The sequence below is a fragment of the Streptomyces sp. NRRL S-350 genome, from assembly GCF_000719705.1.
GTDB lineage: Bacteria > Actinomycetota > Actinomycetes > Streptomycetales > Streptomycetaceae > Kitasatospora.
The window spans coordinates 1-57,671 of sequence record NZ_JOHO01000014.1; the positions used below are offsets into that span (position 1 = coordinate 1).

The following is a 57,671-nucleotide window of genomic DNA, read 5'->3' on the forward strand; positions in this document are numbered from 1 at the left end:
CGGCCTTGGTGTCGGTGTCGTCGTGGCGGAGGTAGTCGGAGGTGCAGCAGGCGGTGGTGGCCTTCAGGGAGATCCGGGAGCCGGGTGTCAGCGAGCCGGCGCCGGTGGAGCCGGTGCTGTAGCCGGCCGCGGCGATGTTGGCCTGGACGGCGGCGTCGGTGGCGTCGGAGGGGTAGCCCTTGACCATGGCGCCCTCGTAGAAGGTGCCCTCGCTGGCGTTGTGGTTGGTCTGGCAGCAGTCGCCGCCGCTGCCGAGGATGACGGCGCCCTGCTTGTGCATCGGGTTCCATCCGGCGGGCAGTGAGCCGCTGTAGAGCTGGGTCAGGCTCCCGGTCCGGGCGTCGGCGCCCTTGAGCGCCATCTGGGTGGTGCCGTTGTTCTTGAGCATCGCGGTGACGAACCGGCTGGTCTGCGGCACCTGGTGGGGGTTCCACGTCTTGCTGCCGCCGGAGAACAGGCCGTTCTCCAGGTCCGCCTGCACCCACGGCCCGGATCCGCTGCAGCCGCCGAACCAGCATTCCGTGCCGAAGTTGATCGCGTCCATCGCGCCGTTGCCGTCGGCCTTGTGGTCGGTCTCCGTGTTGCCGTAGTCGAAGCAGCAGCCGTTGTTGACGTGGGTGCCGCTGGTCACCATGTACTCGCCTTCGGGTGAGCTGCCGGTCGGCACCCCCGAGGTGGAGCTGTACGCGAAGTAGCTGTTGCCGGGCTTGATGTAGAGCGCGTAGGCCTTCCGGCCGCCGACGGTCACCGCTTCGGTGGTCGCGGTGGCCGCCGTGTCGGCACCGCCGGTGCCGCCGGGCCCCTGGTAGACCAGGGTGCTGCCGCCGCCGGTCTGGTCGTAGACGCGGGTGATGGTGCACTCGGTGCCGGCGCAGAACGTGTCCTGGGCGGGGGCGTCGGCGTAGCCGCCGGTGCTCAGGACGCCGATGTCCTCGGTCGTGCCGTCGGAGGTGCGCCGCACCTGGTAGAGCGGGCCGTCGTAGGCGGCGAACAGGGCGCGGGTGGTGCTGTGCGCGGCGGCGCACGGCGTGCCGCCGGCGGCGTAGATGTCGCACGGCCCCTGGGTGGCGGCCTGGGAGGGGGTGGCGGTGCCGGTGAGCACGCCGACGGCGAGCACGGCGGCCGTCCCCGCGGCCGCCAGCGCCCGCCGGGCACGGCGCAGCCACGATCGTACGGTCATGGACGAACTCCTTCGCAGGGGTGGGAAGGAAGGTGTGGGGGAAGCAGGGGACCGGGGATTGTTAGCGTTAACAATTCCGCCCGGGAAGCGGCGGTTGCGCAAGGTTGGGTGAATGGGCACCTCGGGGCGCCGCGACGGCCATCACTGTGGCCACCCGTCGGGGAGTCCGTCAAGACATCGCGCAACCAACGCCGCCGATGCGCACGTTTTTCGCACCTCGGGCCGCCTGGGGATTCCGTCGCACCGTGGACGGGAAAGGGGGGCGCCGACCGCCGGGGCGGGCGCGGCGCCGCTGCCGGGCCCTGGACACGCCCGGTACGCCGGGGCTATAAACATCACACCCCTGTTAACGCCGGATGTCGTGAAGACGGCGAACCCCCGCCCCGAGCCCGCGAGTTGCCCTGCTCCGGGAACTTTTGTTAGCGCTAACAATCCCCGCGCACGGTGGTCCCCTCCCGAAAGGAACAGGTCAGCCATGCTGCCCCCACCCCTGAGCCGCCGCAATCTGCTCAAGGCGACCGGCGTGCTGGCCGTCGCGCCGGCCGTCGGTCTCGGCCTCGCCACGCCGGACGCACAGGCCGCCGCCGTCGGCACCACGACGCTGCCGTTCGAGCTCGGCCAGGTCCGGCTCACCGGCGGCCGGTGGCTCGACAACCAGAACCGCACCCTGGCGTACCTGCGCTTCGTCGACGTCGAGCGCCTGCTGTACAACTTCCGCGCCAACCACCGGCTCTCCACCAACTCCGCCACCGCGACGGGAGGTTGGGACGCCCCCGCGTTCCCCTTCCGGACCCACGTGCAGGGCCACTTCCTCAGCGCGTGGGCCCAGGCCTACGCCGGGCTGGGCGACACCGTCTGCCGCGACAAGGCCGACCGCATGGTGGCCGAACTGGCCAGGTGCCAGGCCAACAACGCCGCCGCGGGATTCACCCCCGGCTACCTCTCGGGCTTCCCCGAGACCGACTTCGCCCAGCTCGAAGCCGGCACGCTCAAGAACGGCAACGTCCCCTACTACTGCGTCCACAAGACGATGGCCGGCCTGCTCGACGTCTGGCGCCTCATGGGCAGCACCCAGGCCCGGGACGTCCTCCTGGCGCTGGCCGACTGGGTCGACGTCCGCACCGGCCGACTCGGGTACAGCCAGATGCAGTCACTGATGGGCGTCGAGTTCGGCGGCATGAACGAGGTCCTCGCCGACCTCCACCTGCAGACCGGAGACCCGCGCTGGCTCACCGTGGCCCAACGCTTCGACCACGCCGCCGTGTTCGACCCGCTGGCCGCCGGCCAGGACCAGCTGAACGGGCTGCACGCCAACACCCAGGTGCCCAAGTGGATCGGCGCCGTCCGCGAGTACCGGGCCACCGGCACCGCGCGCTACCACGACATCGCCTCCCGAGCGTGGACGTTCTGCACCACCTCGCACACCTACGCCATCGGCGGGAACAGCCAGGCCGAGCACTTCCGCGCCCCCGACGCCATCGCCGCGTACCTGACCAACGACAACTGCGAGCTCTGCAACTCGTACAACATGCTCAAACTCACCCGCGAACTGTGGCAGTTGGACCCAACCCAGGCCGCGTACTTCGACTTCTACGAACGCACCCTGCTCAACCACGTCGTCGGCGCGCAGAACCCCGCCGACCCCCACGGGCACGTCACCTACTTCACCCCCCTCAAGCCCGGCGGCCGCCGCGGCGTGGGCCCGGCCTGGGGCGGCGGCACCTGGAGCACCGACTACGACAGCTTCTGGTGCTGCCAGGGCACCGGGATGGAGTCCAACACCAAACTGGCGGACTCCGTCTACTTCCGCGAGGGCACCACCCTGGTCGTGAACCTGTTCCTGCCCACCGTCCTCAACTGGACCGAACGCGGCATCACGATCACCCAGTCCACCTCGTACCCCGCCGAGGACACCACGACGCTCCGCGTCACCGGCAGCGCCGACGGCACCTGGTCGATGCGCATCCGCATCCCGGCCTGGGCCGCCGGCGCCACCGTGAGCGTCAACGGCACGGCACAGAACATCGCCGCCACCCCCGGCACCTACGCCACCCTCACCCGCGCCTGGGTCTCCGGCGACACCGTGACCGTCAAACTCCCCATGCGCACCACCCTCCGAGCCGCCAACGACAACCCCGACGTCGCCGCGATCACCTACGGTCCGGTCGTCCTGTGCGGCAACTACGGCAGCACCGCCCTCTCCGCCCTCCCCGTCCTCGACCCGGCATCGATCACCCGGACCGGCACGACCGGCCTCGCGTTCACCGCGACCGCCGACGGCTCGCCCGTCGGCCTCGGGCCGTTCCACGAGGCGCAGGGCTTCAACTACACCGTCTACTGGAGCACCAAGAGCACCGCGACCGCCGGAAACGCCGGCTTCCGCCTGCTCAACGCGGCCAGCGGACTCGTCCTCGGCATCCGGAACATGTCCACGGCGGACGGAGGATCCGCCCTCCAGTGGTCCGACTCCGGCACCACCGACCACGACTGGGTGCCCGTCGTCGACGGCACCGCGCTGCGCCTGCGCAACGTCAACAGCGGCAAGGTCCTCGGCGTGCAGAACATGTCCACCGCCGACGACGCCCCGGTGCTCCAGTGGTCGGACAGCGGCACCGCCGACCACCGGTGGACCGTCGCCGAGGCGGCCGACGGCGCGTACGAACTGCGCAACGTCAACAGCGGCAAGCCACTCGGCATCGCCGGCGGCTCCCTCGCCCAAGGGGCCCTCGCCGTACAGGCCGCCGACACCGGCGCGCCGACCAGCCGGTGGCGGTTCGTCCCGACCGGCACCCGCCGCATCCAGAACGTGGCCAGCGGACTCGTCCTCGGCGTACTGAGCATGTCGACCGCCGACGGCGCCCCCGCGCTCCAGTGGACGGACAACGGCACCGCCGACCACCTGTGGACCGCGGTGGTCGACAGCGGAGGCTACCTGCGGCTGCGGAACTCCAACAGCGGCAAGGTCCTCGCCGTGGAGGGCGGCAGCACCGCCAACGGCGCCCGGATCGTCCAGTGGACCGACGACGGGGCCGCCGACCACGGGTGGCGCCTGCGACACGGCGGCGGCGACACCTTCCGCATCCAGTCCGCCGCGAGCGGCCGCGTCCTCGGAGTCACCGGCGCCTCCACGACCGCCGGAGCCCAGGTCGTCCTGTGGGACGACAACGGCACGGCCGACCACCTCTGGCGCTTCCTCTGACAGGCCGACCCCCTCCGGGCCACGTCTTCAGGAGACGCGGCCCGGAACGGGGGAGCGGCGGGGACCGGCGATGACGGCCCTGTCGGCTGTCGGCTGTGGGGTGCCGGCTCTCAGGTGCCGGGCGCCGGGTGCCGGCCTTCGACCGTCGGCTCAGTGCGCGAACCGCTCGAAGAAGAACTCGTGCTTGAGGAAGGAGACGTCGTACTCGCCGCCCGGAGGAGGAGGGAGCAACTGCGACGCCTGGATCAGCCGCCAGCCGTCGCAGAGCGCGGCCACCCCTGACGGATACGGCGGCTCGTCGCCGTCACCGGCCGTCGGGGAGGTGCGACCGGTGCCGTCGTACAGGGACCAGCCGAGGACGCGGGAGTCGAGCGCGGAGTTGTCGAGGTAGAGCACCAGCACCTGCTGCCGCAAGGCGCCGGCGTCCGGGCCCGAGCCGGTGGCCGGGGCCGGGCCGGTGGCCGGGGCCGGGCCGGTGCCCGGGTCCACGTCCGGGCCCGGGGCGGGAGTGGGGAGCACGCGTCGCGCGGTCATGCCGTCGCCTCCTGCGGTCGGTTCGAGACCCTCGTCACCCAGTGGTCGAGGTCGAAGCTGTCGTCGCCGGTCAGCGCCCGCCAGAACAGCACGCGGTTGTACAACTCAAGGCGGCCCGTCGCCGACTCGTACCAGGGGAAGGACCGGCCGAGTTCCGCGAGCACGGCCGGGTCGTCCAGGTCCGAGGTGTCCCACAGCAGTCGCTGACGCACCGTGGGATTGAAACGGATCTTGAACATGTACCGGACGGTGTCGCTGTCGTTGCGCCGGCCTCCGTGCCAGAGCCCGTGGTGCACGAACACCACCGTGCCCGCCGGACAGACCAGCCGGTCCTGGCCGAGCAGGTTCTGGTAGCGCCCGGTGTCGGACTCGTTGGTCCGGCGCAGGTGGCTGCCCGGGACGCTGAGGGTGCCGCCCATCTCCAGGGTCACCGCCCGCGGGTAGTACATCAGTTGTACGTCGAAGGCGTCCTGTCGGACGTCGATGATGGCGTCCCCGTGCAGCGGCTGGGCCTCGCTTCCGTGCGGTTCGCGGACGTGCACGGCATGGTGGTCCACGGTCGGCTCCGGGCCCACCAGGCTGTGCAGGGCCCCCTCCACCTGCGGAATCCTCAGCAGCCTGCCGACGAACGAGTCGGCTTCGTAGGCTCGTGACAGCGGCGTCCCGTACGGCACGGGCGGCACACCGGCCGAGAGCACCGCCATCGCCTCCTCGTTCATCCCGGCCGGGACGACCGCGTCCAGGCGCACGGAGCCGCTCGCCACGAAGCGCGCCATCCGGACCGAATCCAGCAGGGTTTTCCGGTTCTCCATGACCGCCACGCTAGGCGCGGCCACCGCCCGCCGCGTGGGCCCGGCTCACCCTCTGCTGGTCCATTTCCACCATGTCCGCCACCGCCCCGGGTCGACTGCGGCCCTCCTCCCGGGGTGCGGCCCTCGGTCCGGGGTGGGGCCCTCCGACCGGGGTGGGGCCCCGCGCCGGCGGTGGTAGAAGGTATCCCCATGGAGACGATCCTCGCCCGGCTGGAGGAGCCGCCCGTCCTCGCCGCCGTCGGCCTCGGCGTGCACGGCCCGGCGGGCCGGGTGGACGACTTCCTGCTGCCCGACCTGTGGCAGCTGCACCTCTACCGCTACGAGGCCGACCTGGAAGTGGCCGGCGCCGATCACACGATCCGCCCCGGCCGGATCAGCCTCGTGCCGCCCGGTACGCCGGTGCGCTACCGGTACCGGGGGCGCTCCGAGCACATCTACGTGCACCTGCGCCTCGGGACGACCGGAGCGCCCCGCAGCATCCCGGTGCTCCAGGACACCGGCGCCGAACTGCCGCTGCTGGAGCAGCACTTCCGGCAGGCCCTGGCCGCCTGGCCGGACGCTCCGGCGCGGGCCACGGCCGAAGTGTGGGCCGCCCTCTGGCGAATCGCCCACCTCACTCCGCCGGGCGCGCGAAGCCCCCGGGGGCGTCATCCGGCGGTCACGGCCGCCGTCGCCCTGATCGAGGCCCGCCTGGCCGAGCCCCTGACGGTGCCGGACATCGCCAAGGCCTCGGGCGTCTCGCACAACCACCTCACCCGCTTGTTCCGGGCCACCGTCGGCGAGACGGTCGTCGGCTACCTCCGCGCTCGGCGGATGGAGCGGGCTCGCCACTTCCTCCAGGCCACCACCCTGTCGATCCCCGCCATCGCCGCCTCCGTCGGCATCCCTGACCTGCAGGCGTTCAACAAGGCCTGTCGTCGCGAACTCGGCGCCTCTCCCCGCAGCATCCGCAGCGCGGGGGCGAGCCCCTTCGCGTGACGTCGCTCCGTGCGACGGCGCTACCAGCTAAGGCGCTCCGTGCGACGGCGCTACCAGCAAGGCGATACCAGCGACGTAGCTCCAGCAGCGGCGCCACCACCGACGGCGCTCCTGGTACCTCCTGTTCGTCGAGGCCTGCGATGCCGACGAGCAACGCTACTTCCGCTCCTTCACCGCCACCGACCAGTCCCACCGGCTCCCGGACCTCCGGAGGGCCCCGGCCCCTGCGCCGGCAGCGAGTTCGGCGAGGCGGTCGAGCCGTCTCCGCTTCGGGCGGGAGCGGCTCCTCTGTCGTCTGGTCAGGTGGGACCTGCGGGCGGGGTAACTGGTCCCGATGATGCGAGGACTGGTGGAGCGCAGTTGGCGCCCTGATTCGACAAAATGAGTACTACTCATTTTGGATTTTGCTTCCCGGTCGGCTCAGGCCGTGAGGTCGCCTGCGGTCGGCTGTCGCGAGTGTGACCATTCTGACCTGCCGCTTCCTGCCTGCTCCGGTGGCGTATGCGGCGTCAGCGTTAGCGCGGCTGTCTGCCGTTCGCATTTCTGCGGCAGAAAATAGGGATGTCTATCATCTTGACATCCCTGCCGTAGCACCTTGATAAATACAATTCATAAGCAGCAGGGATGAAGGAGGGACACCGCAGATGAGAGCCCTACGCATCGGCGCGGGGGCGGTCAAGGCGCTCGCGACGGCAACCGTCGTCTTAGCGGCCGCGCTGCCCGCTCAATCCGCCTACGCGGCCACGACGAACTTCTACGTCGACCCGGTCAACGGCAACGACGGCAACCCGGGGACCAGTGCCACCGCAGCCTTCAGGACCATCCAGGCCGCCCAGTCCGCGGTCCGAGCCGTCAACGCGGCCATGTCCGACGACATCGTCGTGAACCTGCGCGGAGGCACCTACCCCCTCACCGCGCCGATCACCTTCGGTACCGGCGACTCGGGAATGAACGGCCACACGGTCGTCTACCAAGCGTACCGCGGCGAGACGCCCGTGATCAGCGGCGGCAAGTCGATCACCGGTTGGACCGCGGCCGCCAACGGCGAGTACAAGGCGCCGGTGGGCACCCTCGACTTCCGGCAGCTGTACGTCAACGGCGGCCGCGCCACCCGGGCCCGCTACCCCGATGTCGGCTCGGACTTCCAGCTGCAGGGCAGCGACAAGACCAACAAGCTGCTGAAGGTGCTCAGTTCGCAGGTCTCGGACTGGGGCCACCTCAACCGGGTCGAGATGGCGCTGGAGACCCAGTGGGGCGAGAGCTACCTGCGGCTGAAGTCGATCAGCCCCGGCAACGGCACCGCCGACGTGTCGATCCAGGACCGCGAGGCGGGCATCCTGTTCCAGCGCCCCTTCCCCGTGCTCGCCAACGGCTCCCCCCTGCACTTCGAGAACGCCCACGAGTTCCTCGACGAACCCGGTGAGTTCTACGTCGACACGGCCGCGCAGACCGTCTACTACAAGCCCCGCCCCGGCGAGGACATGGCCACGGCCGACGTGCAGGCGCCGACGGTCCAGACGCTCTTCGACGTCAAGGGCGCCAACCTCGACAGCCCCGCCCACGACCTGCGGTTCTCCGGCATCACCTTCACCCGGACCACCTGGATGGAGGCGAGCAACAACGGCTACCTCAACGGCCAGGGCGGCAACTACAACCTCTCGGCCGACAGCTCCAACAACCAGTACGTCGGCCGCCCGCCGGCCGCGGTCCAGGCCGCGGACGCCGACCGCGTCTCCTTCACCGACAACGCCTTCACCCAACTGGGCTCCACCGCCCTCGACCTGCACCACGGCGTCCACGACAGCAGCGCGACCGGCAACTACGTCCACGACATCTCCGGCAACGGCATCACGGTCGGCAAGTTCTCCGACCCGACCGTGGAGTACCACACCGTCTACAACCCGCCCACCTCACCGGCCGGGGAGGACGCCAGGGAGGTCGTCAAGAACGTCACCGTCAAGGACAACCTGATCACCCGGATCGGTGAGGACTACCTGGGGACCACGGGCATCAACGCGGGCTTCGTCAACAGCACCACCATCGACCACAACGACATCTCCGACACTCCGTGGGCCGGCATCTCGCTCGGCTGGGGCTGGCAGTCGGCGGCCAACGCCGAAGGCAACAACAGCATCAGCTACAACCGGATCGGCAACGCGATGAACCGGCTCTGCGACTCCGCCGGCATCTACCACCTCTCCAACGACCCGGGCACGGTCGTCAACGGCAACTACATCCACGACCTGGTGCGAGGGCCGGCCGCCTGCGGCTCGCCGGTGCACGGCATCTACCTGGACGAGGGGTCGAACAACATGACCCTGTCGAACAACGTGCTGGCGCACACCGACGGATTCATCAACCAGAACCGCAACGGCTCCAACATCACCCTCACCAACAACACGACGTCCGGCGACTCGGTGATCAGGGCCTCCGGCCTCGAGCCCGCCTACCAGGGGCTGGCCGCGAAGGCCAACCTCGCGTACAACAAGCCGGCATCCTCCTCCTCGGTCTTCGGCACCGGATGGGAGGCCTCGAAGGCCGTCGACAACAACGGCGCGACCGGCTGGTCGCCGACCGGCAGCGACACCTCGGCCTGGTGGCAGGTCGACCTGGGCCAGGCCCACCAGCTGGGCCAGTTCTCGCTGACGACCCGCCAGGACCTGGACCAGTCGTCGACACGCGGCAACTTCGAGGTCCGGGCCTCCAACGACCCGAACTTCGGCAGCTACACCGTCCTGGGACGCCAGACGAGCACACTGCCGCTCGCCTCGACGCTCACGGGCAGGATCGACGTCCGCCAGGAGTTCCGCTACGTGCGCGTCGCCAAGACCGACGGCGCGTACTTCTTCATCACGGACTTCAGCGTGCAGCCGGCCGGCGGGGCGCTGGCCGGCTCGACCGGAGCCCCGAACACCAACGCGTCGACGTACTACACGATCAGGAACGTCAACAGCGGTCAGCTGATGGACGTCAGCGGAGGGTCCACCGCCGACGGCGGGAGCGTCATCCAGTGGCCGGCCACGGGCGGCGCCAACCAGCAGTGGAACATCGTTCCGGTCAGCGGGCAGCTCTACCGGATCGTCAACCGGAACAGCGGCAAGGTCCTCGACATCAACGCCTCCAGCCACTGGCGGGGAACCACGCTGCAGCAGTACTCCTACGGCGGCGGCAACAACCAGCTGTGGTACTTCGAACCGACCGGCGGTGGGTACGTCATCCGCAACTTCGAGAGCAGGCAGATCCTGGAGGTGGGCAACGCATCGACGGCGAACGGAGCCGCCGTCGAGCAGTGGATGCCCCTGAACCAGTCCAACCAGGCCTGGACGATCCAGTAGCCAGGCCCGTACCGGGGCAGTAGGCAGTAGGCAGTAGGCGGTGAGGCCGGGGGGCAGAGGCTTTCCGGCCTCACCGTTTCCGGCCTCGCCGCCTCGCCCGATCGCGGCAGTCCCGCAACGGGACTGCCGCGGAGAAATCAGGCGCCCTATCGGGCGCTCCGTCAGGTCCTCGCCCCGGCGTCGTCGGGACGGGCTGCGCGCATAATGGCCGGACAGGCGGCATGAATGCTCGGCAAGCCCCTGTGAGCCAGCCGGATCGCCGACTGCATGGCATGAATTTCGCTTCTGGATGAGTACTACTCATTACCGCTTGCGATACGATGAGCGGGGTTCCGCAGCGATCAGCCGCCCCAGTTGCGTCAGCCAGGAGGCAGGACAGATGAACGACACGCCCGCGGCCCAGGCGGCCTTGCCGACGCAGGCACCTTCCGTTGCGACGGCATCGGCGGCGGCATCGGCATCGGCGACGGCGACCGCAGCAGCGCCGGAAGCCGTACCGGAAGCGGCCGCAGTGGTGCACGGTGCGGACGCGCGGCGCGACTACCGGCCCGGGTACGAAATCGTCGCGGAGCGGATCCTGGAGTTCATCGCCGAGTCCCGCCTGGTGGCGGGTGACCGGCTGCCCACCGAGAACGATCTGGCCCAGAGGCTGGACACCAGCCGGGCGGTGGTGCGGGAGGCCGTGAAGATCCTCTCGGCCCTCGGCCGGGTCCGGGCGCACAAGGGGCGCGGACTGTTCGTCGCCGACGACGAGGGCATGCTCATCACCAGCCGCTGGGGCGGCTTCTTCCGCCCCGTCGACCTCGACCACGTGCTCATGCTGTTCGAGTTCCGCCGGGTGCAGGAGATGGCCGCGAGCAGGCTGGCCGCCACCCGTGCCACGCCCGCCGAACTGCGGACCATCGAGGTCGCCGTGCAGCAGTGCCGGCACGGGTTCGTCCACGGTCAGGTCGACGTGTTCAACCAGGCGGACGAGGACTTCCACGCGGCCGTGGCCACCGCCTCGCACAACACCTTCCTGGTCAGCGCCGTCCGGGACGCACGACGGCTGCAGCGGCAGTCCAGCGCGATCGGGATCCACGACACGCTCGGTGACGGCACCAGGTCCGCGGTCGAGGAACACGAGGCGATCTACCAGGCCATCCGCGACGGCCGGCCCGAAGAGGCGGCCGAGGCCACGGCCAGGCACCTCGACCGGACCCTCGACGATTACCGGCGGCAGATCCAGCGACGCCTGTTCGGATAGCGGCCAGGCTGCTTCACCGGGGCCATGACGCGGAGTCGGCACGGATTCCCGCACGCGCGGCGCCGTTCCGATCCGCGCCCCCGCGGCGGCACCTCCCCCCCGAGTGCCTGCCGATCCCAGGGCGCAAAGGATCCCAGGGCGCAAGGGATCGCCGGGCTCAGGGATCGCCGGGGGCGGGGGATCGCCGGGGTCAGGTGCCGAGGACGAGTGCGCACCAGGCGTCGGCGAGGACGCGGTGGCCGAACGGGGTCGGATGCACACCGTCGAAGGCCACCAGCTCGGGCCGACCGGCACTGCGGGCGGCCTGGTTGAGCAGTCCGTCGGCGGCGAGGAGCTGGGCATCGAACTCGGCCGCGAGCCGCCGGACGACGCCGATCCGCGGGTCGAGGTCCTCCCGCCAGGCCCACTGCTGGGCGGCCACGGGCACCAGGAACGGTTCGATCAGCACGAGCCGGGTTTCCCCCCGCGAGACGGCGGCGAGCAGCAGGCTTCGGTAGTCCTCCTCCCAGGCCCCTGGGGAGGCGGACTGCCCGGCATCGTCGCGACGCAGGGTGTCGTTCACCCCGACCATGATCGAGAGCAGGTCGGGGCCGTGGGCGAGGGTGTCCTCCTCCCACCGGGCCCGCAGATCGGCGACGCGGTCGCCGGCGACGCCGCGGTTCAGCACGGTCACCCCGGGGTGGGCGGCGAGCAGACGGCGAGCGGCGAGCGCGGCGTACCCGTCGCCCAGATCGGCGGGTACGTGGCGCCGGCGTCCGGCGTCCGTGATGCTGTCGCCCTGGAACAGGACGGTGGCGTCGAGCGGCAGAGTCAGAGGCACGAGTGGTTCCTTCGGCATGTCGGGAAAAGCGGTGCGCACCGGAGCGGGCCGGTGCGGCCCGCCGTCGGCATCCGCATCCTTCCCGCTCCGGCGAAAAGGAAGGGGGGTCTCCCGGCCGGCCGCCAGCGAGCCCGCGAGGGAGCCGGGTGCGGTTCCGCTCCTTCACGGCCGGACCGCCTGCGCCCTTGCCGTTCGGGACCGTTGCCGTGCGCATCCGGACCATCGACTCCTCCCGGCGGAGATGCGATCATCGATGGCTCAGAGGCTCGGCCTTCGCCGCGTTCTCCCGACAAGCACAAATGGTGATCATGGAAGAGTTCCGCCACGAACGCCTGAGCTGCCTCGCCGTGTGCGCCGGCGCGGGCGGCCTCGCACTCGGCCTCGAACAGGCCGGGTTCGATCCCGTGTTGCTCCTGGACAACCGCCCCGTGGCCTGCGAGACGCTTCGGCTGAACCGCCCGGACTGGAACGTCCTGGAGAGCGATCTGCTCGACTTCGTACCGGAGGAGCACCGCGAGTGCTACGACGTGGACCTCCTCGCGGCCGGTCTGCCCCGGGTGAAGGCGAGCGCCGCGGTGAGACGCGAGGACAGTGACGAGGAACTCCGATTGCTCGAAGCGACCGTCATGCTGGTGCACGGTGTGCAGCCACGTGCGCTGCTCATCGAGAACGTCTCCGAACTGGCTTCCAAACCCGCGTACGAACCCATCCGGGCGGTGGTCGAAGCCGAACTCGAACACCTCGGGTACGAGTACGCCTGGTTCGTCGTCAACGCGATGTGGCACGGTGTGCCCCAAGACCGCAAGCAGGGGATCCTGGTGGCGCTGAAGGGGGATTCCATGCGCGACTTCGTGCCCCCGCCGCGTGACACCGATCCGCCACCGACGGTCGGTGAGGCATTGGGCGCCTCGATGGCCGCCCGCGGGTGGCCGCATGCCGCCGCTTGGGCCGCCCAGGCCGATCAGGTCGCTCCCACCCTGGTCGGGGGCTCCTGGAACCGCGGTGGGCCGGATCTCGGTCCGACCGGGTCGAAGCGTTCCTGGGCCCGCATGAGGGTCAACGGCGGCACCGTCGCCACCGATGTGCCGGGGCCCGACGATCGTTGGGATCCGTCACCGGACGGAGCGGACCTGGTGAAGCTGACAGTCGAGCAGGCGGCACGCCTGCAGGGTTTCCCCGACGACTGGTCCTTCGCCGGCGGAAAGACGGTGCGGTACCGGCAGGTGGGCCACGCGTCGCCGCCGCCGGTGGCGCGGGCCTTCGGGCTGGCGATCCGGGCGGCGTTGGGTCGGCGCGGGCCCGCACCACGGGATCGGCAGTGACCCGGGCCGCGCGGACACCGTGACGTCGGGGCGGGACGACATCGTGTGCCGTTCCGCCCCGGGTCACCGCCCGGTGCTCAGCGGGCGAGCAGGTGCGAGAAGAAGCCGATCGACGGTTCCTCCGGAGTGCCGACCAGGAGGGCCCGGTCGAGCAGACCGTTGTTGTGCTCGCAACTGGTCTCCGGGAGCATCACGCACGCGTGGCACGCGGCCAGGTTGGTGCCGCCCGCGCCGGAGACCTCGCTCTCCACGCAGAGCGGATCGGCGGAGCACCACTCGGCCCGGTGGACGGCCGAGCGCACGGCCCGGTCGAGGCGGTCGATCTCGCCCTGGGCGACCAGGCCGCCGAGGCTTCCGGCGGAGTCGCTGGTGGCCGTGTAGATCAACACACCGGCCATCTCGTCGCCCGAGTAGATCCGTTCGCGCAGCGATGCGGCCGGGTACCCGGAGTCCAGGCTCCACTCGTTGATCATCACGTGCGCGAAGGTGTGCAACAGGGCCATGCGCGGGGTGGCGGGGGAAACCGGAACCCGTGTCGGGTCCGAGGCCCGTTCGGCGAGGACCCGCTGGTGGCGGTGCCGGATGCGCGCCACGCGGTCGGCGACGGCGGGCAGTTCGGCCCAGGCGTCGACCTTCTCCTCGTCGAACCGGAGGAACACCCCCTCACCGTGGACCTCCATGGCGGGCAGCCAGTCGGTGGGCTCGAGCGACAGCTGCGCCTCGTGCCCCTCGGAGGAGGTCTCGGGATCGATGACGCGGGTGAAGGCCTTGAGGGCGCGGACCTCCCGGAGCTTCTTCACCAGCATCGGGGTGACCAGGCCCAGACCGGTCAGCGACTTCCCGTCGCCGATCGGCGGCTCGCAGACGAACTGCTCGGTGTGGTGACCGGATTCCTCCGGATTGCCGGCGCACAGGCGCTGGTACTCCAGGTCGCGCAGGGCCCGGTAGCGCTTCTCCTGGTCCCGGTCCGGGGTGTCCTCCCCGGCGGGGTCCTCGGCCTCCATCGCGGCAACCAGGTCCAACGCCTCCTGGGCACTCACCGGGGAGGGGATCCCGTCGAAGACGTGCTTCAGGTGGATCTCCATCTCGCCGAGGTCGGTACAGCCGCGGAGCTTGTCCCAGTGCTTGTCCAGCGCGTTCACCCGGGTGTCGCTCCACGGCGGGATGGACAGAGCCGAGCGGAGCACAGGCTGCCAGACGGAGGAGGAACCGCGCTGGAGGGTACGGGGCGTCAGGGAGCAGGGGATCCTGGGCGCGTCCTTCAACCACGGCCGCTCGCCCCGGCAGCCGATGTGCAGGTCCTTGAGGGCGCCGGCCCGGAAGGAGCCCTCCATGGACACCTCGGGCACTCCGCAGGAACAGGAGAGCACCACCGAGCGGAGCGACGAGGTGCGACCCGACGACCGCAGGCTCATCCGGCCGTCGCAGGCGGCGGCCGCGCCCTCCCCGCGACGCCGCCGGTGCAGCCAGTCCCGGTACGGGAAGTCGGAGATGTGTCCGTCCTCGCAGGCGACCACGAAGCGGGAGGGCACCAGGGGCTCGGCGCACTCGCCGCACTCGTTGCGTCCCGGCGGAGGGTTGAACTTCGCCACGTGGTCCAACGCGTGGCACTCGGGGCAGTGGTGCCAGAGCGGGAAGCGGCGCACCCGGATGCCGTCCCGGCTGTCGTCACCGGATGCGGGCGGGAGACGGAAGTGCCGCACGCCCAGTACCCGCGCGAGGCGGGGCTCGCGGATGACCGGGGCCTCGTCACGGGGCCACTGCTCGGCCGCGGCGTCGATGCCCGACACGATGAAGGACTCCTGGTCCACGGCGACCAGGGACCCGACGCCGTACGTGGTGATGGCCTGGGCCCGACGGACCGCACCACGGCGGGGCAGATTGCGGGCCGGCGCGGCGGAACCGGCGGCACCGCGCCGGCGACGGGACGGGGGCGGGGTCATCGGGATGCCTCCATGAACAGGGCGGACTCGGCGTCGACGTCGCGGAGGGACCACAGGGTCTCCCACGCCTCGACGTCCTCCAGGGCGTCGTTGTAGGGCTTGAGCAGCGAGGGGACGGAGCGCCCCCGCTTCGGTTCGTAGTACAGACCGCCGTGCGCTTCGGCCTCGTCGTACCACCAGTCGACGAACTCGTCGAAGGCCGCCGCGACGTGGGCGACCTCCTTGGCGGCGGTCCCCTCCGGGGAGACACGACCGACCCGATCGAGGATCAGCGGGCGGATTCGGTCCCGCAGTTCGTCCCGGTAGAGGTGGATCCTCCCGGCGTCCTCGTCCTTGCGGGCGGCGGGGATCAGGGTCCGGGCGAGGGCGACGATCACGGCGTGGAGACCGCGGTCACGGGCGCGCGCCGAGAACGGTGTCACCGAGGTGGACTCGACCTCGCGGTAGAGCGCGGAGTGGAAGTGCTGGAAGTTCTCGTAGTGCGAACGGTCCCGGGAGCGGCCCGCGTTGAGCATCACCGCGACCAGACCTGGATGGGCGCGGCCCACCCGGCTGGTGGCCTGGATGTACTCGGCGGTGGTCTGCGGTTGGCCCATCACGGCCATCAGGCCGAGCCGGTCCACGTCCACACCGACGGCGATCATGTTCGTGGCCAGGAGCACGTCCACCACGTCCGCGGTGTCACCGTCCCCCAGCCGACGCTCGATCTGCTTCAGACGGGTCGGGATGTCGCTGGCATCGACCCGACTGGTCAGCTCGGAGTGGTTGCCGACGGACCGCGGCTCGCAGGTGTCGCGTTCGGCGAGATGCTCCAGGTAGGCCACGACGTCGTCGTGGACCTGCAGTTCGGCGGCGGACAACAGACGCAGGCTGTTGAAGTAGCCGACCAGCGTCCAGTACGCGTCGCGCACGTCCGGGCCGGCGTCGGTACGCATCGCCTGGTGCAGCAACGTGGCGTAGGTGCGGATCAGCAGGGTGGACTGGCTGGTGCCCGGGGCGAGCAGGCCGACGTAGCGTCGGGATGCCTTCTCGCCCGCGGGCGTCTCCACGGCGAACCAGGAATCGCGGGCGTCCAGGCCTGCGGGCGGGAACTGCCGCACCTCGCGGGAGAACAGGGCCCTGCCCTGTTCGGCGGCCCGGCGGATGGTCGCGGTGGAGGCGATCACCTTGGGGTGGTCGGCGAGCACGTCGACGGCCGTCTCGTACAGGCCGGTCAGGGTGCCCAACGGTCCCGAGATCAGGTGCAGTTCGTCCTGCACGATCAGCTCAGGCGGAGGGGTGGAGTCCTGGCGGTCCCGGTTGAAGAGGGCGGCGGTCCTCTCACGCCACGGCATCGAGGCGAACTTGTCGACGGTGGCGATCACCAGGGTGGGCCGGGCCGCGTACACGGCTTGGTCGACCAAGTGCACCGGCAGCCCGTCGGAGAACGGACAGTCCCTGCCGGGGCAGCGCACATCCATCCGATCGGCTTCCTCGTCCACCCGGTAGTGGTGGGCGTCGAGGGCGGTCCCGCACCACGGGCAGGCGTGCAACTGGACGGGATTCTCCTTCTGGAGCACCCGGCCGGTGCGGGCGGCGAGGAGCTGCCGGGAGGCCACGTCCAGGGTGTTCGGCGTGGCGGAACGTCCCACCCACATGCCGATGGAGATCTCCTCGTGTCCCAGTTCCTCGGGGTTCTCCAGACGCAGCCGCTCCATGGCGCAGATCAGGATCGCGGCACGCTCGAACTGCTGGAGGGTCAGGAGTCGCAGCGTGTAGCGCATCAGGACGGTGACGCCGCCGCCCGCTGCCCCGAGCCGCATCCGGCGCAGGAAAGTGGTGAGCGCGATGAGGCCCAGGTACGCCTCGGTCTTGCCGCCACCCGTAGGGAACCACAGCAGGTCGGACACGCCGCGGTCGGCGTGCCCGGGGTCGTCCACCCCGGCCAGGCACAGCAGCACGAAGGCGATCTGGAAGGGACGCCAGCGCGCGGACGTCGGGTCCGGGTCGCCGATCCGGCCGCCCTTGACCCAGGCGCTCCGCGCCCGCTGGGTGGCCATCGCTCGGTTTGCGAGGCGGAAGGCGCGCATCAGGTCGGGCTTGTCGCGCAAGAGCGCGATGCCCTCCCTGATCCGCTGCAGGGCTTCGCCGCACGCGCGGACCTGGTCCGCCGCGGCCGATTCGTACGAGGTGCCGATGAGCGCGGCGGCCTCGTCCCGCTTCCGTTCGATCCACCGCTCGTAGCCGGTGGCCAGCCCCTCCAGGGCGGCGACCACCTCCGCGTCGTCCGCCTCGGCGAGACCGAGCATGGTGAGGGCGCTCGCGTCGATCGCCGGGTTCGAGTCGGTGAGCAGCACCTCGTGGGTGGGCACGAACTCGGTGCGCACCTCGCCCACGCCCGCGCGCACCACGTCGGTGAGGCCGATCGGGGGCGGTGCCCAGTCCCACACGGCGGCGCAGCCGTGGCCGGTGGCGAAAGTGGGGGCGTGCCGGTGCAGCAGCCGGCTGCTCTCCGACTCGGCGTCCACGGCGGACAGGGCCGTCGGACGCTCCACGAAGGCGCTCGACCCGTTGGCGGCACGGACCGTCAGCCCGGCCTGGAAGAGCGCGAAGGCGTCCTGGAGCTCTCGCTCGCCCACCTTCTGGATGTTCACCAGGGTGACCGTGACGGTGACCGTGCCCGTCTCCGCTGCCGGGCGGCGTACGTGAACCTCCAACCGGGCCGTGCGGTCGATCAGGTCGCGCGAGGCGCCGCGACCCGGGCAGCCGACGTCGATCGTGGTGTCCGGGAGGTCGAGTTCCACCCGGCGCCAGCGTTCCCGCTGGTCGGAGGTGGTGCGGGCCTCGCTGCGGCGGGCCGAGACCCTGCGCCCTTCTGCGTCCTCCGGCTCGTACACGGCGGCGCGGGCCGAGACCACGATCTCCCGGCACGCGGCGAGGTCGACCGCGAAGGTCAGCCCGACAGCGGACGGACGTCGGTCGCCGGAGTGGGGGCGGTCCGCGGTCGGGGCTGACTCGTCGAGGCCGTCCGCCCTGGTCAAGGGTTCCTCGTCGAAGCCGTCCTGCTCTGCGACGTCCTCCCGGCATCGGAGGCCGGCCTCGGCGTCCGCCGGACGGGGGTAGAGCACGCCGACGGAGTAGCGGTTGATCGGAGCGTCCTGGTCCAGGACCTCGGCGCGGTCCTCGGCGGAGGCGTCGAGGTCCGGGCCCAGCAGCTCCCGGCGGAGCCGGGCCACCAGGTCCTCGCGGACCTCGTAGTGCCGGGCGTGCCGTCCTGCGTGGATGGTCATTCCTGCTCCTCCTCGGTACCGGCTGCGCGCCGGAACCGTCCGATTCCGCTGATGCGCGGGGCGATCCACACCCCTTGGTCGCCCAGGCCCGCGTTGGCCCCGGCCGCCGGGCTGCCCGCGACCGACTCCAGGCAGTCGATCCGTAGGCCGGCGATCTCCTCGGGCCAGTGGACCTCCCAGGTCGCGCCGACCTTCAGGACGCCGTGCAACTGGCTCCTGAAGGCTTCGGAGGCGTCGCCGATCTCCCGCCCTTCGTGGAGCAGGGCGTACCGGGGGCTCTGCTCGGGGCCCATCGGGAGGGAGTCCCGGAGGCGGAACGTCACTGTGTCCCCCGGCCGCACCCGTTCCAGCAGGTACGCCTGGGCGCCGGGTGCGTCGACCGGGGCGACGGCCGGTTCCAGGGTGTCCACGTCACCGGCCCGTACCTCGATGCCGTCGCGCCGCCACCTGTGGCGCGGGTTGGGGACTCCCCGGTACCACCGGCCGGTCGGCTTGTGCCTGAGTACCGTCACCGTGTCGGGGCCCGGGATCCGGTACAGGTCCTCCCGTGCCCGGGTCATGGCCACGTAGAGGGCGCGGGTCTCGGCGGGCACGTCGAGGTGGTCGGTGTGACGACGCAATTCGGCCAGGGACTGCGGATTGAGCAGTATCACCCGGTCGAACTCCAGGCCCTTGGAGCGGTGCACCGTGGACACGACGAGCCGGGCCGGTTCCGGATCGGCCAGTTCGTCGGGGAAGCGGCGCTCCGCCACCAGCCGCCGCAGCCGTGCGACGTCGAGCGTGCCCCGGCCGGTGCCGCGTGCCGCCACCCGCAGGGACCGCCAGACCCGGTCGAGGTCGGTGGCGGGGGGAAGCGGGATCGTGGCGAGCAGTTCGCGCAGCCGCTCCTCGGTGAGCGTGGCGGCTCGGGTCCGGCGCAGCACTTCGGCGACCCAGTACGGCACCGGCCGGTCCCGAAGCGAGCGTCGCAGGGCGTGCGGGACGCCCTGGGTGTGCAGAAGCTCCGAGACGACCAGGGCCTGCCGGTTGTCGCGGGTGAGGATCGCGCAGGTGCCGGGGAAGGAGCGCAGTGAGTCCACCGTGAACGCGTCGGTGAGCGACCCGAGGTCGGGGAGATCGAGCAGCAGCTCGCGCAGGTCCCCGTAGAGCCGTCCGGCGGCCGCGTCCGCGCCTTCGGGGGCACTGCCGATGCCTTGCACGGCGGGTCCGAGCGGGAGGGCGGTGCGCGCCTCGGGGGTGACGGCGCGGAAGTTCCGGGTCAGTCGCAGTTCCACCAGGTCGTCGGCGTAGGAGATCCGTACCCAGCGGAGGAAGAGGTCGGCGCGATCGGCGTACTCCTCGGGGTCCTCGATCTGGAAGTCGTAGACGGCTTGGGCGGGGTCACCGACCAGAGTGAACCCGCAGGAGTCCTGGAGCCGGTCCAGCAGTGACTCCACCATCTCCCGGCGCGCCCCCACCAGGTCCTGCACCTCGTCGACGATCACGTGCGTGGGCGGGCCGGACTCCAGGGACTCCAGCGCGCCCTTCTCGATCGCCCGGGTGGCCGCCCGGATGCGCTCGTCAAAGGAGAACGCCGACCACTCGCCGTCCGGGTACGCCTGGAGCAGGAGGGAGTACGCCCAGGAGTCGAAGGTCTGCACCCGCACGCGCCGCGCGTGCTCGCCGTGCCGGACGATCCGGTCTCGCAGCTCGCGGACCGCGGCCCGGGAGAAGCTGAGGACCAGCAGCTCGGAGGCTTCCAGGGCCTCGTCCGGGTCGAGGTTGCCGACGAGTGCGTCCATGCGGCGCACCAGGGTGTGCGTCTTTCCGGTCCCGGCCCCGGCGGTGACCAACAGCCGGGTGTCCCAGGGCTGGTCCACGACGGCCTGTTGTTCGGCCGTGAGGACGGGTCCGTCCTCGGGGCAGACGGTCACGAGGTGCTCCACAGGTGCTCGAACCGGGTGAAGGCGAGGGCCGTGTCGAAGTTCCGGATGTTGTCCCGGACGTTGAGGATGAGGCAGGTGTCCTTGCCTCCGTTGCGGGGGCCGCGCAGGCCGCGCCCGATCATCTGCTGGTACACGTTCGGGCTGTAGACGGGGCGGGCGACCACCACCGCCCGGGTGGCCGGGGCGTCGAAGCCCTGGGTGAGCACACCGTAGTTGGTGATCACCCGTACGCGGCCGTCGCGGAAATCCCGGATCCGGGCCCGGCGGTCGCTGTCGGAAGTGGTGGCGTCCACCGACGACGCGGAGATCCGGCGGTCCATCAGCATGGCCGCCAGGAATTTGGCGTGTTCCACGGAGGTGGCGAACACCAACACCGGCCAGTCGTCGGGCATGGCCGCGATCTCCTCGACGATGCGGCGGCTGCGGTCGTGGTCCTCGGCGAGCCGTTGCTCGGCCGCTTTGGACAGCAGGCTGAACTGTTCGGTGCTCTCCCGCTCCTGGCGGGAGAGCTCGATGGTGCCGCCGGTCAGCTCCCTGTGCTCGACCCGCGCCAGCACACCCAGGTCCTGGAGGTGTCCGTAGGCGTCGTCGGAGGGGAAGACGCCCTCGTCCAGCCGGCGGGCACCGAACCTGTTGACCAGCCGACGGGTCTCCTCCTCGTTGTGACCGCGGAACGGGGTGGCGGTGAGGCCGAGCAGGTGACGGTCGGTGCGGTGCTGGCTCAGCCCGAGCAGACCCAGGATCTCGGTGTAGCTCGGACCGGTCGCCACGTGTGCCTCGTCCACCACCACCAGCGCGGCTTCCCGCAGCCAGGCGTACCGGTCGGTGTCCAGGCACACCCGCAGCTTGGCGTCGGTGGCCACGACGAGCTGCGGTCCGTCGGTGACCGGGGCCGCCTCGTTCGAGGTCCAGAGCCGGTTGATCGTCAGCCGCTCCTGCGCGCCCGCCTTGCTCCAGACGAACTGCCAGCTCTGCACGGCCTGTTCGCACAGCTCCTCGGTCTGGGCGATCCACAGGATCGGCCCCGTGAGCGAACCGGTCTGCTTGACCCAGCGGATGACGGCTTCGGCGGTGACCCGCGTCTTGCCGGCGCCGGTGGGCAGGGACAACATGGCCCGCTGCGGGGCGATCCGGTCCAGCATCTCGAAGATGTTGAGCGCGAGCCGCTCCTGGTAGTCGTGCAACCGTGGAAAGTCCCGGGGGCCTTCCACCGTCAGGCTCTGTTCGAGGGCCGGGGCCCGGTAGCCGGCGAAGGGCGCCGGGAGTCCGAGGTCGGAGACGAAGGAGACCGCCGCCGAACCGCCGGTGTAGGACGACGGGGCGTTCGGGAAGCGCTCGAGGATGTCGCGAACGTGCGTCTTGAGCACGGTGTCGCCGTGGGCGTTGAAGGCCATCTGGGCGATCCGACGCCCCGTGGGCTCCTGCCCGTCCAGCTCCTGACGTTCGGCTTCCATCAACCCTGCCGGGAGCCGGTCGCGCAGTGCCTCCGCACCGATCAGCAGTTCCAGCTTGGCCGTCACGTCCGTGGCGTCGCGGATCGCCTTGAACGCGGACCGGACCTTCTCGTCCTGCTCCTGGCGGTCCTGGGCGTCCAGGACCGCGCGGCAGCCGGCTTCTCCTATCCGCAGACCCAGTTCACGGTCCACGGCCCGGAGCGTGCCGAGTCGGTCCAGCGAGTCCACGACCTTGATCACGTTGCCCTGGCGGGCGCTCTCCAGGGACTTCGGCTTCGGGCCGTGGGGAGTGCGGACGACCTCCTCCAGAGTGGAGCACCGCAGCAGGGAGTACGTGCCGACGGAACTGCCCATCCTCTGCCGCAGCGTCGGGAATTCCTCGACCAGCGGAACCGGCTCCACGTTCGACTCGTGCCGGGTCTCCCGGGTGATGACGTCGTCGTGGCGCAGCATGCCCCACCGCTCGACCATGAGATCCGCGGACTCCCGGTCCGGCATCAACAGCGCGGGTACCCGTTCGGCCTGCAGCGAGCGGTACTCCTGCGGGTCCGAGGCGACGGCGATCTCGCCGTCCTCCCTTGTGTCCCAGGCCGTACCGACCCGGCAGCGGGTCAGCGAGCCCTCGGGGAAGTCGATCTCCAGGCGGGTCAGCAGCGCGTAGGTGGAGCCGACGAACGCGTCGTCCTCGCTCTCCTGCAACTTCTCCAGGAGCTGTTCCCACTGCTTCGGGCGGACCTTCTCGACGCTGTCCGCAAGCCCCAGCTTGCGGGCCTTCTCGGCACTGATCGAGGCCACCGGAAGCACGTCACGGTACGCGTCGAGCTGCGGCCCGACGGCCTCCTTGAGGGACTTGAGCCCCTGCGACGTCCCGACCCGCCCGTGCCGGGTGAGCATCCAGCGGATGGGGGAGAGCACCGACCGGCGGCTGTTGGCCTGAGCCCCGATCTGAAGCGTCCAGTTCGCGATCAGCGCTTCCTCGGGCAGTGCCCGGAGGAAGGCCGCGCGGGCCTCCTCGGAGAGCCGGGGCAGCAGGTGCAGCGGACCACCGACGGGAGAGCCCTCGACCCTCGTCCGGGCGAGGGCAGGCCGGCCGGCCCGGTCGTCGAGCGTGCGACAGTACGCCGCGTGCACCGCTTCGCGGTACTCGCCGAACCATGGCTCGGTTTCCGGCTTGTGACGGGGAGTCGGCCGCTCCGGCAGGCCCAACTCGCGGAAGAAGGCCGCGTCGTCGGAGTGGAAACGCATGTCCACCGCGATCTCCGGGTCGCTCTCGGCGGTGACGACGACACCGGGCACCATGCAGTCGCGCATGACGTGGAAGCGGCTGTCCGCCGTCCGTACCATCAGTGTGTCCAGCGGCGCGTCCACTCGCTTGGTCACCTCGTGGCCCACCACGGAGGCCCCCGCCCGGTGGAACAACTCCCAGAACCGGGTCCACTCCTGCGGGCCGTACGATCCGAACCCCTGGTCGAGGACGCTCACGAAGCGCCCTCGGACGTCGGCTTCCTGGATGCCGAGGGCGGTGAGGGCGGAGGAGAGCGAGGGGTCGTCGGACAGCGCTCGGTCGACGTAGACGAGGGACTCCCGCAGGCCGTCCTCTTCGGTGCGCCGGTACACCACACTGCCCAGTGGGGCGACCAGCCCGTGCTCCTCGGTGAGCACGATCCGGGCCTTGCGGGCCTCGGTGGCGCAGGAGGCGTCGGCACCGATCATGTCGGCGACGATCCGGACGGCGGCCGCCGAAGCCTCCGCCGTGCCGTCGGAGACGAGGGCCTCCAGCCATTCGACGACCGAGGCCCGCTGCCGGCCGGCAGCGCCGAGGATGTGCTGGACCTTGCCGGAACGCAGGTCGGTGGCCTCGACCGAGGGGTGCGCCCAGTTGCGGGGACGGCCGGGGTAGGAGTGCCAGGCCCGCAGCCAGCGGTTGATCCCGGCGCCGTCCTTCCCGAGGTCCGGGTGGATGTTCAGGTCGGCTGGCGCGCGCAGGACGCCGTCCTGGTCCGGCAGTGACGGACGCACCGTCGAGGCGGCCCAGATCTGCTCGGTGAGCAGGCGGTCGGCCCAACTGATCGTCTCCACGCCCTTGGAGCGACCGGGCAGCAGCGGAAGGTACGCGCCGGGGTCCTCCGCCGGCGCGAGCTCGGGCAGCGAATCGACCACCAGCCGGGCCGCGACCTGGATCATCTCGACGTTGAACGGCGAGGAGTCCAGGAGGTTCTGACGGTCCTCGTTGGTCTTCCAGGCCCCGTTCAGGATGCCGCTGAGGGTCATCTCGTACTTGGTCGGGAAGAAGGACCAGAACCGGCCCCGCCCCCGGGCGTCGGCGGCGCTGAGCAGACCGGTCCGTTCGTCCGGGCGGTAGGCGGGCACCGCCCAGGCCACGTCGATGGACAACCGGTCGTGCAGTTCGCCGGCGTCGCGCCGCGCGACGTCGGTCGGCTCGTGGGTGCAGGTGAAGACCCGCCAGTCGGAGGTGGCCGGCGGCTTGCCGACCCGCTCCTCCTGGATGGTGTGCAGGCTTCCGGCCCGCTCGGAGCGGAGGGCCCTGCGCGCGATCGGACGGGACCGGCGGTCCTCGAGGATCACCGGTCCCACGTGCGGGGAGAACAGGTGGAAGCCCGAGGGGAACTCCTCGCGGGTGTCGTGACCGGCCACGCCCTGGTGTCCGTGCATGTCCTTGCCCAGCCGCTCGGCGGCGCCGGGCAGCAGCCGGAGGCGGACCACGGTGGTGGACCACTCCAGCAGTTCGTCCAGCACCTGGTCCCGGAGGCGCTCGGCCGCCATGTCGAGTTCCCGGGCCATGCGCAGCACAGGTGCCTCGAAGTCCTCACCGAGCCGTTCACGTACGCCGGGCACGTTCCGGATCAGCTCGTACGACCAGGCCCGGTCGAAGCCGAAGCTGCCGTGGCGGCTGAAGAACTCGGGTGCGTCGGTCACCACCAGGACCGACTTCACCCCCACGCCGAAGCGGCCGATCTGGCCGCCTCGCTTGTGGGACATGCTCATGCGCAGGATGGTCTCTGCGCCCTCCGGCGTCACCGGGTCGCCCTGGTTGGCGCAATACAGGTGGGTGCCCGTGAGGACGACGTGGATCCGGCCGCCCGGTTCGTCGCGCAGTTCGTCGGCCGCGTTCTGGACGAGCTCGAAGAGCTGGCGGTCGCCGTACCCGCCCTGGGTGATGCGGCGTTCGCCGTTGGCGTGTTCGGGGATCAGGCCCGGGTCGACACCGTAGGTCTCCAGGACCCGGCGGGACTGCTCGACGACGGTGCGGATCACAGGCAACTGCGGATCGGCCACGGATGGTTCCACTTCGGATGCGGGAGCGTGCGGGTGGGCGGCGGTACGGGGCGGAGGTGCCGTCAGCGGGCCTGCCGCACAGTCAATGTGACGGTGCAGTGGGTAGCCGCAGTGACGCGGCGACAGCGGCCGGGGTTGCGGCGCGGGCGGCGGGCCTGGGCGTCCGCGTTGCGAATGGCGTTCCGGTAGGAGGTGACCATGCCGTGGTCGATGTCGCCCACCAGGTGGAGATAGGTCTCCAGGGCCTGCGGATCGTCGACGAGCCGGTCGTACGCGGTGACGATGGAACGCATGCGGTGGAGCGGGGAATTCTGCGGGGACACCGAGGTACCTGCGCTTTCGCTTTCGTGGAGACGTGCACGAGAGAATGGTGCGAGGTGGTGCAGTGATGCAGAGGGGAGTGGGCCGCGTGAGAACACACGGAATCCACGAGGACTCCGGAGGCGGCCGAAAAGAATTCCCCCCCGGGAAAAATCAGATGTATCGGCCCCTGTTTCGGGGCCACTTCACGCGGCGTCCGCCGGGGAAGTGGAAAGAACCTTCCCATGGATTCCCTCGGCGTGCAAGCTGCGATCCGGCCCGGCCTCGGGCGGACTTTCCGTGGGAATTCGGGCAATTGGGAAGGGATTTCGGATTTCTGTTCCAGATGCGCGTTCGACTCCGGCCGCGTCGGGCGCGACCCTGTCAAAGGTCGGTTGACAAGGGCCTGTCGCTGTCAACAGCGATGCGGTAGCGTGGCTTCCACCTCGTGAAACAAGCCATCCGGAAGCAGGTGGGACGTGAAGGCGGCTGAGGACTTCGGCCCCTGGCTGGCGCGCCAGCTCAAGAACGCCGGGAAGAGCCAGACCGATCTGGCGGAGGACCTGGGCGTGACCCGAGCCGCCGTCTCGGCCTGGATCGTCGGCCGCTCCGTACCCCGGGACGACACCATCCGGCTGATCGCGGAGGTGCTCAACACCGACCTGGAAACCATCCACACCCGCAGCTCCGACGCCCAACTGGGACTGCCCATCACCTGGTACCACCGGCCGGCCCACGCCGACGGCGGTCGCGAGTACGGCAATGCCGCCGCGTTCGCCTTCGAGGCCGATGTCTCGGTACTCGCGCGCGAGGCCACCCAGAACAGCCTCGACGCGCGCCTCGATCCGGTCGAGCCCGTCCGGGTACGCTACACCCTGCACGAACTCACCGGGGAGGCTCTGGCCCGATTCCGGGAGGCCATCGACTGGGAGCGTCTGCGTCCCCACTACGAGGCACTCACCGCCGACGGCGGGAAACAGGGCAAGGTCTCGCGCACGATCGCGGCCGGACTGCGCGACATGTACCAGCACGACCGCCTGGTGCTGCTCCGTGTCGACGACTACAACGCCACCGGGCTGACCGGCGGTGACTACGAGGACGGGCTCTTCGCCGCCGTCGTCCGTCGACAACTCGACAGCCACAAGCGGGACCTCGGGGCGGGCGGTTCCTACGGCCTGGGCAAGGCCACCCTGTGGGCCACCAGCCGGCTCGGCCTGGTGCTGATCAACTCCACCCTCTCCGAACCCCACGAGGGGCGCACCGAACGGCGCCTCATCGGCCGGCTCGACCTGCCGTGGCGTGAGGTGGACGGTCGCGCGTGTGCCGGCCCGGCCTGGTTCGGGCGCCCCGACCCGACCACCGAGTCCGCGGACGTGGTCCGTTCCTGGTGGGCCGACGAGGAGACCGTCGAGAAGCTCCACCTCACCCGCGAGAGCGCGGCTCCCGGCACGTCCTTCCTGATCGTGGGCGCCCACGACGTGGCCAGCCTGCTGTCCGTCAACGGTGCCGTGGACGACGAGGAAACCGCCGAGGACGACGACTCCGTGCACCGCATGCACGCACGCCTCGTCGACGCGCTCGGCCGCAACTTCTGGGCGGCGATGACCGGCGGCGGCGACCACAAGCCGCACCTCGAGGCGTCCGTCCGCACCTGTCGCAACGGGGAGGTGCTCATCCCCGAGGAGCACGTGGACCCGGCCGTCGCCCAGCCGTCCCGCACCCGCGCCCTGCGCGCCTTCCTGGAGGGGACCACCGTCGACCGGCTGACGGGCCCCGGCCAGGTCGCCCGAGCCGTCGTACCGCTCAACGTGCCGCTCCACGGCGGTCAGGTACGCGGTGGCGTGCCGCACGAGGCAGTGCTCCTGGTGACCAATGCCGAGGACGCCGACGGCCGTCCGAACCGGCTGGTCTCCATGCGGGGCAACCGCATGACCGTCAAGGACAGCCCCGCCACCAACATCCCGATCGGCACCAACCCCTTCCAGGCGGTCCTGCTCGCCGGTCGGGCGGCAGGCCCGGACGCCCCCGGCGCCGAGGCCGCCGAAGAGTTCCTCCGCGCGTCGGAGCCGCCCGAGCACAACAAGTGGGGGCAGACGGAGGAACTGCGCCTCGCCTACTCGCCGTCCGCGCACCGGCGCATCGCCGCCCTGACCACCGCGGCGAACGCCGCGGTTCGCGACCTCGTGGCGGTGCCCCGGGCCAGGCGCCGCAACGGGGGCGAAGCCAAGATCGCAGGGCGGCTCAAGCTGGGCGGCAGCGCGAGGAAGCCGCGCCAGGCCACGGCTGCGGTCCTGCCCGAACTGGACAACGTGGACGCGCTGATCGACGAAACCGGCGCCTGGTCGGTCACCGTCGACCTGCGAGTGTCGTCGGGCGTCGACACGGACCGGCCGGTGACGCCGGTCGCCAAGTTCGACGTGCGTTCCGGGCCGCGCCCGGCCGCGCCCTGGAAGGAACTCGTCGCCGTCAGTGGCTGTGAGGTCGTCGACGGTGCCCTGCAGCTGTCGGCGGGAAGCCGCAAGGCCGTCTTCCGGGGGATCACCGACGTGTCCCGGCATCCGGTCCGGGCCCAACTCACCGGACTCGTCGTCGAACTCCGCAGCGGAAAGGGGGAGCAGGCGTGAAGGTCTACCCCTACCGGCGGCTCACCGGAAACGTCTCCTGGCGCGTCGACAGTGCCCAACTCAAGGCCGAGGGCGAGCCCTGGGAGGACGTGGAGAGCAAGTATCTCTCCGTCGTCGAACGCGTCGTCGCGCTCGGGCCCGACGAGGACCGCCCCGACTGGACCGAGGCCCGGCTCCGACTCTCCGCCGGCCTCCCTGCCAAGGCACTGGATCCCGCGGGGCCATGGCAGAACACCAAGGTCGTGGCCGTCCTGACGGAACGGGCCACCAACACCCGTACGACCGTGGAGTTCTCGTCGGTTTCCGCGGACGGCCGCGAGCGGACGGCCGAGCTGTACCTGAACCGTTGCGACCTTCTCGACCGCGCCACCCTCGCCGTGCACGTGGTGGCCACCGTCGACGGCGTCCCCGGGCGTGTCATCGCGACCTCCGACACGGAGTGGTTCGTCGACGTCACCGCGGTCGTGCCCTCACTCGCGCGCGAACTCGAGGTCAGGATGGTGAACTTCGGTTCCGGAGCCGGCCGGCTCCAGCGCTTCAGGGACTCCCCCTGGCTGGTCGACACCACCGGTCGGATCCCCGTCGTGCGCGTCAACACCGACTTCGAGGGGCTCGGCGACCTGATCGGCGCAGACGGCGGCACCGGCCCGGAGGCGACCGTCCGGGAGGTCCTCCTCGCCCAGATGTGCTCCGAGGTGTGGACGGCCGTCTTCCACTCCGCCGTCGGCGACCTCGAGGTCGAGGAGGACGGCACACCGGTGTTCCCCCATGGCTGGCAAGGCGACGTGCTCCGGGAAATGCTCCCCGACATGTACCCCGGGCACGAGCCGGAGCACGCGCTGAGAGAAGTGCACGCGGCTCGCACCGGCGCCTCCGCCACCGGATGGGGGGAACTCCAATCCCGGATCCACTTCGCCGCCTCGCGGCGCGCCGGCGTCCCCCGGACGCTCTCCACCACCATCCGAGACCTGGAACGCCTCACGCAGGGGGACGACGCATGACCGACCGGCCCAGCCACCTCCCGGAGCGCCTGGCCGTGCTGCCGAACGCCGAGGCGGCGGAATTCCTCACCGACGGGCTGCTCACCGGTCGCGAGGAGGTGCCGAGCATCAAGCTCAACCAGGTCACCGAACCGCTCGCGCACACCGACCGGCGCGGCGAGCTTCGACCTGTCCGCGACCTGGCCGAGGACGCCATGGCCTACTGCCGGAGCAACGGGTTCAAGGCCACCCAGGCCGACGCCTGGCTCGCCCCGCGGCTCCACGCGGCGCTCCGACTCACCCGCCGAGAGGCGGCCGACCCCGGGTTCTGGAACTACCTCGCCCTCGGCGTCGCCCCGGACTACGTGGTCTGGCGACACCTGCCGGAACCCAAGGACGACAAGGTCGCCAAGGTGGCGGCCGTCCGCTTCCGCGGGCCGTACCACAAGCAGGCCTTCGCCCGCCTGTGGTGGGCGGCGGAACTCTTCCGTGACGGTGCGGACTACGGACCCGTGGTGACGGCCTGCGGCAACCAGGACATCCTCAACACGGCACTCCGGATGTCCGTGATCAACCACCGGCCCACGGCGCAGGCGATCGTCCGGCTGGTCGTGAAGGGGACGATCACCGGCGGCCGTGAGGCCAACGCCCTGGCCGGAGCCGTCAACGCCTCCGCCGCGACGCTGATGTACGACGTGATCGCTCCCGACCACTCCGAGCGGGACTCCCGTCCACTGCTCGACTGGATCGACGAGGCCGAGACGGCCCGCCAGGTGTCACGCAACGCGCTTCCGACAGGCCCCGCCGAGGAACCCGCGCCGGAGCTGTCCGTGAGCATGCTGGCGGACTACTTCGCCGACCTCTTCGCCGACGCGCCGGTCCGGGGGCGGGACGAGCCGGAAGCGGCCGAGGAAGAAGCCTGATCCTCGGGCTTCGGGCAGTCGGGGCCGCAGCCGCCGGAAGCCTCGCAACCTTCCAGGCGCAGGTCCGTGTACCTCGTGTCGGTCCTGTCGAGCCGGGGCCAGCTCTCCCGCAGCCGTTCCTCGGGCGGGAGCGGCAGCGACAGGGCCGCCGCCAGCACGTGCATGCCGAACAGGGGAGGCACGGCGTTACCCACCTGCTGCGACTGGTCTCCGCCGCCCCACGGATAGTCGGGCGGGAAGGTCTGGAGGATGCCGGCCTCGGGGATGGTCAGGCGGTCGGGGTCGAGGTCGGGACCGTTCGGGTGCCGTCGGACCGCGTTGCGCGAGACCTTCCCCGTGACGGTGAACGACGGCTGCTTGTGCGTTCGGATCCCGCGGTTCTTCGGATCGCCGCCGCTGCCGTAGTTGGACACGATCTCGAACGGGCCCCGTCGGCTCGTCAACACTTCCTCCATCGCGACCCAGGGCCTGAGCGGCGCCGCCCCGTCCACCGGCAGCGTGGGCTGAGCGTCGTCGGGCCCGCCCTCCTCCGGCCTGCGCAGGTTGAAGACGTGGTGGGTCGGAGCGGGAAGCGGAGGGACACCGTGCTCGGCGAGCCGCGCGATCAGGATCGTGCGGCGGCGGGTCTGCGGGACGCCGTACGCCTCGGTGTGCAGGGTCTTGACCTCGGCGACCTCGTACCGGACCCTCGTTCCGTCCTCCCGGGGCAGACCCTTCTCCAGAGCCTTCTTGTAGACGTCCCAGAGCGCCTTGACGGCGGGCACCTGCTCCAGGACGATCACGTCGAACGGGCGACCGTTGCGGTTCGGGCAGGCGAGGGCCTTGATCGCGTACCGGAGCGGCTCCAGGACCAGGGCGGTTCGGGGATCGCCACCCATCTCCGCCAGCCGTTCGTCGACGTTCTCCTCCCCGGCCCCGTCGACCAACCGGTGGATGAGCTCCTTGACCTTGTCCAGGGCCTCGCGTCCCGCACCGCTGCCGGCCACGGAGTACGTCTGGCAGGGCGGCCCGCCGGCCAACACGTTCAGGTCTGCGGGGAGCTTCTGGAATCGTTCCCGCCGGACCTCGCTGACGTCCGCATGCCACGTCCTGAGCCCGGCCGCGTAACGCGTCTCACAGGCGTCCTTGTCCCACTCGATGCCGAGCGAGGGCACGCCGAGCATCTTCGCAGCCACGTCCAGACCGCCGGGACCGGCGAAAAGGTCCAGAATGCGTGGTTTCGCGAGGAATGGAGCGGCTGCGCCCGAGCTGGTCATGTGGCCAGAGTCTAGCCGGCGACGAGACGTGCGGTGTACTCGGTCGCCGCTTCGGCCGTGCTCCGCCCGGGCCCCGGCCGCCGTTCCCGGACCAGCGCTGCGATGCGCTCGGCGGCTTCGACGGCGCTCTCGTGCTCCCAGACGCGGACCGACAGCCAACCGGCCGCAGCGAGCCGGGCATCCGTGTCGAGGTCCCGGGCACGGTTCTTCTCGATCTTCTCCCGCCAGAACCCGGCGTTGTTCTTGGGCCACGTCGCGTGCTCGGGGCAACCGTGCCAGAAGCAGCCGTCGACGAAGACTGCGATGCGCGCCGGACCGAAGAGGATGTCGGCCTCACGGCGCATGCCCTTGAGCGGCTTGCGGTGCACGCGATAGCGGAAGCCCGCCGCATGCAGGATCCTGCGGAGGGTGATCTCGATGCTCGTGTCGTGACTGCGCTGCTTGCTCATCCGGGCGCGGATCTTCGGCGTGGTCTCCAAGGTGGGCATATCCCCATTCTGGCGTCGCGGGGTGACACGGACCACGGGCCCCGGTGGACGGGCGGTCACGCCGGACCCTCCGGGGCCCGGTGCGTTGCTCGGTCGCGGTGGGCGCGGTCTGGAAGGCCCCCGACCGGAGCCCGTGAACGACGTGGGCGAGCGTGGCTGCCGGCCGCAAGCGAACCGGCGAGCGGCCGCCGGGGACGGACCCGGAGGCATCACCGCCCGGCCTTACGACAACGGCATTGACGTGTGAAGGCGCCGCCGGTTTCATGGCTCGCACCCCGCATGGCGCCGCCCCTCCGGCGCGTGCGTTCCCCCACAGGTGCACCCCCACGACCAAGGCGGTGATCCGTTGGCATCGACGGTGAAGGACACGGGCAGCGGCCCGAGAGCGGACGCGGGCGGAGCCCCCGCCGGCATGCAGAAGTCCATCGGCCTGCTGGACGGTGCGGCGATCGCCGCCTCCAGTACGGCCGCCACCAGCAGCATCGGGATCGGCCTCGGGCTGATGGCCGGGGTGGTCGGCATGCACCTTCCGGCGATCATGCTGCTGGCCTTCCTGCCCGTGCTCGCCATCGCCGGCGGGTACGGGCGGCTGAACGCGGTGGAGCCGGATGCCGGGAGCAGCTACCGGTGGGTCGGGCGGATCCTCAACCCCTGGCTGGGGTTCCTCACCGGGTGGGTGAACACCGTCGGGACCGTGGTCTTCATGGCGTACACCACGACCGTCACCGGCTCGTCCGTCGTCCAACTGCTCGACCAGGCCCACGTGCGCGGCGTCGCGGGCGTGCGGCTGGACGCGGACTCGACCGTCCAGTGCACCCTGCTCGGCCTGGTGGTCCTGGTCGGTGCCGCGCTGGTCGCGGTGCGCGGGCTGGACCTGGCGGCCCGGTTGCAGAAGGCGCTGCTGGTGTTCGAGTACGTCGTGCTGCTCGGCTTCTGCGGGTACGGGCTGTTCGCGGGGGACCAGCCGTTCTCCCTGCAGTGGTTCAACCCCTTCGACCTCCCCTCCCTCGACGCCGTCGCGCAGGGCATGGTGCTGGCGGTGTTCTGCTACTGGGGCTTCGAATCGGTGTTCAGCGTCGGCGAGGAGGTGCGCGACCCGCGCGACGCCTCCCGAGGCGGCATGATCGCCCTGGTGGTGATGATGCTGCTGTTCCTCCTCGCCGGCACGGCCTTCCAACGGGTGCTTCCGATCGGCGAATTGGCCGACAACGGCGCGCACGGCCTGGCCTACTTCGGGGCCCGGCTCGCCCACCAGCCGCTCGCCGCACTGCCGTTGATCGCCCTGATGTTCTCCGCGGTGGCCTCGCTGCAGTCCTCGGTCATCCCGACCGCCCGCGGAATGTACGCGATGGGGCGAGACGGGGTGCTCGGCCCGGTCTGGACCCGGCTGCACCCACGGCACGCCACCCCCGCCGTCGGCACCCTGCTGGTCACCGGCATCGCCGCCGCGCTGGCCCTGGCCTCGGTCGCCATCCCGACCGTCAACGACTTGATCTCGGCCGCCGTCAACGCCATCGGCATCATCGTCGCCCTCTACTACGCCCTGACCGCCATCGCGGCTGCCGTGCGGTTCCGCGGGCTGCTGCGCACGAACCTCGTGGAGGGGCTGCGTGCCGTGGTCGGGCCACTGCTGGGCGCGGCGGCACTGCTCGCCGTCGGCGGCTACCTCGCCTGGAGCTTCTACGACTCCACCGACCACTTCGAACTGTCGGCCGGCAACGGGTGGTTCGAGCTGACCGTGGTGACGTTGATGATCGTCAGCGGGCTGCCGGCTGCGGCCTGGGCCCGCTGGCGGCGGCGCTCACCGTACTTCCGGTGAGCCGGAAGCCGTCGCCGTCCCCGCGCGGCGACAGGGCGGCAGGAGAACGGCAGTTGAGCGGCGGCAGGGCGGCGGCAGGGCGCCGGCAGAGCAGCCGCAGGGCAGCAGCAGCAGAGCGCCGGCGGGCATGAGGACAGGCGCGAGAACAAACGCGAGAACGGGCACGAGAACAGGCATGAGAAACAGGAACGGAGCGCCACCGATGACCGAGGCCGACCTGGTCTTCACCAACGGACCCGTGCACACCGGCGACGCCGCCCGCACCCGGGCGAGCGGCCTGGCGGTGATCGGCGAGCGGATCGCCGCCGTCGGCCACGACGAGGTCCGCGAACTGATCGGGCCGAAGACCGAGGTCGTGGACCTCACCGGCAAGCTGCTGCTGCCCGGCTTCCAGGACGCGCACATCCACGCGGTGTTCGGCGGGGCCGAGTTGGCGGCCTGCGACCTCACCGGGACGGTGGGCGTCGCCGACTACCTGGAGCGGATCCGGGCGTACGCCGAGGCCAACCCCCGGCAGGAGTGGATCACCGGCAGCGGGTGGTCGATGGAGAGCTTCGACGGCGGCCTGCCGACGCGCGGGCTGCTCGACGCCGTCGTCCCCGACCGGCCGGTGTACCTGACCAACCGGGACCACCACGGCGCCTGGGCCAACACCCGGGCACTGGAACTCGCCGGCCTCACCCGGGACACCCCCGACCCGGCCGACGGGCGGATCGAGCGCGAGCCCGACGGCACCCCGAGCGGCATGCTCCAGGAGGGCGCCACCGCCCTGGTCGCCCGGCTGGTGCCGCCCTCCACCGCCGCCGACCGGCTGGACGGGCTGCTGCGCGCCCAGCGGCTGTTGCACTCGCTCGGCATCACCGGCTGGCAGGACGCGCTGCTCGGCGAGTTCAACGGCCAGCCGGACCCGTCCGACTCCTACCTCGCCGCGGCGCGCTCCGGCCGCCTCACCGCCCGGGTGACCGGCGCGCTCTGGTGGCAGCGCGACCAGGGCGCCGAACAGATCCCCGAACTGGTCAGACGGCGCCAGGAGTTGAGCCAAGGGCGGTTCCGGGCCGGCTCGGTGAAGATCATGCAGGACGGGATCGCGGAGAACTTCACCGCCGCGATGACCAGCCCCTACCTGGACGGCTGCGGCTGCGCCACCGCCAACTCGGGCCTCAGCTTCGTGGATCCGGCCGCGCTGCGCGGTTACGTCACCGAGCTCGACGCGCTCGACTTCCAGGTGCACTTCCACGCCCTCGGCGACCGGGCCGTCCGGGAGGCGCTGGACGCCGTCGAGGCCGCCCGGGCCGCCAACGGACGGCGCGGCGCCCGCCACCACCTCGCCCACCTTCAGGTGGTCCACCCGGACGACCTGACCCGCTTCGCGCGACTCGGGGCGGTCGCCAACATCCAGCCGCTGTGGGCCGCCCACGAACCGCAGATGGACGAGCTGACCATCCCGTTCCTCGGCCCGGAACGCGCCGCCTGGCAGTACCCCTTCGGCGACCTTCAGCGCGCCGGCGCCACCCTGGCGGCGGGCAGCGACTGGCCGGTCAGCAGCCCGGACCCGCTGGCGGGCCTGCACGTGGCGGTCAACCGGATGGAACCGGAGGCCACCGACGGGCGCGTCTTCCTGCCCGAACAGCGGCTCGACCTCGGTACGGCGATCGCCGCGTACACGGCCGGGTCCGCGTACGTGAACGGGCACGACGACGCCGGCGTCCTGGAGGCCGGGCGACTCGCGGACCTGGTCGTGCTGGACCGGGACATCCTCACCGGGCCGGCCTCCGAGATCGCCCACGCCCGGGTACTGCGGACCTACGTGGGCGGGCAGTTGGTGCACGCGGCGGACTGACCGACCCGGGAACCGCAGGCGCCGTCGCCCGTCGCCCGTCGCCCGTCGCCCGTCGCCCGGCGCCCGGCGCCCCTCGATGCCGGCTGGTGGCTCAGCGCCCGACCGGGTGACGGTGCCCTACGAACCGCTGCTCCGCCCGGTTCCGAGCCAGGCCCCGAGTCGGGCCCCGGCGGCGTCGAGGAGGAGGTCCAGGGCGTACGGGTAGCCGCTGCGGCGCATGTCCGTGGTGAGGAGGTGGGCGGTGGCCGCGATGTGCGGGTGGGTGGCGGCGTCGAGTTGGGCGTAGGAGGCCTGCCAGACCTCCAGGTCGGCGGTGGCGGCGGGGGCGGGGAGGGCCAGGGCGGCGGCGTCCAGGGCGGCGAAGCCGAGGCTCTGGTCGACGAAGGCGTGGTAGGTCCGGACGGCTTCCGCGTCCGGGAAGCCGGCGGTGCGCAGGATGCCGAGGATTGTTTCGACGGCGGCGATCTCGTGGGTGCGGCCGGTGGTGCGGTGGGCGGCGAGCAGGGCGGCCTGCGGGTGGGCCTGGTAGCTGGCGTGGATGCGCAGGCCGATGGCGCGCAGGTCGGCCCGCCAGTCGCCGGTGGGCTGCCAGCCGTGCTGGGCCCGGCCGATGAGCTCGTCGGCGATGGCGATCAGCAGGTCGTCGGTGCTGTGGAAGTAGCGGTAGACCGCACTCGGGTCGGCGCCGAGGGCGGCGCCGAGCCGCCGGACGGTGAGTGCTTCGGCGCCGTGCTGTCCGACGAGCCGGATCGCGGTGTCGACGATGAGTTCGGCAGACAGGACGGTGCCCTGCTTGGTGGGGCGCCGCCGCTTCCGGTGCGGTTCCGGGACTACGCGTTCGCTCATGCGCGCAGGCTATGTCAACGAGCTTGACGTAGAGAAGGGGTAGGACGAAGGCGGGGGAGTAAGGCCGGGTGCCGCTGGTGGGGCGGTCGGCGGGACCTAGGATGCGATCATGGCTGACTCGGCTCCTTCCACCGACGCTCCTGGCCCCACCGGCGCTCCTGGTGCCGCCGACGGTCCCAGCCCTCGTGACCCGGAGCTCGGCTTCCCGCGCCCCGGTGAGGTCCTGCAGCGGCTGCGGACCCAGCGCGGCATGTCGCTGCGCCAAGTGGCCGCCGAGTGCGGACTGTCGGTGTCCTTCCTGGCCTCGCTGGAACGCGGTGAGACGGACATCGCGCTGGAGCGGCTCGGCCGGCTCGCGAGGGTGTTCGGCCATGACGTCGGATCGTTCCTCGGTTTCTCCCGGGGGCCGTCCGCCCCGTCGGTGTTCCCCCGGGAGGGGCAGGAGGAGCTGCGGCGGGCCCCGGGCGTGGTCTACCGGGTGCTGCGTTCGCCTGAGCTCGGGTACCAGGTCGTCACCGGCGACTTCGCGCCGCACAGCGGCATCGACGAGGAACTGCAGCACGAGGGCTCCGACTTGGTGATGGTGACCAGGGGCACCCTGGTGGCCCGGTACAACGGGGTGGACCACGTGTTGAGCGCCGGGGACTGCATCCAGTGGTCGGCGGGCCGCCCGCACAACTTCCGCAACGACACGGGCGAACCGGCCCAGCTGGTGTGCGTGCTGTTCTCCAGCCTGTACTGACCGCTCCGCCCTCCGGGCCACGCACCCCCAACCCGTCAACCTCCCACCTGCCTCACGGACAAAGGTCCGTGGGGCAGTCGTCGTTTTGATCCGAGTCGATGGCGGCGGCGCTCGCACGTCTCGACCTGAGCGGTATTCTGCTCTACTGTGCTGTATATCGAACATTTGGAGACTCGGAGGAGCTCGGAGATGACGATGCAGACCCCGCCGGTCGAGAGTGCCGAGTGCCCCGCAGCCCCAGCCGAAGGCCCAGGCGGAGGGCCAGCCGGACACCCGGCCGGAAGCCGGGGCGCCGGCCCGGGCGAAGACCCGCATACCGCCGCCGCACCGCGCGGCAAGGGGGCCGACCTGGCCCTGCGGGTGGCACTCGTCGCGGTCTGGAGTTCCGGGTTCGTCTCCGGCAAGCTCGGCCTGCGTCACGCGGCGCCCTACACCTTCGCGGCCTTACGGTTCGCGATCGCCGGTCTCGTGCTGCTGGCGATCGCCGGGATCCGCCGGGAGCGCCTGCCTCGCGGGCGCTTGTTGCTGCACGTCGCGGTGGCCGGCGTGCTCGTCCAAGGCGTGCAGTTCTCCAGCATCTACGTGGGCATGGAGCTCGGGGTTTCCTCCGGGCTTGCTGCATTGGTCATCGCGCTCTACCCGCTGACCGCCTCGCTGCTGGCGGTGCCACTGCTCGGCGAGCGGGTCTCGCGCGGCCAGTGCCTGGGCCTGGTGCTCGGGCTCGGTGGGGTCGTCCTTGCCGTCGCCGACCGGATCGACCTGTCCGGGAGCTACCTGCTGGGCCTCGGCTTCCTGCTGCTCGGACTGCTCGGCATCTCGTACGGCACCGTCCACCAGAAGCGCCACTGCGGGCGGATGGAGCCGGTGAGCGGCAACGCCGTCCAACTGCTGGCCGCCGCAGTGGCGGTGCTTGTGCCCGCGTTGCTGGTCGAAGGCTGGGACGTGCGGTCCGCCGCCACCTTCTGGCCGGTCCTGCTGTGGACGGCGCTGATCAACTCGATCGTCGGCGTCGGGCTGCTCTACCACCTGCTGCAGCGGCACGGGACGGGCCAAGTCAGCAGTCTCTTCTACCTGGTGCCGATGTGCACCGCCGTCCTGGCCGCCCTGCTGCTCGACCAGCCGCTGGGCGCGCTGACCGTGGGCGGGCTCGTCCTCGCCACGGCCGGCACCTTCCTCGCCAACCGGGTGCGCTGACCCGCGACTTCGAAGCCGCGACCCCGAAGCCACGACCCCGAAGCTACGACTTCGAAGCCACGACTCCGACGCCGCGACGCCGAGGCTGCGACACCGGAGCCGCTATGCCGGAGCCGCGACGCCGGAGTCACCACTCCGCTGCCGCCACTCCGGGCCGTCGCTCCGAAGTAGCCCGGGAAGCAACTCCTCTACTCCGTACGACAATTGAGAGGCGCTCGCCATGACCAACATCGCCGTGCTCAACTACGGCCCCCGGCTCGACTACCCCGCGATGTTCCCCGAACTCACTGACAATCTGCAGGTGTTCAGCCAGAACGAGCTCAAGAACACCGAAGAACTCGGCCGTTACGAGTACGTGCCGGACTCCGACGCCGTCCCCTACGCGGAGCTGATGATCCGTCGCCTGCACCGGGAGCGACCGTTCACCCACATCATCACCGACAACGAGTACGACCTCGAACGGGCGGCCCGGATTCGCGAGGACCTCGGCCTGATCGGTCAATCCGCCGTCAGCGCGCGGTCGTTCCGCGACAAGGCGGTGATGAAGGAGGTCGCCGGCCGGGCCGTGCCGACCGCCCGGTGGGCCCGGCTCGCCACGATCGTGGACCTGACCGACTTCCTCGCCGACGCCGGGTACCCGGTGGTCGTCAAGCCGGTGAGCCAGGGCGGATCGCGCGACATCGCGGTGCTGCGCTCGGACGAGGACCTGCTCGCGTTCAGCCGGCGGCGGTGGCGCGAGGACCTGATGGTCGAGGAGTTCGTCGAAGGCCCGATGTACCACGTCGACGCGGTGCTCGGTGACGGCTACCGCTTCGTCGCCTCCTCCCGCTACCTGCGCAGCTGCCTCGGGGTGTTCTCTGGCCGGAACAACGGCTCGGTGCAGCTGCGTCCGGAGAGCGGGACGGCCCGCCGGCTGGAGGAGTTCCTCGACCGAACGCTGTCGGCTTTCGAGACCCCCGCCGTCAGCGCGTACCACCTGGAGGTGTTCCACACCCCGGACGACGGGCTCGTGCTGTGCGAGATCGCCTCGCGGGTCGGCGGGGACCGCATCCCGTGGATCACCCGCGCCACGTACGGGGTGGACCTGCACACGGCGGTGCTGCGCCAGTCCTGCGGGCTGCCCGTTCCGCCGCCGCCGACCGAGCCGCCGGCGGAGGTGCACGGCTCGGTCTCCATCCTGCCGCAGGGCCGTCCGGTGCGGGTGCCGGGGGCGCCGCCGTTCCCGTGGGTGCGGCACTACGAGGTCAACGAGGACCTGGAACCCGGGGCGGTGACCCTGCACAGCGCCTCGCACCTGTGCTTCGTGGTGGTGAGCGGCGCCGACACGGCGCAGGTCGAGGAACGGCTGCTGGAGGCCGAGGCCTGGGTGATGGCGAACCTGGACGAGTAGTGACGAGTAGTGACGAGCAGTGGCGAGTAGTACTGAGCGGTGGCGAGTGGTGACCGGTGCGCGCCGGCCCCGGGTGCCGGCCCGACCGGCGCCCGCGGGCTCCCGGCGCTTCAGTCCCGACGCTTCACCTCTGACGGCTCGCCCCTGACGGTTCACCAAGGAATTCCCTCGATCCTGTGATCGTTCCGCGCAGATCGGGCGGGTTGTGCGACCGGCCCATCAAGCCGCCGTCCGGGCCTGCGGGTGGCGGCAGAACTGCCGCTATGCTGACCGCCGGTCTGCGCGGGGCGGACCGGGAACCGGGGGACGACGGATGAGTGGCGACGGTGCCGGGGCGGGCTTCAGCGCCCACCCGGACAAGCTCGGCGACGCGGGCGACCAGCTGATCGCGGCGAGCACGGACGTGGGCTCGGTCAAGGACGCGCTGGGCAAGCTGGGCATGTCCGGCGAGGACACCTTCGGCGAGTACGGCGCGGGCGACGCGGCCAAGGCGTTCTGGACGGCCTGGCAGGACGAGCTGGGGGTCAACGTCGACGCGCTGAACGACCTCGGCGGCAAGGTGCACACCACCGCGGCCAACTACAGCACCACCGACCACGGCGTCGGCCAGCAGTACCAGCAGCAGGGGGCGTGACGTGCCCGACCACAGCATCGACCCGCTCAACCCCTTCGGGAACCTCGGCAACCAGCGCGAGCAGGCCGAGCGGCTCAAGAAGACCATCGACGACTCGCACGGCATGTGGGGCGCCGGAGACCTCAAGTACGCCGTCCACGACGCCCTGCAACTGCCCGCCCCCAAGGGCGACCCGGGCAAGCTCGGCCAGCTCGCCACCTCGTACAACACGGCGAGCAGTCAGCTCGACGAGATCCGGGTGAAGGTGGCCCGGGTCGGCGCCGAGCACCTGCCGGACGCGTGGACGGGGCAGGTCGGCGAGAAGGCGGCCGAGGTGGTCAAGGCCTCCGCGGACGACCTGACGCGCTGCCGCGACATGCTCGGCAAGGGCCGGGACCAGCTCAACGCGCTGGCGTCCGCGCTCAGCGAGGCGCAGACGCTGCACGGGCAGGGCCACGAGCCGCTGAGCGAGGCGCTGAAACTGCTGCACGACATCACCGTCGCGGGCGCACCGGACCCGATCAACTGGGACGACGACAAGATGCACACCGCCCACGGCAAGGCGAAGGCCGGCATCAAGTCGATCTTCGATGCCGCGGTGAAGGCGGAGGACGCCGGCCGTGCCGCCGCCCGGGAGCTGAACGCGCTGGCGGGCAAGGCGCTCGCCGCCCGCTTCAAGAACAAGGGCCTGGGCGCGGCCGACAAGCTGGTCATCGCGGACGCGGAGGTCGCCGGCAGCGACCAGTTCGGCACCATCCTCACCGCCAACGACGTGACCCGGGCCGGCCAGTTCATGGACAAGATGAGCGACGCCGACCGGGCCCGCTTCGACCAGCTGCTGGCCGGCAGCAAGTCCCCCGAGGAACGCGCCTACCTGATGAAGGCGCTGGCCGCCGGGCACAGCTACGACGAGGTCAAGGCCTTCGACGACCAGATCCACGACCACGCCGGCGACCCGGCCTGGCTGGCCCAGCGCCTCTCCCCGGTGCAGATCGACTCCGCCTCGGGGAACCAGTCCGACACCGCCTACCAGGGTGTGGCGTGGAACCAGGGCGACAAGCCGACCTGCGTGGCCGGCTCGACCGTCACCGCCCGCGCCATGGTCGACCCGCTCTTCTCCCTCCAGCTCACCACCGGCGGCCACCCCGGCGACCCGAAGTACGACAACGGCCAGGCCGCGTACGACCGCTGGCTCAAGGAGACCGACCGGGTCTACGACACCAAGAGCTGGTGGAACGGGTGGCAGGACGGCATGAGTGACGGGGAGTCGAAGGACGCCGCCAACGCCGAGATCGGCAGCCACACCGGGGCGGGCTACCACACCGTCGACCTGGAGGGCCCGGAGCAGCGCAAGGACGTGCTGGCCCAGGTCGAGTCGGCGGTGGACCAGGGCAAGCCGGTGCCGATCGGCGTCAAGGAGGACACCTGGTTCCGCCCCGACGGCCACCAGATGATGATCATCGGGCACCGCGGCGACCAGCTGGAGATCTACAACCCCTGGGGCTACACCGTCTGGGTGAGCGAGAGCGACTTCGTCAACAACCACATGGAGGGCGCGGCGCAGGGCGGCAACATGCCGATCGCCGACCACGTCCAGATGCCCAAGTGAGGCCCCAGTGAGCACCACCCCCCAACCGACCCCGCAGCCGATGAGCGACGCCCGGCTGGCCGAGCTCGACGTCGGGATCCTGCTGCGCTTCGGCCTGCCGAACCCGGGCGGGCACCGCTCCACGCTGTTCGGCGACGGCGCGGTGGCCGCCGCGATCACCGTCGACCGGCTCGGCGTCCTGCCGCGCGCCCTCGTCTTCCTCGGCGAGGTGGTCCGCGCCGGCGGCACCCGCTACGCGGCCGCCCTGCCCGAGCCGCTGCCCGGCCCGGCGGCGGCCGTGGCGCGCGGCTGGCTGGAGTCGGCCGCGATGGTCGTCGGGGACGCCACCGGGGACCTGCTGGTCGCCCGGTGGCTGGAGGCCGTCGCCGCCGTCCTCGCGCTGCGGGTCACCCACCGCGAGGCGAACCAGTGACCCGGCGCCGGATCCTGATCGCTGCGATCGCCCTGCTGGCCGTCGCGGGCGCGGTGGGCGCGGTGGTGATCCACCGGATGACCACCGGCAAGCTCGACCACGGCACGGTGTTCACCGCGTCCTCCGGCGACCTGGCGGTCAAGCCGGGCGAGCTGTTCTCCGTCGAGGTCAGCGCCCACCGGGTCACGGGCCAGATCTGGACGGTGGCCGACCCGGCACCCGACCCGGCCGCCGTACAGACCGTGGGCGACGAGTACGTCAAGAACTTCGGCCTCAAGGACCTCGTCGGCGCGACCGGCTCGGCCGGCTCCGGCGGCCGCTACTACTTCGTCTTCCGCGCCGGCCCCAACCCGGGCCGCACCACCCTCACCCTGCACGACCCCCACCACGCCGGCGGCGGCGACCAGGACGAGCGGCACTACACCGTCGACGTCCGCTGAGGCGCACCGCAGGCGGCCTCGCCCGCCCGGGCACGTACCGGCGTGTCCGGGCGTCCCGGCACGTACCTGCATACCGGTAGTGCCGACGCGTAGCGGTATGCCGGCGCGTGCGGCGGGTGAGGCGTAGTGGCCGTCCCCGCACGCCTGCACCGACCCCTTGGGCCACCCGGGTGACGCGGGTTTGGCCCTCCGGCCGCCACGGAACGACTACCCGCCGTACCCGCAGCGGCACCAGTCGTGCCCGGACCCGAGGGGTGGCATGGCGACCACAGGCTCCCAGGAGGCTCCCCGGCAAGCGAGGGCGCTGGCACTCGCCCGGAACCCTAAGCTGTGGCTCTTCCCGGGAATCCTGTGCGGCGTGCTGGCCGTCGTCCTCTCACTGCTCTACATGGGCGGCATCGTGAACCCGACCGGGCACCTGCACCGGCTGCCGATCGCCCTGGTCAACGCGGACCAGGGCGCGCCGCCACCCGGCCGACCGGAGAACTTCGGCACCCGGCTGACCAAGGCGATCGTGGCCGGCACACCCTCCGGCACCGTCGCGTGGCGGCAGGTGGACGAGGCCGGGATGCGCGACGAACTCGCCACCGGCAAGGTCTACGGCGCGCTGCTCGTCCCCAAGGACTTCACCGCCGCCACCACCGCGCTCGTCACCGGCGGCGCCACCGAACGGCCGACCGTCACCGTGCTCACCAACCCCGGCCTGGGCAGCCTCGGCTCGTCGCTGGCCTCCCAGATCGCCCAGAACGCCGCCCACCAGGCCTCCCTGGCAGCCGGCCGGGAACTGCTGGCCGCCCTGCCGGCCGCGCCCGCCCCGGGTCCCGACACCGGCGCCACCGCCCGGCTGCTGCTCGCCGACCCCATCGCCGTCACCACCCAGGTCGGCCACCCGATCGGCAGCCACAGCGGGCTCGGCCTCAGCGCCTTCTACTTCACCCTGCTGGCCGTCCTGACCGGCTTCATCGGCGGCAACATCATCCACAACGGCGTCGACGGCGCGCTCGGCTACAGCGACAGCGAGATCGGCCCCTGGCACACCCGCCGCCCCACCGTCCCGATCAGCCGGACCCAGACCCTGCTGCTCAAGATGATCATGACGGCCGGGATCATGCTGGTCACCACCTCCCTCGTGCTGCTCTGCACGGTCGGCATCCTCGGCATGGACGCCCCGCACCAGGCGATGCTCTGGCTCTTCGCCTACTGCGCGAGCCTCGCCGTCGGCCTCGGAGTGCAGGCGATCAACGCCGCGTTCGGCGGGATCGGGCAGCTGGTGTCGATGTTCGTCTTCATCGCCCTGGCCCTGCCGTCCTCCGGCGCCACCGTCCCGCTGCAGGCCGTGCCCGGCTTCTACCGCTTCCTGAGCGTCTTCGAGCCGATGCGCCAGCTCAGCGACGGCATCCGGGCGATCCTGTTCTTCGACGCCCGGGCGGACGCCGGGCTGGCCCGCGGCTGGGTCATGATCGCCGTCGGTGTCGTGCTGGCCCTGGCGTTCGGCTTCGGGATGACCCGCTACTACGACCGCAAGGGCCTGCACCGCTGGACGCCCCAGCCCACCGACTGACACCGGCGACGGCCCCGCGGCCCCGCGGCCCCGCGCCGCGCGGCGCCCTTGCGCACCGCCTCGTACAGGGCGGGCCGGAAGAAGCGCCGGTCCCCTCGTCCGCTACTCGGCCGCATCCGCGTTCGCGGCGGTGTCCTCCGTCTTCTTCCCGTTCCCGTTCCCGTTCTGGTTCCCGATCGCGTTCTGGTTTCCGTTCCCGCTCCCGATCCCGTTCTCGTCGGGGAGTCGGATGCGGTCGGTGCGGGTGTACACGTTCATCGAGTCGCCGCGCAGGAAGCCGACCAGGGTCAGGCCGCTCTCCTCGGCGAGGTCCACGGCCAGCGACGAGGGCGCGGAGACCGCCGCGAGCACCGGGATCCCCGCCATCACGGCCTTCTGCACCAGCTCGAACGAGGCCCGGCCGCTGACCATCAGCACCGTGCCGCGAGCCGGCAGCAGGCGCTCCCGCAAGGCGTGGCCGACCACCTTGTCCACGGCGTTGTGCCGGCCGACGTCCTCGCGCAGGCAGAGGAGACGCCCTCCGGCGTCGAACAGGCCGGCCGCGTGCAGACCGCCGGTGCTGTCGAAGACCTTCTGGGCGGCACGCAGCCGGTCCGGCAGGGCCGCGAGCAACTCGGGCGCGACGCGCAGCCCGTCCCCGGCGACGCTCCAGGGCGCGGTGGTGCGCACCGCGTCCAGGCTGGCCTTGCCGCACAGACCGCAGGAGGAGGTGGTGTAGAAGTTGCGCTCCAGCGAGGCGTCGGGGGCGGGCACGCCGGGGGCGAGCACGACGTCGACGATGTTGTAGGTGTTGCCGCCGTCGGCCGTGGCACCCGCGCAGTAGCGGATCCCCGCCACCTGGTCGGCGGCGTGCACCGCGCCCTCACTGACGAGGAAGCCGGCCGCCAGGTCGAAGTCACTGCCGGGAGTGCGCATGGTCACGGTCAGCGGGCGCCCGCCCACCCGAATCTCCATCGGCTCCTCGGCGGCCAGGGTGTCGGGGCGGTACGAGGGCGTGCCCTGGCGCAGACGCAGCACCCTGCGCGGTACGGTCACTCGGCCCATGGTCGTCGGCTCCTAGCGGATGGTCGGTACGGACAGCAGTGCGACCGCCTCTGTCATGGCGAACTCTGTCGTCGCGGTCTCTGTCACGGCGGACTCTACGGATGAATCCTCGCGCGTTTCGCGGCCGCGGTCGTCCGAGCGGTGCCGGCGGGCCCGGGGCCCGGGGCTCCAGGCCTCGGGCCCGGGCGGACAGGGCGGGCGGGTCGGTCGGGCTCCGGCGGCCGGCACCGCCCGCCGAGAAGCCGTCCCCGGTGGTGCACACGGCTGGCTCGTCCGTCGCCAGGCCGCGACTGCGCCGACGGTCAGGCGGACAACAACGGGGGCCTGACGGGGCGTGACGCCGTCGGCGAAGTTCGTTGCGTCGTTTGTCGTTCTCACCGAATCCGCCGGGGCGGCATCACCAGCCGCAGCGGATTCCGGAAGCCTACGCGTTCCGGAGACGGGTGCAGCGCGGAAAACCGGCCCGGTCCGGGTGACGCCCGCAGCAGGGGCAGCCGAAGGCTCTCGGCCCGGCTCGGCCGACGCCCAGCAGCGTCCGGCGCGACGTGGCGCGCTGCAGTGCACCGATGTGCGAGAACTAACCCCGGTCGCCGACCGCCAGGACGACCGCACTAGCCGCGCCGCCCGGCGTCTCGTAGCTCACCGTCTCCCCGGCGTGCCGCCCGAGCAGCGCCTTCCCCAGAGGGCTGTCCGCCGTCACCAGCGTCAACTCCCGTTCCTCGGCGAGCTCCGCGATCTCGACGGTCTCCTCCGCGCCGTCCGCGAACCGCACCGTGACGGTCGACCCCACTCCCACCGCCTCCGTGGACGGCGGCCCGGCCACCGACGCCTCCCGCAGCCGCTCCTCCAACTCGGCGATCCGCCGGTCCAGCCGCGTCACCTCCGACGCCCGCTGCAACTCGTCCGCCGCATCCGCCCGGTCCCCCACCGGCTCCACCCCCCGCAGCGTCGCCGCGACGTCCCCCCGCTCCGCCCGCAGCTGCGCCAACTCCTCCTGCACCGCTCGCAGGCCCTCAGCACTGATGGGTTCGGGACCACCGGTCATTCCTGCTCCCGGGTCTCTCGCGCAACGCTCAAACACCGGCCGCCTCCCATTACCCCACCCCGCCCCACCCCGGGCAACTCCACCCGGGCACAGGCCCCGACGGGGTGGCGGTGATCACCCCCGGGTAGGTGGCGGACGGTGGGGTGGGGGTGAAAGTGCAGGTCGAGGGGGTGGGGGCGGGGAGGGGTGTCGCGGTGCAGGGTGGGACCGGCCGTTGGGGCGCGGGCGGGCGAAGCTACCATGTGGGCAACACCCTCAGCTCGAAAGATGGACTTGTGACTGTCAACGACGACGTGTTCACGGACTGGAAGAACCGCGAGGAGATCGCGGAGTCGATGATCCCGATCATCGGGCGACTGCACCGGGAGCGGGACGTCACCGTTCTGCTCCACAGCCGGTCCCTGGTGAACAAGTCGGTGGTCAGCATCCTCAAGACGCACCGCTTCGCCCGGCAGATAGCGGGCGAGGAGCTCTCGGTCACCGAGACGATGCCGTTCCTGAGCGCGCTGACCGCCCTGGACCTCGGCCCCTCGCAGATCGACATCGGCATGCTCGCCGCGACGTACAAGGCGGACGACCACGGCCTGTCGGTCGAGGAGTTCACCGCCCGGGCCGTCGCCGGTGCCACCGGTGAGAACAAGCTGGAGCGCCGGTCCGCCCAGGACGTCGTGCTGTACGGGTTCGGCCGCATCGGCCGGCTGGTCGCGCGGCTGCTGATCGAGAAGGCCTCGGGCAACGGCCTGCGGCTGAAGGCCATCGTCGTGCGCAACGGCGGTGGCGACGACCTGGTCAAGCGGGCCTCGCTGCTGCGCCGTGACTCCATCCACGGGCAGTTCCAGGGCACGATCACCGTTGACGAGGCGAACAACAAGATCATCGCCAACGGCAACGAGATCACGGTGATCTACTCCGACGACCCGACCAAGGTCGACTACACGGAGTACGGGATCAAGGACGCGATCCTGATCGACAACACCGGCAGGTGGCGTGACCGCGAGGGCCTGTCGAAGCACCTGCAGCCCGGCATCGCCAAGGTCGTGCTGACCGCCCCGGGCAAGGGCGACGTCCCGAACATCGTGCACGGCGTCAACCACGACATGATCAAGCCGGACGAGCGGATCCTGTCCTGCGCCTCCTGCACCACCAACGCCATCGTCCCGCCGCTGAAGGCGATGGAGGACGAGTACGGCGTGGTCCGCGGCCACGTGGAGACCGTCCACTCGTTCACCAACGACCAGAACCTGCTGGACAACTACCACAAGGCCGACCGCCGCGGCCGCTCCGCGCCGCTGAACATGGTGATCACCGAGACCGGTGCCGCCTCGGCCGTCGCCAAGGCCCTGCCGGACCTCAAGGCGAAGATCACCGGCAGCTCGATCCGCGTGCCGGTGCCGGACGTCTCCATCGCGATCCTCAACCTCCAGCTGAAGCGGGAGACCAACCGCGAGGACGTCCTGGAGTACCTGCGGAACGTCTCGCTGACCTCGCCGCTGAAGCGCCAGATCGACTTCATCGACTCGCCCGACGCGGTCTCCAGCGACTTCATCGGCTCGCGCCACTCCTCGATCGTCGACGCCGGCGCGACCAAGGTCGAGGGCGACAACGCGATCCTCTACCTGTGGTACGACAACGAGTTCGGCTACTCGTGCCAGGTCGCCCGGGTCGTGCAGTACATCTCGGGCGTCGAGTACCCGACCTACCCGGCTCCGGCGGTCTGATCGGGCTGAGTGGATCGCGCGGACTGCGTGGACCGGGCGGACTGCGCAGACCGGGCGGATCGCACGGACGGCGTGGCCTGCGCGAATGACGCAGCCGGCGTGGATCGCGTCGACCGCGTGGATCGTCGGCGGGGCGGTGACCTGTTGGTCGCCGCCCCGTCGGCGTTCCGGGCGCCCGACGGGCAGTACAGCGGCGGGCAGCGGGGCGCGCGGGCGGGCGTCGAGCTACGGGCTTCGGTGGCGGGAGGGGCGGCGTGGCCCGTGCCCAGCCGAACAGGGCCTCGGATGACTTGAGTCGGTGCAGATTCCGGACGATCCCGACCATCTCCTCCTGGGCGGCATCGGGTGCGTCCTGCAGCGCGATCGGCGCGCAGACGCGGCCGACGTACGGCATCAGCAGGCCCACCACCTCATCTAGGGCGAGGGCGACGCCCCGCTGGGCCGCTCGGCCCGGGGCGATGTCCGGGCGCCGGGGGTCCGTGGCTGTCACGGCGGCCGCCACAGCTGTTGGGTCCGTTGCGACTGTCCTGCCCGTTGGGCCTGCCGTGCCTGGCGTAGACACCAGGTGCGGCGGTGATGCGCGTTGGCGGGCGTTGGCGGGCGTGGGTGTGCTGCGAGATCGGGGTGAGGTCCGGGGCGTGATTCGGGTACGGGGCCCGGCGGCGGGTGGGGGCGGAGCTGCGGCTATGTTGAGGGGTCACTGACAGCCGGAGGGAGCGGGCGATGGGGATGGGTGGTCGGCGAATAGTCGCCGGGGTGGCGACCGGGGTACTGGTGGCGGTGCTGGCCGGGTGCTCCTCCGGGGGTTCGAAGGACGCCAAGGAGGCAGCCACGGGAACCCCAGGTGCGGCGGTCGCGACTACTGCGGCGGCCGCCGGTACGGCAGCGGCGTCCGCGCCAGCCGCCGACGCGTCCTCGTCGGCGCCGGCCGGGGTCGGTGTCGCGTCCGGTGCTGCTTCCGGGGCTGCGTCCGGTGCGCCCCCGGCACCCGCGGGCGCGCCGACACCGACCGCCGCGGAGACGCCCGGGGCGGACCTGGAGGGGGCGCTGCTGGACGACAAGGTGGTCGGCCAGGTGCTGCCGGACGCCAAGACGATGGCCGGATGGGAGGAAGAGAAGCGCAAGGTCGACACCGCCGACCACGCCGTGACCTGCACCGCGGCCACTCCCTGTACCGGCAAGCCGCTCAGCGGGTCGGTCCGCTTCGCCTCGGGCGACGTGGTCACCCGCTTCATCGTGGAGACGCTGCCCAGCCGGGATGCGGCCAAGACTCGGCTGAAGGAGACGTACGCCTCCTACGCCGCCGGGCCGTTCAAGAAGATCGACACTCCGGCGCTGGGAAGTGAGAGCCAGGCGTTCCAGGGCCCGCTGGCCCAGGGCGAGGGAGTCGGCATCGTGGTGCGCTCCGGCACGGTGGTGGCGAGCGTGACCACGGAGGGTGGCCCGGTGGACGTGGCCGCGACGCGGCGGTTCGCGGTGATGCTGGTGAAGCGGATCGAGCAGGCGCAGGCGGGCAAGGTGCCGGACGCCGGGCTGGGCCTGGCCTGACCGGGCCTTGTCCCGACCGTGGTGGGGATGGGTGGTCGGTGCCGGACGACTGTCGGCCGGCCCGGCAGCAGTGGGTCAGCTGGTGCAGCCCGTATGTCGGGCAGCTGTCCACCACAGAGTCGCCAGTGCCCCACGGGCGTCGGGAGGCCCGGGTGGAAGCCGACGCCGCGCATTGACGCGGCCTTGGCCGATCGCCTGGTGGGTCGCTGGGAGGACCAGGAGGCCTCCGCCACGGTTGCCTGCGAGCTTTCTCGGGCAGGCCGCTGCGACGTCCCCGAGGTGCCCCTCGCAGGGCCCGCGAAGCCCGGGCGAGGCGCAGGACGTGGGTCAATCGGACGCGATCACAGGGGTGTTGACCGGTCTCGCGATGCGCACGCGGGGCGCCGGGGGGTTGGATGCTGCCGCGGCCCTGCCTACTGAGGCGTACACGGTCGGGGACGTCGCTGCGCAGACCGGGCAGGTGCACAACTCCTGGGCCTTGAAGGCAAGTCGCACCGACTGATCATTATCCGGGGACTGTGAGGGCGCCCGTCCCGTAACCGACCCAAGCGGCCCTTCGTCGGCGGGGCTTTGGCGACTTCGAGTACCGCCGACTGCTGCGGAAGCGCGGGATCACGCTCCTCGGTGCCCGACGCGGTGTCGCCCACCGGCTTCGGACTCGGACGGAACCCACTGGTCCTCGAGCGGACCTTCGCCCGACTTCACCGGTTCAGACGACTCCGCATCCGCTCCGAACGCCGAGCCGGGTTCCACCGGGGCCTGCTTGCACTCGCTGCAACAGCATCCGCAGGCGGCAGCTTCGAAAGGCGGCATGGACGGGTCGGCCGACCCGCCGATTGAACGCGTTCAAGAAGTCTGGCAGGCTGGCTCCGAGTTTGCACTGGAAGGGCACCGTGTCCTGCGTCCTGCGTCCTGCAGGCTGCCAGCGCATGCGGCCGAGACAGTCACGCCGATGGACGGGGCACGGAGTCGATGCACGAATTCCCAGCCGAAGCCGACAAGGCCGGGCAGCCTGCACTGCGAGTGGGTGGCAAGATGCGGTGCCCTACCCGGCGGCCCGGCAAATCCTTCGGGAGGGTGACGGCAGTCGTCGGGTGCCTGGTCCTCGCGTGCGCCTCGTGCGCGGGCGCCGGCGGGGAAGCGACCGTGATCCAGAAGGTCGATCTGGTCGGCGACTGGGGCAATACGGCCGGCGCCGTGGTCCACGTGGCCGCAGACCACAGCTTGACGGCGAGCGGGATCGACCATGCCGTGCCCGGCTACAGGTGCGCCACGAGCATGACCGCCGGGAGGTGGCAATTCTGGGTGCAGGACGGCTCGCCGCATTCCCTCACGGCCTCGGACTCGGCGACCGAAGGCAAGTCGTTCATAGTCTCGGCGGGCATCGCCGATTCGAACTGGGGGTCGTGCGACCTCGAAGCACAGGTTCAACGTGATGGCCGTGGTGTCAACATCTGTCTCGTCGTAGACCTCGACCAGAGTTGCACTGCTGAAGAGCTCCTCCGCAAGGCCTCGACGCGACCCCCGATGAGCGGTGCTGTCGGGACGCGACCGCCGATCCGAGAGGAGCCCCGGGGTGTGCACCCCGGGGCTGTCGTCGCGTGTGATGCATGACGCGTGGCGTGTGGCGCGTGGTGCCGTGGCGCGGTTGCGCGCGTTCGTGCGGGGCCGTCAGCAGGGGCCGTCGTCGGCCCAGACGCCCCACTGGCCGCTGGCGCTCGGTACCTCGTTGAGCGTCCACCACTTGGCGTGGTAGTTGTGCCCGTTGTACGAGACCTTGGCGCCACCGTTGTACGTCGTGCTCGCGCTCCACGCCGGGGCGGTGCAGGTGCCGGGGGTGCCCGGGCTGGTCGGCGGCGTAGTCGGGGGAGTCGTCGTCGGCGTGGTGGGCGGCGTGGTGGGCGGGGTCGCGCCGGCGAACTTCACCGTGTACTTGGTGAAGTCCCAGTCGTTCTGCGCCACGCTGGAACAGGAGCCGGACAGCCCCGGGTCCACTGGTCCCGGGCATTGCCGGTCCCGGTTGACCGACCAGTAGGTGTAGCGGGCCAGGCCGTGCGCCGTGGCGAAGTCCAGCACGGCCTGGAAGTCGGCCTGGCGGAAGTACTCGGCGGCGTCGGTGCGCCCGTTCATCATCGACACGCCCTCGTGGGCGTACGCGGTGGCCTCGTTCCAGCCGAAGGTGGTCTGCAGGATCTGGTTGAACTTCGCCAGCGCGTCGGTCTGTGCCGCTGCGCCGTTGAAGCCGCCGTCAAATGGCATGATCGAGTAGTTGTTCGGCGTGAAGCCCTGCGTCTTGGCCTCGTTGAGCATCTGGGTGCCGAACCAGCCGGTGCCCGCGTTGGTGCCGGCGGTGGTGATCGAGACGTACAGGCCCGGGTTGTTCTGCTGGAGGATCCTTGCGGCGCCGATCTCGTTGTGGATGGCTGCGGTGTTCTCGTACTCCGGTTCCTCCAGGTCGAAGTCGATCGCCTTGAGCTGGTACTTGGTGATCACCTTCTGGTAGCCGGCGGCGGTCGCCTCGGGCGTGCCGCAGACCTGGCCCAGCTTGGTGCCGCCGTACCCGCCGACCGAGACCGAGACGTCGCCGCCCTTGCCGCGGATGGTCTGGATGACGTTCGGCATGGTGGTGTCGGTGTCGATCGAGGAGGTTCCGCCCCAGGCGGGGGAACAACTGTTGCCCTGGGCCAGGATGAACGCCAGTTGGAAGGCCTTCTGTCCGGTGGCGTCCATGACGGCGGCGGCGTCCGGCGGACTGTTGTCCTCGGGCATCAGGTAGGGCGCGGAGGCGTACCAGTTGCTGCCCAGGCCCGTGGCGGTGGTGGCGGCCGTGGTGGTGTCCGCGGAGGCGGAGCCGGTGCCGGCCAGTGCGGCGAGGCCTCCGGCGACCAGGCCGAGCACGCCGACCACGGAGAGGGCGCCCCGGCTGGAGCGGCGCCGGCGCTTCGGCGCGCCCTGTGGGCTGGCGGGGTCTACCGGCCGGTCAGGGCCGGCGGGGTGTGGGGGAAAAGCGCGTTCCATGGAAACCTTCCAGGCAGCGGCGGTGGGGGAAAGTGCCCGTACGCGCCGGAGGTGGGGGTGGCGCGGCGGCAGGCCGAACGGCCCAGGGGCGTCGGGTGGTTGCCGTGGACTTCCACTGGTATAGACCTGTTGCTGGGGGCGGGTCAAGACCCGGTGGATGGGGAGGTGAACCTGCGGAGTGGAGCATCACCTTCCGGATTCCAATGCGTTGATGGCTTTCGCGCTCGGTCTGGACGACCTCTCGAACGGTCCGTTGGTCATTCGCCCGGAGAGATGTTGTGGGTCACTGCACAGCATCTCCAACTCACCTTTCCCAGCGGAGGACTGGAATGGGTCAGGTGATTCTCACCGGGTCGACCGCATGGATTCCGGCGGTCGTAACGAAAATGCCGCGGACGCGTACCGCGCCTGCCCGGCCAGCGCTACCGTCCATTGCAGCGCTGAGAACCTGCACGTCACGGAGGAATGCTTCTGAAACGGTGCCGTCGCAGCAGCCGCTGGATTAGTCCGGGTGGGTACGGCGGGTTTGCTCCGCCGGCCGCCGCCAGTTCTGCCGCTCGATGCCGGACGGCAGGGTGAATGCAAACACGCGGGCCGTGGACGTCGACAGGGACATGGAACGGCAGTTGGCCGTCGCGCGCAGGGCCGTGCGCCGCATCGCGGATGCCGGGCGGTACTGGGTGGTTCTGGTGTACGAACTGCAGTCCTATGCCGGGTCGGCGGCGCCCGGTGACACGGGGTCGCAGCTCTGGCCTTCGGTAGCGGAACGCCGGTAGGCCGGGTTTCAGCAGGGCGGAGGGCACCTGGTGGATGCCTTCTGCTTCCTGGCGCATGGCCCTCCCGGGAGTCCCTGCGCCGGCTGGGCACGGGGCGGGCCTGGCCGGCTCCAGCGCGAGCTCACCAAGGCAAGCTCGTACCGCCCCGCCGAGCCTGGACACCCGCACCGGCTGGGAGCTGGGTGTTCCGGGCAGCCGACGGGCTGATGGCGCTGTTCGCCACAGTCCTGCTTCAGCTGCTGCGGCGGGTGCCGACGTCTCCTGCCCCTGCTTCGGCGCCTCGGACGCGTGGTCGCCCCGGACGCCCTCGTCGGCTCGGCCATCGGCAGCCTCCAGGCGCTCGGAGCGCTCACGCTCCTGCCGACGCTGCCCCTGGTGCGGGTGCAGCTGCGTTGCCTTCCGGATTGACGGGAGGTTTCACCGGTCTTCCCGCCAGTTGGGGATGAGCTCACTCAGCCCGGTGACACCGCCAATGCCGGGGCTTTGGTCCTGCTCTTCGCCATCGCCCCCACTCCCGCCAGCAACCCGCTGACCGCCGGGGACCACGGCCGACTGGCGGGCCCCGTCAGCGTCAGCGTCCGGTGGACGGCGGGCCGGATCGGGACCAGCACGCAGTCGGCCGGGAGCATGGTCAGCGCCAGCGCCGGCATCACCGAGACTCCGACGCCCGCGTGCACCATGCCGATCAACGTGTTGAGGTCGCGGATCCGGTGCCGGGGTGCGAAGCGGGTGCCGGCCCGCCGGTACACCTCGCGGATGTGGCGCTCGCAGCCGCCCTCGGAGAGCAGGAAGTCGTCGTCCTCCAACTCGGTGACGTGGATGCTCTCCTGACCGGCGAGCGGGTGGTCGCGGTGCAGCAGCGCGTGCATCGAGTCCGCGCCGAGGGCGACCGCCCCGGGCTGGAGCGGCGCGGCGTCCACCAGGACGGCGGCGTCCACCGTGCCGGCTTCCAGCCAGGTGCCCAGCTCGGCGTCGTCTCCCTCGAAGACCCGGACGGTCACTTCCGGATAGGCGGCCTTCCAGTCCCGCAGCAGCCCGGGCAGCAGCGCCTGGCAGACCGTGGTCGGCGCGGCCAGCCGGATGGTGCCCGTCAGTCCGCCGGTGTGCTGGGTGGCGATGGTGCGCACGGCGGCGGCGGAGGCGACGGCCGTACGGGCGTGCGGCAGGACCTGTTCGCCCAGCGGGGTGGGCCGACACGGGGTGCCGCGCATCAGAACGGGTGCGCCGAGGGCGCGCTCCAGCGCACCGACGGCGTGGGAGACCGCGGACTGGCTGATGCCCAGATCGTCGGCGGCCGCACCGAAGCCGCCGGCGTCGGCGACCGCGACCAGCGCTCTGAGCTGCGCCAGGTTGACCTCCGCGGTCACCGGACGTCCTGGGCCATGGGACCTCGCGTCATGAGACTTCCTCATCCAGGTGGGAGTGTCACTTGTTGGACTCATGGTCGGACGCCGGGTCACCCTCTGTCCAGACGGAGGAAACAGCGGAGGGATACGGGGGCGGTTGCGGTGCGGATCTGGTTGCCGGGCTTTGCGGCACTGTCGGCGATCTGGGGTGCGAGTTTCGCCCTGATCAAGGTGGCGGTCGATGCGGGGGTGCCTCCGGTCTGGGTGGCACTGTGGCGGTGCCTGCTGGGCGCGGCCACGCTGGCCGCCGTCCTGGTGCTGCGCGGTGAGCGCATTCCGCGGGACCGTGCGCTGTGGGGGCACTCGGCGGTAGTTGCGGTGCTGCTGAACACCGTGCCGTTCATCCTGTTCCCGTTCGGCGAGACCAAGGTCAGCTCGGTGCTCGCCGGGGTGCTGAACGCGACCACGCCGCTCTTCACCCTGCTGTTCGCGGTGCTCACCGTCCCCGAGGACCGCCGCCCTGGTGCCCGTCGGCTCACCGGCCTGGCCCTGGGCTTCGTCGGCGTGCTCACGGTGTTCGGGGTCTGGCGCGGCATCGGCTCGGGCGAGACCCTCGGAGGTCTCGCCTGCCTGGCCGCCGCCTGCTGCTACGGAGCCGGTTTCGCCTACCTGCGGCGGTTCCTGGCGGGGCGGCCGGAGTCCGTCACCGTCCTCTCCGGGCTGCAGATCGGCTGCGCCGCGGTGGAGTTGGCCGTCATCGCGCCGCTCGCCGCGGGCGCCCCGCACTGGCCGGGGACCGGCCCGGCCGTCGCCCTGCTGGTGTTCGGCATGGTCGGCACCGGTCTGGCGTACCTGCTCAACCTCGACCTGGTCCGGACCGCGGGCACCGCGGTGGCCTCGGCCGTCACCTACGTGATGCCGCTGTGGTCCACCGGGATCGGGGCGCTGTTCCTCACGGAGCCGGTCGGCTGGAACGCGCTGGCCGGGGGTGCGCTGGTGATCGCGGCCGTGGCGCTGACCCGGCCCCGCCCCGGGGCCGCGACCTGCGCGGCGGAGCAGGACCCGAAGGCGCGCCAACCCGTCGGTCAGGGTGCGCGCCGCCCCGACGACGGCGCGTACGAAGATGCCACGCATAGGGATCTCCCTCCCCGGACGGATCCTCCCGGGCCAAGCCGGTGGGAACCGGTCTGATCAGACAGCCGAATTCGTACCCGACCTGACGTTCGGTGTCCACTGAATTACGGAATGTCAGTGGGCGCCGCTATGGTGGCCGCGTGGTGAGGTCGTGGGATGCGGCGGTGGAACGGGCGCAGGACCGGCTGGCGGTGGGGCCGAGGCTGCGGGTGGCAGACGAAGGGGGCGAGGGTGACGAACGGCGCTTCGCCCTCTGGGACTTGGCGTCCCTGGTGGAGGGAGAGCTGGGCGAGCTGGTGGACCCGGACGCGTTGGCGCCCGAGGTCGAGCGCGGCTGGCGCGAGCGGCTCGGGGAGAGCGGCCGGGAGTGGCCGAGCGGCGAACTGTACCGCCGCCGCTACTGGATCCTGGACGACGGCGGAGCGGTCGCGGGCACCGTCGCGGTGGACAACTGGACCAAGGGCCCGGGTCAACTCGCCGTCTCCTCGCTCTACGTGAGCCCGGCCGCGCGCGGGCGCGGGCTGGCCGGCGCTGCGCTGGACGCGGTCTACCAGGCGGCCACCGCCGAGGGCCTGCCGGGCTACCGGCTGGAAGCGCACTGGGCCTGGCGGCCTGCCGTCCGCTACTACCTGCGCCGCGGGTTGTGGGTGGTCGGCTGGAAGCGTTCGCTCTCGTTCGCGCGGATGCCCCAACTCCCCTCCTACCAGGTGCGTGAGGAGGACGGCCGCCTGCTCCTGCTGGTCGCAGACCGGTTGCGCGGCTGGGTGCCGATACTGGCAGCCGGCCGCGAGGGCCATCGGCTGCGGCTGGACGAGACGGCCGACTACCGGGGCGCCGACGGCTGGGTGCACGAGTACGCGCGCTCCACCCTGGCGCTGCACCTCGCGCTGGCGGGCTACCCGCTGGTGCGCGGCCCGCAGTGGTGGGCGGAGGCCTGGCGCTGGGCGGAGGCGGGGGAGCCGGAGGGACTGGCCTACCGGATCGAGGAGTTCGAACGGGCCGCCCGGGAGTCGGGCCGTGCCACGGCCGCCGCGCACTGCCCGGTCTCGCCGCCCGGGCCGTCGGCCGCTCCGCCGCCCAGGGAGCAGGGTCCAGGGCCGGCCCCCGCACAGGCGCCCGCGTCGGCCCCCGGACAAGCGTCGGCGGAGAGGGCCCCGGTGCCGGCCCGGCAGCTGGCAGACTCGGGGGATGGCTGAGATCGAGATCGACGGCGCCCCGGCCGACCCGGTGCGACTGGCCGCGCTGGGGCTGCTCAACTACGGGCACTTCACCACCCTGCGCGCCGAGGCCGGGCGGGTCCGTGGCCTGACCCTGCACCTGGACCGGCTGGTCCGGGACTGCCGGACGCTGTTCGCCGCCGAGTTGGACCGGACGGCGGTGCGCGAACGGATCCGCGCGGTACTGCCTGCCGACGGCGCGCCAGTGACCGTCCGCGTCACCGTCTACGATCCGGCGCTGGGCCTGGAACGCCCCGGTGCCCCGGCCGCGCCCGCCCTGCTGGTCACCACCCGCCCGGCCGCGGCCGCCGAGCCGGCCCCACTGCGGGTCCGCACCGCGGCGTACCGGCGGGAGCTGCCCGAGGTCAAGCACGTCGGTCTGTTCGGCCTGGTCCACCACCGCCGGCAGGCCCAACTCGCGGGCTGGGACGACGTACTGCTGGTCGACTCCGACGGTCGGGTGACCGAGGGCGC

Annotated in this window: 40 protein-coding genes (1 of these 40 running past the window's edge); 24 read left to right on the plus strand and 16 right to left on the minus strand. The window is 71.4% G+C overall.

The window, feature by feature from the left end; translation table 11 throughout:
- Window positions 1-1,180 (minus strand): arabinofuranosidase catalytic domain-containing protein (locus tag IF30_RS0116045; RefSeq protein WP_199807872.1); only part of this gene is annotated, 1,180 nt, incomplete at its 3' end.
- Between the two features lie 478 nt (window positions 1,181-1,658).
- On the opposite strand from IF30_RS0116045, the gene IF30_RS0116050 reads away from it, so the two are divergent.
- Window positions 1,659-4,379 carry a beta-L-arabinofuranosidase domain-containing protein gene (locus tag IF30_RS0116050; RefSeq protein ID WP_037900157.1) on the plus strand — a complete coding sequence of 907 codons (2,721 nt, stop codon included), beginning with the start codon at window positions 1,659-1,661 and terminating at the stop codon, window positions 4,377-4,379.
- A gap of 150 nt (window positions 4,380-4,529) precedes the next feature.
- On the opposite strand, the gene IF30_RS0116055 is transcribed toward IF30_RS0116050, so the two are convergent.
- Window positions 4,530-4,793, minus strand: a complete 264-nt coding sequence (locus IF30_RS0116055; protein WP_030238055.1) for a hypothetical protein — start codon at window positions 4,791-4,793, stop codon at window positions 4,530-4,532.
- Window positions 4,794-4,909: 116 nt separating this feature from the next.
- The gene (locus IF30_RS0116060) at window positions 4,910-5,725 is read right to left on the minus strand and encodes a phytanoyl-CoA dioxygenase family protein (RefSeq protein ID WP_030238058.1); all 816 of its coding nucleotides are present in this window, start codon (window positions 5,723-5,725) and stop codon (window positions 4,910-4,912) included.
- A gap of 189 nt (window positions 5,726-5,914) precedes the next feature.
- Here IF30_RS0116060 and IF30_RS0116065 point away from each other — a divergent pair, with 189 nt between their 5' ends.
- The 3 genes from IF30_RS0116065 (at window position 5,915) to IF30_RS0116075 (ending at window position 11,284) form a co-directional block, all read left to right on the plus strand.
- On the plus strand, window positions 5,915-6,703 hold the full coding sequence (locus tag IF30_RS0116065) for an AraC family transcriptional regulator (RefSeq protein WP_030238061.1): 789 nt from the start codon (window positions 5,915-5,917) through the stop codon (window positions 6,701-6,703).
- Between the two features lie 644 nt (window positions 6,704-7,347).
- The gene (locus IF30_RS0116070; protein WP_030238063.1) at window positions 7,348-10,038 is read left to right on the plus strand and encodes an RICIN domain-containing protein; all 2,691 of its coding nucleotides are present in this window, start codon (window positions 7,348-7,350) and stop codon (window positions 10,036-10,038) included.
- 379 nt (window positions 10,039-10,417) lie between these two features.
- Window positions 10,418-11,284 carry a FadR/GntR family transcriptional regulator gene (locus tag IF30_RS0116075; RefSeq protein ID WP_078891419.1) on the plus strand — a complete coding sequence of 289 codons (867 nt, stop codon included), beginning with the start codon at window positions 10,418-10,420 and terminating at the stop codon, window positions 11,282-11,284.
- Window positions 11,285-11,474: 190 nt separating this feature from the next.
- Here IF30_RS0116075 and IF30_RS0116080 read toward each other — a convergent pair whose 3' ends face one another.
- A complete protein-coding gene (locus tag IF30_RS0116080) occupies window positions 11,475-12,104 on the minus strand; it encodes a GDSL-type esterase/lipase family protein (RefSeq protein ID WP_030238070.1) in 630 nt (209 codons plus the stop codon).
- Window positions 12,105-12,403: 299 nt separating this feature from the next.
- On the opposite strand from IF30_RS0116080, the gene IF30_RS0116085 reads away from it, so the two are divergent.
- The gene (locus IF30_RS0116085) at window positions 12,404-13,426 is read left to right on the plus strand and encodes a DNA cytosine methyltransferase (protein WP_107054411.1); all 1,023 of its coding nucleotides are present in this window, start codon (window positions 12,404-12,406) and stop codon (window positions 13,424-13,426) included.
- A 77-nt stretch (window positions 13,427-13,503) separates the two neighbouring features.
- Here IF30_RS0116085 and drmB read toward each other — a convergent pair whose 3' ends face one another.
- The 5 genes from drmB to IF30_RS0116110 form a co-directional block, all read right to left on the minus strand.
- Window positions 13,504-15,369: a DUF1998 domain-containing protein gene (drmB, locus tag IF30_RS0116090; RefSeq protein ID WP_030238076.1), complete on the minus strand. Its 1,866-nt coding sequence runs from the start codon at window positions 15,367-15,369 to the stop codon at window positions 13,504-13,506.
- Window positions 15,366-18,638, minus strand: a complete 3,273-nt coding sequence (locus IF30_RS0116095; RefSeq protein ID WP_030238078.1) for a helicase-related protein — start codon at window positions 18,636-18,638, stop codon at window positions 15,366-15,368. Before IF30_RS0116095 ends, drmB begins: the two co-directional genes overlap by 4 nt.
- Window positions 18,635-20,551, minus strand: a complete 1,917-nt coding sequence (locus IF30_RS0116100) for a UvrD-helicase domain-containing protein (RefSeq protein ID WP_107054412.1) — start codon at window positions 20,549-20,551, stop codon at window positions 18,635-18,637. The genes IF30_RS0116095 and IF30_RS0116100 overlap by 4 nt, the downstream gene beginning before the upstream one ends.
- Entirely contained in the window at window positions 20,548-25,314 is a 4,767-nt protein-coding gene (locus tag IF30_RS0116105) for a DEAD/DEAH box helicase (protein ID WP_030238083.1), read from the minus strand. The genes IF30_RS0116100 and IF30_RS0116105 overlap by 4 nt, the downstream gene beginning before the upstream one ends.
- Window positions 25,315-25,376: 62 nt before the next feature.
- Window positions 25,377-25,607 carry a hypothetical protein gene (locus IF30_RS0116110; RefSeq protein WP_030238085.1) on the minus strand — a complete coding sequence of 77 codons (231 nt, stop codon included), beginning with the start codon at window positions 25,605-25,607 and terminating at the stop codon, window positions 25,377-25,379.
- Window positions 25,608-26,093: 486 nt separating this feature from the next.
- Here IF30_RS0116110 and IF30_RS0116115 point away from each other — a divergent pair, with 486 nt between their 5' ends.
- Genes IF30_RS0116115 through IF30_RS0116125 form a run of 3 tightly spaced genes read left to right on the plus strand, consistent with a single transcriptional unit; the run spans window position 26,094 to window position 30,141 of the window.
- Window positions 26,094-28,238, plus strand: coding sequence for a helix-turn-helix domain-containing protein (locus tag IF30_RS0116115; protein ID WP_030238088.1), 2,145 nt, complete (start codon window positions 26,094-26,096; stop codon window positions 28,236-28,238).
- Window positions 28,235-29,239, plus strand: a complete 1,005-nt coding sequence (locus tag IF30_RS0116120; RefSeq protein WP_030238092.1) for a hypothetical protein — start codon at window positions 28,235-28,237, stop codon at window positions 29,237-29,239. The genes IF30_RS0116115 and IF30_RS0116120 overlap by 4 nt, the downstream gene beginning before the upstream one ends.
- Window positions 29,236-30,141, plus strand: coding sequence for a DUF6339 family protein (locus IF30_RS0116125; RefSeq protein WP_030238095.1), 906 nt, complete (start codon window positions 29,236-29,238; stop codon window positions 30,139-30,141). Before IF30_RS0116120 ends, IF30_RS0116125 begins: the two co-directional genes overlap by 4 nt.
- Here IF30_RS0116125 and IF30_RS0116130 read toward each other — a convergent pair.
- Window positions 30,066-31,397 (minus strand): DNA cytosine methyltransferase, encoded by a 1,332-nt coding sequence (locus IF30_RS0116130; RefSeq protein ID WP_030238097.1) that lies wholly within the window; start codon window positions 31,395-31,397, stop codon window positions 30,066-30,068. The genes IF30_RS0116125 and IF30_RS0116130 overlap by 76 nt on opposite strands.
- 11 nt (window positions 31,398-31,408) lie before the next feature.
- Window positions 31,409-31,885, minus strand: coding sequence for a very short patch repair endonuclease (locus tag IF30_RS0116135; RefSeq protein WP_051710391.1), 477 nt, complete (start codon window positions 31,883-31,885; stop codon window positions 31,409-31,411).
- 412 nt (window positions 31,886-32,297) lie between these two features.
- Between IF30_RS0116135 and IF30_RS0116140 the strand changes: the two genes are divergently transcribed.
- Both IF30_RS0116140 and IF30_RS0116145 read left to right on the plus strand, forming a co-directional pair.
- Window positions 32,298-33,704: an APC family permease gene (locus IF30_RS0116140; protein WP_107054413.1), complete on the plus strand. Its 1,407-nt coding sequence runs from the start codon at window positions 32,298-32,300 to the stop codon at window positions 33,702-33,704.
- 202 nt (window positions 33,705-33,906) lie between these two features.
- On the plus strand, window positions 33,907-35,544 hold the full coding sequence (locus IF30_RS0116145) for an amidohydrolase (RefSeq protein ID WP_030238105.1): 1,638 nt from the start codon (window positions 33,907-33,909) through the stop codon (window positions 35,542-35,544).
- 117 nt (window positions 35,545-35,661) lie between these two features.
- Here IF30_RS0116145 and IF30_RS0116150 read toward each other — a convergent pair whose 3' ends face one another.
- On the minus strand, window positions 35,662-36,390 hold the full coding sequence (locus IF30_RS0116150) for a TetR/AcrR family transcriptional regulator (RefSeq protein WP_030238108.1): 729 nt from the start codon (window positions 36,388-36,390) through the stop codon (window positions 35,662-35,664).
- A 109-nt stretch (window positions 36,391-36,499) separates the two neighbouring features.
- Here IF30_RS0116150 and IF30_RS0116155 point away from each other — a divergent pair, with 109 nt between their 5' ends.
- The 8 genes from IF30_RS0116155 to IF30_RS0116190 all read left to right on the plus strand — a co-directional run bounded on the left by IF30_RS0116155 (window position 36,500) and on the right by IF30_RS0116190 (window position 44,351).
- Window positions 36,500-37,132 (plus strand): cupin domain-containing protein, encoded by a 633-nt coding sequence (locus IF30_RS0116155; RefSeq protein WP_030238111.1) that lies wholly within the window; start codon window positions 36,500-36,502, stop codon window positions 37,130-37,132.
- A gap of 189 nt (window positions 37,133-37,321) precedes the next feature.
- The gene (locus IF30_RS0116160; RefSeq protein ID WP_234322715.1) at window positions 37,322-38,326 is read left to right on the plus strand and encodes a DMT family transporter; all 1,005 of its coding nucleotides are present in this window, start codon (window positions 37,322-37,324) and stop codon (window positions 38,324-38,326) included.
- A gap of 220 nt (window positions 38,327-38,546) precedes the next feature.
- Window positions 38,547-39,716: an ATP-grasp domain-containing protein gene (locus tag IF30_RS0116165; RefSeq protein ID WP_051710393.1), complete on the plus strand. Its 1,170-nt coding sequence runs from the start codon at window positions 38,547-38,549 to the stop codon at window positions 39,714-39,716.
- A gap of 313 nt (window positions 39,717-40,029) precedes the next feature.
- Window positions 40,030-40,350, plus strand: coding sequence for a type VII secretion target (locus IF30_RS0116170; protein WP_030238120.1), 321 nt, complete (start codon window positions 40,030-40,032; stop codon window positions 40,348-40,350).
- A 1-nt stretch (window position 40,351) separates the two neighbouring features.
- Window positions 40,352-41,938, plus strand: coding sequence for a hypothetical protein (locus IF30_RS0116175; protein WP_051710394.1), 1,587 nt, complete (start codon window positions 40,352-40,354; stop codon window positions 41,936-41,938).
- Window positions 41,939-41,945: 7 nt separating this feature from the next.
- Window positions 41,946-42,350 (plus strand): hypothetical protein, encoded by a 405-nt coding sequence (locus IF30_RS0116180; RefSeq protein ID WP_234322716.1) that lies wholly within the window; start codon window positions 41,946-41,948, stop codon window positions 42,348-42,350.
- Entirely contained in the window at window positions 42,347-42,790 is a 444-nt protein-coding gene (locus IF30_RS0116185; protein WP_030238129.1) for a protease inhibitor I42 family protein, read from the plus strand. The genes IF30_RS0116180 and IF30_RS0116185 overlap by 4 nt, the downstream gene beginning before the upstream one ends.
- A 259-nt stretch (window positions 42,791-43,049) precedes the next feature.
- Complete coding sequence (locus tag IF30_RS0116190) at window positions 43,050-44,351, plus strand: YhgE/Pip domain-containing protein (protein ID WP_030238132.1); 1,302 nt, start codon at window positions 43,050-43,052, stop codon at window positions 44,349-44,351.
- Window positions 44,352-44,453: 102 nt separating this feature from the next.
- On the opposite strand, the gene fdhD is transcribed toward IF30_RS0116190, so the two are convergent.
- Together fdhD and IF30_RS0116200 are read right to left on the minus strand one after the other, a co-directional pair.
- Complete coding sequence (fdhD, locus tag IF30_RS0116195) at window positions 44,454-45,395, minus strand: formate dehydrogenase accessory sulfurtransferase FdhD (RefSeq protein ID WP_078891420.1); 942 nt, start codon at window positions 45,393-45,395, stop codon at window positions 44,454-44,456.
- A 577-nt stretch (window positions 45,396-45,972) separates the two neighbouring features.
- On the minus strand, window positions 45,973-46,440 hold the full coding sequence (locus IF30_RS0116200; protein WP_030238139.1) for a GreA/GreB family elongation factor: 468 nt from the start codon (window positions 46,438-46,440) through the stop codon (window positions 45,973-45,975).
- A 275-nt stretch (window positions 46,441-46,715) separates the two neighbouring features.
- Between IF30_RS0116200 and IF30_RS0116205 the strand changes: the two genes are divergently transcribed.
- The 3 genes from IF30_RS0116205 to IF30_RS0116225 all read left to right on the plus strand — a co-directional run bounded on the left by IF30_RS0116205 (window position 46,716) and on the right by IF30_RS0116225 (window position 51,320).
- Entirely contained in the window at window positions 46,716-48,158 is a 1,443-nt protein-coding gene (locus tag IF30_RS0116205; RefSeq protein ID WP_030238141.1) for a glyceraldehyde-3-phosphate dehydrogenase, read from the plus strand.
- 756 nt (window positions 48,159-48,914) lie between these two features.
- Window positions 48,915-49,706, plus strand: a complete 792-nt coding sequence (locus tag IF30_RS47905) for a hypothetical protein (RefSeq protein ID WP_158835186.1) — start codon at window positions 48,915-48,917, stop codon at window positions 49,704-49,706.
- A gap of 1,146 nt (window positions 49,707-50,852) precedes the next feature.
- Window positions 50,853-51,320 (plus strand): hypothetical protein, encoded by a 468-nt coding sequence (locus tag IF30_RS0116225; protein WP_158835189.1) that lies wholly within the window; start codon window positions 50,853-50,855, stop codon window positions 51,318-51,320.
- Window positions 51,321-51,377: 57 nt separating this feature from the next.
- Here the strand turns inward: IF30_RS0116225 and IF30_RS0116230 are convergent, their stop codons facing one another.
- Together IF30_RS0116230 and IF30_RS0116245 are read right to left on the minus strand one after the other, a co-directional pair.
- Window positions 51,378-52,724 carry a carbohydrate-binding protein gene (locus IF30_RS0116230; RefSeq protein ID WP_078891421.1) on the minus strand — a complete coding sequence of 449 codons (1,347 nt, stop codon included), beginning with the start codon at window positions 52,722-52,724 and terminating at the stop codon, window positions 51,378-51,380.
- Between the two features lie 1,228 nt (window positions 52,725-53,952).
- On the minus strand, window positions 53,953-54,867 hold the full coding sequence (locus IF30_RS0116245) for a LysR family transcriptional regulator substrate-binding protein (RefSeq protein ID WP_030238156.1): 915 nt from the start codon (window positions 54,865-54,867) through the stop codon (window positions 53,953-53,955).
- 141 nt (window positions 54,868-55,008) lie between these two features.
- Here IF30_RS0116245 and IF30_RS0116250 point away from each other — a divergent pair, with 141 nt between their 5' ends.
- The 3 genes from IF30_RS0116250 to IF30_RS0116260 form a co-directional block, all read left to right on the plus strand.
- On the plus strand, window positions 55,009-56,037 hold the full coding sequence (locus tag IF30_RS0116250) for a DMT family transporter (protein WP_063752649.1): 1,029 nt from the start codon (window positions 55,009-55,011) through the stop codon (window positions 56,035-56,037).
- 83 nt (window positions 56,038-56,120) lie between these two features.
- On the plus strand, window positions 56,121-57,176 hold the full coding sequence (locus tag IF30_RS0116255) for a GNAT family N-acetyltransferase (protein ID WP_158835192.1): 1,056 nt from the start codon (window positions 56,121-56,123) through the stop codon (window positions 57,174-57,176).
- Window positions 57,169-57,671: the 5' portion of an aminotransferase class IV gene (locus IF30_RS0116260; protein WP_037900142.1), read on the plus strand. 286 nt of this gene lie beyond the right edge of the window; the window shows 503 of its 789 coding nt (coding positions 1-503); it begins with the start codon at window positions 57,169-57,171; its stop codon lies beyond the right edge, outside the window. The genes IF30_RS0116255 and IF30_RS0116260 overlap by 8 nt, the downstream gene beginning before the upstream one ends.

Coding starts and splice junctions, on each gene's coding strand:
- IF30_RS0116070 (WP_030238063.1), top strand. CDS start 7,348: ATGAGAGCCCTACGCATCGGCGCGGGGGCGGTCAAGGCGCTCGCGACG.
- IF30_RS0116130 (WP_030238097.1), bottom strand. CDS start 31,397: ATGACCAGCTCGGGCGCAGCCGCTCCATTCCTCGCGAAACCACGCATT.
- IF30_RS0116095 (WP_030238078.1), bottom strand. CDS start 18,638: ATGACCATCCACGCAGGACGGCACGCCCGGCACTACGAGGTCCGCGAG.
- IF30_RS0116150 (WP_030238108.1), bottom strand. CDS start 36,390: ATGAGCGAACGCGTAGTCCCGGAACCGCACCGGAAGCGGCGGCGCCCC.
- drmB (WP_030238076.1), bottom strand. CDS start 15,369: ATGACCCCGCCCCCGTCCCGTCGCCGGCGCGGTGCCGCCGGTTCCGCC.
- IF30_RS0116165 (WP_051710393.1), top strand. CDS start 38,547: ATGACCAACATCGCCGTGCTCAACTACGGCCCCCGGCTCGACTACCCC.
- IF30_RS0116065 (WP_030238061.1), top strand. CDS start 5,915: ATGGAGACGATCCTCGCCCGGCTGGAGGAGCCGCCCGTCCTCGCCGCC.
- IF30_RS0116060 (WP_030238058.1), bottom strand. CDS start 5,725: ATGGAGAACCGGAAAACCCTGCTGGATTCGGTCCGGATGGCGCGCTTC.
- IF30_RS0116110 (WP_030238085.1), bottom strand. CDS start 25,607: ATGCGTTCCATCGTCACCGCGTACGACCGGCTCGTCGACGATCCGCAG.
- IF30_RS0116135 (WP_051710391.1), bottom strand. CDS start 31,885: ATGCCCACCTTGGAGACCACGCCGAAGATCCGCGCCCGGATGAGCAAG.
- IF30_RS0116145 (WP_030238105.1), top strand. CDS start 33,907: ATGACCGAGGCCGACCTGGTCTTCACCAACGGACCCGTGCACACCGGC.
- IF30_RS0116140 (WP_107054413.1), top strand. CDS start 32,298: ATGCAGAAGTCCATCGGCCTGCTGGACGGTGCGGCGATCGCCGCCTCC.
- IF30_RS0116075 (WP_078891419.1), top strand. CDS start 10,418: ATGAACGACACGCCCGCGGCCCAGGCGGCCTTGCCGACGCAGGCACCT.
- IF30_RS0116125 (WP_030238095.1), top strand. CDS start 29,236: ATGACCGACCGGCCCAGCCACCTCCCGGAGCGCCTGGCCGTGCTGCCG.
- IF30_RS0116190 (WP_030238132.1), top strand. CDS start 43,050: ATGGCGACCACAGGCTCCCAGGAGGCTCCCCGGCAAGCGAGGGCGCTG.
- IF30_RS0116160 (WP_234322715.1), top strand. CDS start 37,322: ATGACGATGCAGACCCCGCCGGTCGAGAGTGCCGAGTGCCCCGCAGCC.
- IF30_RS0116155 (WP_030238111.1), top strand. CDS start 36,500: ATGGCTGACTCGGCTCCTTCCACCGACGCTCCTGGCCCCACCGGCGCT.
- IF30_RS0116200 (WP_030238139.1), bottom strand. CDS start 46,440: ATGACCGGTGGTCCCGAACCCATCAGTGCTGAGGGCCTGCGAGCGGTG.
- IF30_RS0116085 (WP_107054411.1), top strand. CDS start 12,404: ATGGTGATCATGGAAGAGTTCCGCCACGAACGCCTGAGCTGCCTCGCC.
- fdhD (WP_078891420.1), bottom strand. CDS start 45,395: ATGGGCCGAGTGACCGTACCGCGCAGGGTGCTGCGTCTGCGCCAGGGC.
- IF30_RS0116230 (WP_078891421.1), bottom strand. CDS start 52,724: ATGGAACGCGCTTTTCCCCCACACCCCGCCGGCCCTGACCGGCCGGTA.
- IF30_RS0116170 (WP_030238120.1), top strand. CDS start 40,030: ATGAGTGGCGACGGTGCCGGGGCGGGCTTCAGCGCCCACCCGGACAAG.